General features: G+C 69.8%; 54 protein-coding genes and 1 riboswitch (1 of these 55 running past the window's edge). Of the genes, 32 read left to right on the plus strand and 22 right to left on the minus strand.

What is annotated here, in order from left to right; genetic code table 11:
• The first annotated feature begins 259 nt into the window (after nt 1–259).
• From AB0383_RS12095 to folK, 7 genes are all read left to right on the plus strand, one after another.
• Nucleotides 260–1,063 (plus strand): ESX secretion-associated protein EspG, encoded by an 804-nt coding sequence (locus AB0383_RS12095; protein WP_364170584.1) that lies wholly within the window; start codon nt 260–262, stop codon nt 1,061–1,063.
• Between the two features lie 97 nt (nt 1,064–1,160).
• The gene (locus tag AB0383_RS12100) at nt 1,161–1,985 is read left to right on the plus strand and encodes an ESX secretion-associated protein EspG (protein WP_364170586.1); all 825 of its coding nucleotides are present in this window, start codon (nt 1,161–1,163) and stop codon (nt 1,983–1,985) included.
• Between the two features lie 200 nt (nt 1,986–2,185).
• On the plus strand, nt 2,186–4,585 hold the full coding sequence (ftsH, locus tag AB0383_RS12105; RefSeq protein ID WP_366186871.1) for an ATP-dependent zinc metalloprotease FtsH: 2,400 nt from the start codon (nt 2,186–2,188) through the stop codon (nt 4,583–4,585).
• On the plus strand, nt 4,557–5,183 hold the full coding sequence (gene folE / locus AB0383_RS12110) for a GTP cyclohydrolase I FolE (RefSeq protein ID WP_366186873.1): 627 nt from the start codon (nt 4,557–4,559) through the stop codon (nt 5,181–5,183). The genes ftsH and folE overlap by 29 nt, the downstream gene beginning before the upstream one ends.
• 35 nt (nt 5,184–5,218) lie before the next feature.
• Nucleotides 5,219–6,025 (plus strand): dihydropteroate synthase, encoded by an 807-nt coding sequence (gene folP, locus AB0383_RS12115; RefSeq protein WP_366186943.1) that lies wholly within the window; start codon nt 5,219–5,221, stop codon nt 6,023–6,025.
• The gene (gene folB / locus AB0383_RS12120; RefSeq protein WP_220244809.1) at nt 6,018–6,377 is read left to right on the plus strand and encodes a dihydroneopterin aldolase; all 360 of its coding nucleotides are present in this window, start codon (nt 6,018–6,020) and stop codon (nt 6,375–6,377) included. Before folP ends, folB begins: the two co-directional genes overlap by 8 nt.
• Nucleotides 6,374–6,868 carry a 2-amino-4-hydroxy-6-hydroxymethyldihydropteridine diphosphokinase gene (folK, locus tag AB0383_RS12125; protein ID WP_366186875.1) on the plus strand — a complete coding sequence of 165 codons (495 nt, stop codon included), beginning with the start codon at nt 6,374–6,376 and terminating at the stop codon, nt 6,866–6,868. The genes folB and folK overlap by 4 nt, the downstream gene beginning before the upstream one ends.
• Nucleotides 6,869–6,929: 61 nt before the next feature.
• On the opposite strand, the gene AB0383_RS12130 is transcribed toward folK, so the two are convergent.
• Nucleotides 6,930–7,865: a MerR family transcriptional regulator gene (locus tag AB0383_RS12130; protein WP_366186877.1), complete on the minus strand. Its 936-nt coding sequence runs from the start codon at nt 7,863–7,865 to the stop codon at nt 6,930–6,932.
• A 61-nt stretch (nt 7,866–7,926) separates the two neighbouring features.
• Between AB0383_RS12130 and AB0383_RS12135 the strand changes: the two genes are divergently transcribed.
• From AB0383_RS12135 to AB0383_RS12165, 7 genes are all read left to right on the plus strand, one after another.
• A complete protein-coding gene (locus tag AB0383_RS12135; RefSeq protein ID WP_364170606.1) occupies nt 7,927–8,388 on the plus strand; it encodes a DUF3180 domain-containing protein in 462 nt (153 codons plus the stop codon).
• A 69-nt stretch (nt 8,389–8,457) separates the two neighbouring features.
• Nucleotides 8,458–10,248: a DUF6779 domain-containing protein gene (locus tag AB0383_RS12140; protein ID WP_366186879.1), complete on the plus strand. Its 1,791-nt coding sequence runs from the start codon at nt 8,458–8,460 to the stop codon at nt 10,246–10,248.
• Between the two features lie 589 nt (nt 10,249–10,837).
• Nucleotides 10,838–11,944 carry a PrsW family intramembrane metalloprotease gene (locus tag AB0383_RS12145; protein ID WP_364170749.1) on the plus strand — a complete coding sequence of 369 codons (1,107 nt, stop codon included), beginning with the start codon at nt 10,838–10,840 and terminating at the stop codon, nt 11,942–11,944.
• Between the two features lie 262 nt (nt 11,945–12,206).
• Nucleotides 12,207–13,109: a DUF2520 domain-containing protein gene (locus AB0383_RS12150; protein ID WP_364170611.1), complete on the plus strand. Its 903-nt coding sequence runs from the start codon at nt 12,207–12,209 to the stop codon at nt 13,107–13,109.
• Entirely contained in the window at nt 13,106–14,014 is a 909-nt protein-coding gene (gene panC, locus AB0383_RS12155) for a pantoate--beta-alanine ligase (RefSeq protein ID WP_364170614.1), read from the plus strand. Before AB0383_RS12150 ends, panC begins: the two co-directional genes overlap by 4 nt.
• A gap of 12 nt (nt 14,015–14,026) precedes the next feature.
• Nucleotides 14,027–14,521, plus strand: coding sequence for an aspartate 1-decarboxylase (gene panD / locus AB0383_RS12160; RefSeq protein WP_364170617.1), 495 nt, complete (start codon nt 14,027–14,029; stop codon nt 14,519–14,521).
• A gap of 61 nt (nt 14,522–14,582) precedes the next feature.
• Entirely contained in the window at nt 14,583–15,356 is a 774-nt protein-coding gene (locus AB0383_RS12165) for a type III pantothenate kinase (protein ID WP_360603552.1), read from the plus strand.
• Here the strand turns inward: AB0383_RS12165 and AB0383_RS12170 are convergent.
• Entirely contained in the window at nt 15,353–16,096 is a 744-nt protein-coding gene (locus AB0383_RS12170) for an NAD(P)H-binding protein (protein WP_366186882.1), read from the minus strand. The genes AB0383_RS12165 and AB0383_RS12170 overlap by 4 nt on opposite strands.
• 80 nt (nt 16,097–16,176) lie before the next feature.
• Between AB0383_RS12170 and AB0383_RS12175 the strand changes: the two genes are divergently transcribed.
• A complete protein-coding gene (locus AB0383_RS12175; protein WP_366186884.1) occupies nt 16,177–17,037 on the plus strand; it encodes a sigma-70 family RNA polymerase sigma factor in 861 nt (286 codons plus the stop codon).
• On the opposite strand, the gene AB0383_RS12180 is transcribed toward AB0383_RS12175, so the two are convergent.
• A complete protein-coding gene (locus AB0383_RS12180) occupies nt 17,034–17,348 on the minus strand; it encodes an SMR family transporter (protein WP_366186886.1) in 315 nt (104 codons plus the stop codon). The genes AB0383_RS12175 and AB0383_RS12180 overlap by 4 nt on opposite strands.
• A 33-nt stretch (nt 17,349–17,381) precedes the next feature.
• A riboswitch (guanidine-III (ykkC-III) riboswitch) is annotated at nt 17,382–17,443 on the minus strand.
• Between the two features lie 55 nt (nt 17,444–17,498).
• A complete protein-coding gene (locus AB0383_RS12185) occupies nt 17,499–18,263 on the minus strand; it encodes a class I SAM-dependent methyltransferase (RefSeq protein WP_366186888.1) in 765 nt (254 codons plus the stop codon).
• Nucleotides 18,264–18,357: 94 nt separating this feature from the next.
• On the opposite strand from AB0383_RS12185, the gene lysS reads away from it, so the two are divergent.
• Entirely contained in the window at nt 18,358–19,866 is a 1,509-nt protein-coding gene (gene lysS / locus AB0383_RS12190; protein WP_364170751.1) for a lysine--tRNA ligase, read from the plus strand.
• A gap of 151 nt (nt 19,867–20,017) precedes the next feature.
• On the plus strand, nt 20,018–20,371 hold the full coding sequence (locus AB0383_RS12195) for an Lsr2 family protein (RefSeq protein WP_285971935.1): 354 nt from the start codon (nt 20,018–20,020) through the stop codon (nt 20,369–20,371).
• Nucleotides 20,372–20,514: 143 nt separating this feature from the next.
• Here the strand turns inward: AB0383_RS12195 and AB0383_RS12200 are convergent, their stop codons facing one another.
• The gene (locus AB0383_RS12200; RefSeq protein ID WP_366186890.1) at nt 20,515–21,342 is read right to left on the minus strand and encodes a helix-turn-helix domain-containing protein; all 828 of its coding nucleotides are present in this window, start codon (nt 21,340–21,342) and stop codon (nt 20,515–20,517) included.
• Between the two features lie 56 nt (nt 21,343–21,398).
• Here AB0383_RS12200 and AB0383_RS12205 point away from each other — a divergent pair, with 56 nt between their 5' ends.
• Together AB0383_RS12205 and AB0383_RS12210 are read left to right on the plus strand one after the other, a co-directional pair.
• Nucleotides 21,399–21,755, plus strand: a complete 357-nt coding sequence (locus AB0383_RS12205) for a maleylpyruvate isomerase N-terminal domain-containing protein (protein ID WP_366186892.1) — start codon at nt 21,399–21,401, stop codon at nt 21,753–21,755.
• Nucleotides 21,710–21,964, plus strand: coding sequence for a hypothetical protein (locus tag AB0383_RS12210; protein WP_366186894.1), 255 nt, complete (start codon nt 21,710–21,712; stop codon nt 21,962–21,964). Before AB0383_RS12205 ends, AB0383_RS12210 begins: the two co-directional genes overlap by 46 nt.
• 7 nt (nt 21,965–21,971) lie before the next feature.
• Here the strand turns inward: AB0383_RS12210 and AB0383_RS12215 are convergent, their stop codons facing one another.
• A complete protein-coding gene (locus AB0383_RS12215; protein ID WP_364170634.1) occupies nt 21,972–22,796 on the minus strand; it encodes a (2Fe-2S)-binding protein in 825 nt (274 codons plus the stop codon).
• A gap of 369 nt (nt 22,797–23,165) precedes the next feature.
• Between AB0383_RS12215 and AB0383_RS12220 the strand changes: the two genes are divergently transcribed.
• Both AB0383_RS12220 and AB0383_RS12225 read left to right on the plus strand, forming a co-directional pair.
• Nucleotides 23,166–25,712 (plus strand): ATP-dependent Clp protease ATP-binding subunit, encoded by a 2,547-nt coding sequence (locus AB0383_RS12220; RefSeq protein ID WP_364170635.1) that lies wholly within the window; start codon nt 23,166–23,168, stop codon nt 25,710–25,712.
• A gap of 83 nt (nt 25,713–25,795) precedes the next feature.
• A complete protein-coding gene (locus AB0383_RS12225) occupies nt 25,796–26,791 on the plus strand; it encodes a serine/threonine-protein kinase (RefSeq protein WP_364170637.1) in 996 nt (331 codons plus the stop codon).
• Here AB0383_RS12225 and pcp read toward each other — a convergent pair.
• Together pcp and AB0383_RS12235 are read right to left on the minus strand one after the other, a co-directional pair.
• A complete protein-coding gene (gene pcp, locus AB0383_RS12230) occupies nt 26,769–27,395 on the minus strand; it encodes a pyroglutamyl-peptidase I (protein WP_364170639.1) in 627 nt (208 codons plus the stop codon). The genes AB0383_RS12225 and pcp overlap by 23 nt on opposite strands.
• Nucleotides 27,396–27,545: 150 nt before the next feature.
• Nucleotides 27,546–28,988, minus strand: a complete 1,443-nt coding sequence (locus AB0383_RS12235; RefSeq protein WP_364170641.1) for a M1 family metallopeptidase — start codon at nt 28,986–28,988, stop codon at nt 27,546–27,548.
• Nucleotides 28,989–29,148: 160 nt separating this feature from the next.
• On the opposite strand from AB0383_RS12235, the gene AB0383_RS12240 reads away from it, so the two are divergent.
• A complete protein-coding gene (locus AB0383_RS12240; RefSeq protein ID WP_364170643.1) occupies nt 29,149–32,316 on the plus strand; it encodes a BTAD domain-containing putative transcriptional regulator in 3,168 nt (1,055 codons plus the stop codon).
• A gap of 83 nt (nt 32,317–32,399) precedes the next feature.
• On the opposite strand, the gene AB0383_RS12245 is transcribed toward AB0383_RS12240, so the two are convergent.
• On the minus strand, nt 32,400–33,197 hold the full coding sequence (locus tag AB0383_RS12245; protein ID WP_364170645.1) for an ABC transporter permease: 798 nt from the start codon (nt 33,195–33,197) through the stop codon (nt 32,400–32,402).
• Nucleotides 33,194–34,171 (minus strand): ATP-binding cassette domain-containing protein, encoded by a 978-nt coding sequence (locus tag AB0383_RS12250; protein ID WP_364170647.1) that lies wholly within the window; start codon nt 34,169–34,171, stop codon nt 33,194–33,196. Before AB0383_RS12250 ends, AB0383_RS12245 begins: the two co-directional genes overlap by 4 nt.
• Nucleotides 34,172–34,353: 182 nt before the next feature.
• On the opposite strand from AB0383_RS12250, the gene AB0383_RS12255 reads away from it, so the two are divergent.
• On the plus strand, nt 34,354–35,316 hold the full coding sequence (locus AB0383_RS12255) for an endonuclease/exonuclease/phosphatase family protein (protein WP_364170649.1): 963 nt from the start codon (nt 34,354–34,356) through the stop codon (nt 35,314–35,316).
• Nucleotides 35,313–35,750 (plus strand): acetyltransferase, encoded by a 438-nt coding sequence (locus AB0383_RS12260; RefSeq protein WP_366186899.1) that lies wholly within the window; start codon nt 35,313–35,315, stop codon nt 35,748–35,750. Before AB0383_RS12255 ends, AB0383_RS12260 begins: the two co-directional genes overlap by 4 nt.
• Here the strand turns inward: AB0383_RS12260 and AB0383_RS12265 are convergent.
• Nucleotides 35,737–36,540 (minus strand): Sir2 family NAD-dependent protein deacetylase, encoded by an 804-nt coding sequence (locus tag AB0383_RS12265; protein WP_366186901.1) that lies wholly within the window; start codon nt 36,538–36,540, stop codon nt 35,737–35,739. The two genes, AB0383_RS12260 and AB0383_RS12265, sit on opposite strands and share 14 nt — an antisense overlap.
• The gene (locus AB0383_RS12270; RefSeq protein ID WP_220244783.1) at nt 36,533–36,841 is read right to left on the minus strand and encodes an antibiotic biosynthesis monooxygenase; all 309 of its coding nucleotides are present in this window, start codon (nt 36,839–36,841) and stop codon (nt 36,533–36,535) included. The genes AB0383_RS12265 and AB0383_RS12270 overlap by 8 nt, the downstream gene beginning before the upstream one ends.
• Nucleotides 36,842–36,942: 101 nt before the next feature.
• Between AB0383_RS12270 and AB0383_RS12275 the strand changes: the two genes are divergently transcribed.
• Both AB0383_RS12275 and AB0383_RS12280 read left to right on the plus strand, forming a co-directional pair.
• Nucleotides 36,943–38,130, plus strand: coding sequence for an FAD-dependent monooxygenase (locus AB0383_RS12275; RefSeq protein ID WP_366186903.1), 1,188 nt, complete (start codon nt 36,943–36,945; stop codon nt 38,128–38,130).
• Nucleotides 38,131–38,158: 28 nt separating this feature from the next.
• Complete coding sequence (locus AB0383_RS12280; RefSeq protein WP_366186905.1) at nt 38,159–39,556, plus strand: ATP-binding protein; 1,398 nt, start codon at nt 38,159–38,161, stop codon at nt 39,554–39,556.
• A gap of 32 nt (nt 39,557–39,588) precedes the next feature.
• Here the strand turns inward: AB0383_RS12280 and AB0383_RS12285 are convergent, their stop codons facing one another.
• Complete coding sequence (locus tag AB0383_RS12285) at nt 39,589–41,007, minus strand: M1 family metallopeptidase (RefSeq protein WP_366186907.1); 1,419 nt, start codon at nt 41,005–41,007, stop codon at nt 39,589–39,591.
• Nucleotides 41,008–41,120: 113 nt separating this feature from the next.
• Here AB0383_RS12285 and AB0383_RS12290 point away from each other — a divergent pair, with 113 nt between their 5' ends.
• Nucleotides 41,121–41,873, plus strand: coding sequence for an alpha/beta hydrolase (locus AB0383_RS12290; protein WP_366186909.1), 753 nt, complete (start codon nt 41,121–41,123; stop codon nt 41,871–41,873).
• A 54-nt stretch (nt 41,874–41,927) separates the two neighbouring features.
• Here the strand turns inward: AB0383_RS12290 and AB0383_RS12295 are convergent, their stop codons facing one another.
• The 4 genes from AB0383_RS12295 to AB0383_RS12310 form a co-directional block, all read right to left on the minus strand.
• Nucleotides 41,928–42,890, minus strand: coding sequence for an N-acetylmuramoyl-L-alanine amidase (locus tag AB0383_RS12295; RefSeq protein ID WP_364170663.1), 963 nt, complete (start codon nt 42,888–42,890; stop codon nt 41,928–41,930).
• 105 nt (nt 42,891–42,995) lie between these two features.
• Nucleotides 42,996–43,871 (minus strand): A/G-specific adenine glycosylase, encoded by an 876-nt coding sequence (locus AB0383_RS12300; protein ID WP_364170665.1) that lies wholly within the window; start codon nt 43,869–43,871, stop codon nt 42,996–42,998.
• A 24-nt stretch (nt 43,872–43,895) separates the two neighbouring features.
• Entirely contained in the window at nt 43,896–44,387 is a 492-nt protein-coding gene (locus tag AB0383_RS12305; protein WP_220244776.1) for a carbonic anhydrase, read from the minus strand.
• Between the two features lie 129 nt (nt 44,388–44,516).
• Entirely contained in the window at nt 44,517–45,617 is a 1,101-nt protein-coding gene (locus AB0383_RS12310; RefSeq protein ID WP_364049900.1) for a LacI family DNA-binding transcriptional regulator, read from the minus strand.
• A gap of 196 nt (nt 45,618–45,813) precedes the next feature.
• Here AB0383_RS12310 and AB0383_RS12315 point away from each other — a divergent pair, with 196 nt between their 5' ends.
• The 3 genes from AB0383_RS12315 to AB0383_RS12325 are packed head-to-tail and all read left to right on the plus strand — an operon-like array spanning nt 45,814 to nt 48,455.
• A complete protein-coding gene (locus AB0383_RS12315) occupies nt 45,814–46,731 on the plus strand; it encodes a zinc ABC transporter substrate-binding protein (protein WP_366186946.1) in 918 nt (305 codons plus the stop codon).
• Nucleotides 46,731–47,567, plus strand: a complete 837-nt coding sequence (locus AB0383_RS12320) for a metal ABC transporter ATP-binding protein (RefSeq protein WP_364170667.1) — start codon at nt 46,731–46,733, stop codon at nt 47,565–47,567. Before AB0383_RS12315 ends, AB0383_RS12320 begins: the two co-directional genes overlap by 1 nt.
• A 3-nt stretch (nt 47,568–47,570) precedes the next feature.
• Nucleotides 47,571–48,455 carry a metal ABC transporter permease gene (locus AB0383_RS12325; RefSeq protein ID WP_220244773.1) on the plus strand — a complete coding sequence of 295 codons (885 nt, stop codon included), beginning with the start codon at nt 47,571–47,573 and terminating at the stop codon, nt 48,453–48,455.
• A gap of 1 nt (nt 48,456) precedes the next feature.
• Here AB0383_RS12325 and AB0383_RS12330 read toward each other — a convergent pair whose 3' ends face one another.
• Genes AB0383_RS12330 through AB0383_RS12340 form a run of 3 tightly spaced genes read right to left on the minus strand, consistent with a single transcriptional unit; the run spans nt 48,457 to nt 52,270 of the window.
• Nucleotides 48,457–49,776 carry a hypothetical protein gene (locus AB0383_RS12330; RefSeq protein ID WP_364170669.1) on the minus strand — a complete coding sequence of 440 codons (1,320 nt, stop codon included), beginning with the start codon at nt 49,774–49,776 and terminating at the stop codon, nt 48,457–48,459.
• A gap of 52 nt (nt 49,777–49,828) precedes the next feature.
• Complete coding sequence (locus AB0383_RS12335; protein ID WP_366186914.1) at nt 49,829–51,052, minus strand: DUF445 domain-containing protein; 1,224 nt, start codon at nt 51,050–51,052, stop codon at nt 49,829–49,831.
• Nucleotides 51,053–51,094: 42 nt separating this feature from the next.
• Entirely contained in the window at nt 51,095–52,270 is a 1,176-nt protein-coding gene (locus AB0383_RS12340) for a DUF445 family protein (protein ID WP_366186948.1), read from the minus strand.
• A 417-nt stretch (nt 52,271–52,687) separates the two neighbouring features.
• Between AB0383_RS12340 and AB0383_RS12345 the strand changes: the two genes are divergently transcribed.
• Together AB0383_RS12345 and AB0383_RS12350 are read left to right on the plus strand one after the other, a co-directional pair.
• Nucleotides 52,688–53,761 carry a hypothetical protein gene (locus AB0383_RS12345; RefSeq protein WP_364170673.1) on the plus strand — a complete coding sequence of 358 codons (1,074 nt, stop codon included), beginning with the start codon at nt 52,688–52,690 and terminating at the stop codon, nt 53,759–53,761.
• A gap of 130 nt (nt 53,762–53,891) precedes the next feature.
• The gene (locus tag AB0383_RS12350) at nt 53,892–54,542 is read left to right on the plus strand and encodes a class II aldolase/adducin family protein (protein ID WP_366186916.1); all 651 of its coding nucleotides are present in this window, start codon (nt 53,892–53,894) and stop codon (nt 54,540–54,542) included.
• On the opposite strand, the gene AB0383_RS12355 is transcribed toward AB0383_RS12350, so the two are convergent.
• Both AB0383_RS12355 and AB0383_RS12360 read right to left on the minus strand, forming a co-directional pair.
• Entirely contained in the window at nt 54,533–55,024 is a 492-nt protein-coding gene (locus AB0383_RS12355) for a TFIIB-type zinc ribbon-containing protein (RefSeq protein ID WP_366186918.1), read from the minus strand. The genes AB0383_RS12350 and AB0383_RS12355 overlap by 10 nt on opposite strands.
• A 74-nt stretch (nt 55,025–55,098) precedes the next feature.
• Nucleotides 55,099–55,721 carry the 3' end of an MBOAT family protein gene (locus tag AB0383_RS12360; protein WP_364170679.1) on the minus strand. The gene runs 811 nt beyond the window's last position, so only the last 623 of its 1,434 coding nucleotides appear in the window; its start codon lies beyond the right edge, outside the window; its stop codon occupies nt 55,099–55,101.

Here is a 55,721-nt window from a genome sequence, read left to right on the forward strand (position 1 = left end):
GGGGCGACCACCCCCTCCCCCCGCGGGGCGGGGCCGCCGGGCTCAGGGCTTTGGTGGTGTCTCCCCCCCACCCCGAAACCCATAGCGTCGGCAAACCCCCCCGGCGCGGCGGCGCGGAGCCCCCCGAGCCCCCCCCCACCCCCCCCCCCAGCACCCCCCCCCCGCGGGGGCGCCGGCAATACCCCCCCCCGCCCCCGCGTCTGTCTTGAACACAACGTCCTGAACACAAGGTGTGACACGGGGTTTGGGGGTTTGGTCGATGCCGAACGCGGAGCTGCTCACCCCGCTCGAGGTGGACTTCCTGTGGGAGTCGGCCGCGCTGGGTGAGTTGCCCTACCCGCTGCGGATCCGTTCGCACGGCGCCACCGTCGACGAGCGCGACGCACTGCGCGCGCGCACGCTCGGCGGCCTGGCCCAGCGGGATCTCGCCGACGGCCGCGGCCGGCCCGCGCCGCACGTCGAGGAGTACTTCGGCATCCTCGCCGCGCCCGACACGAGCCTCGACACGGTGCAGCTGCTCGACCCCAACGCCGAACCGCTGCTGGCCGTCGCCGGCCTCGTCGGCGAGCAGGGCCTGCTGGCCGTACAGGACCAGCGCGGCCTGCACCTGCAGCCGTGCCCGGCCGACGGCTTGGCCACTGCCATCGTCTCGCTCCTGCCGGGCGCCCCGCGCGGCACGGAGAAGTCGATCACGGTGCCGCTGGAGCAGCTCGTGGGCAGCTCCGGCGTCGACTTCATGCAGCGCCGCGGCAACCAGGTCGACGCCTCGGGCCGCGCGAGCGTGGACGAGGACCGCAAGGCACTGGCCCGTCTGCACGCCCAGCCCCGGCTGCGCGGCGGGCAGATCGGCGCCAACGCGCGCAACCGCCTCGGCGGGCGCAGCCGGTCGCCGGTGCTCAGCTGGTTCGACACCGAGACCGGCCGCTACTTCACGCAGGCCACCCGCGGCCACGACGGCCGTGACTGGATCACCATCGCGCCGGCCGACGCCGCGACCCTGCGGCACCGTCTCGGCGAGATGATGGCCGGCGCGGCGGGGCAGGAGAGCGCGGCGGCGTTCTGAGGAGCTGCTGGTAGTTCAGCACTTCAGGCCGTTCCTGCCCGGGCACGCTCGCGCTACGCTGAGCAAGAGATCGATCCTGGAGGGTGAGCACCACCGCATGCACCAAGAGTTCTTCTCGCCGTTGGCGTTCGACTTCCTCTGGGAGTCCGCCGGGCTCGGCGAGCTGCCCTACCCGCTGCGCGTGCGGTCGCACGGTGCCACGGAAGACGAGCGCGTATCGCTGCGGCACCGGGTCGATGTCGAGCTCAAGGCGCGGGGCGTCCGCGACGCGCGCGGCCGGCTCGAACCGCCCGTGGACGAGTGGCTGAACCTGCTCGCCCGCGCGCCGATCACGCTCGACGCGCTGCACATCCCCGAGTTCCAGGCCCACCCCGTCGCGCTGCTCGCCGCGGGCGACGGCCGGGCCGCCGGCGTGGTGGCCATCCAGGACGCCGACGGCATCTGGCTGCGCGAAACCCCTGCCGACGGCCTGGTCTCCACGATCGTCGACCTGCTGCCCGGCGGTCGCCGCGGCAGCGAGGCATCCATCACACTCCCGCTGGACGAGGCGTTGCACACACGCCCGATCCGTGTGCCCGTCGCGGCCGGCGGCCTCGGCGCGGCGGAGGAGAAGGGGCGGCGGGCGAAGCGCCAGTCGCTGAGCGAGCGCGCGACGGTCGACCCGCGCGAGACGTACGCGCTCATCTCCGGCCAGCCGCGGCTGCGCGGCGGTCAGCTGGCCGCGAACAGCCGTACCCAGCTCGGAGCCCGGCAGCGGTCCCGCGTGCTGGGCTGGTTCGACACCGCCACGGGCCGTTACCTCAGCCTGTCGCGAGCGGGATCCGACGGCCGCGAATGGGTGACGGTGGCGCCCGCGGACCCGATGACGTTGCGGACGCGACTCGGTGAGATGGTGGCTTCAGTGGCCGCCGACACACGCTAGGGTGACGCGAACCGGCACCATCCGGGAACCCTCGTGCTGTATTGCCCGTTGACCTGCGTGAGGCTCACAAGGGTCGATCGTCCGGACGGGCGGTACCCTGGTGGGGCTGGCCCGGGCACCACGGGTTGTCAAGATCGTGATGGCGGGTATCACAGGAGCCGCCCAACCAGGGAGGGTCGAGGCCGCAAGGGCCGAGTCGTATGAACCGGAAGAGCGTGCTCAGGAACCCACTGCTGTGGATCGTCGCAGGGTTGCTGGCGTTGTTCGCCTACAACACGATCTTCGACAGCGATCGTGGCTACACCCAGGCTCCGATCTCCGTGGCGAACCAGCAGATCAAAGCGGGCCACGTCAAGGAAGCCAGCATCGAGGACAAGGAACAGCAGGTCAAACTGTCCTTGACCCAGAAGATCGACGTCAACGGCACCCAGACCGACCAGATCGTCGCGCAGTACCCGGCGAACGCGGCCGTGAACATCTACAACGAACTGAACTCCGCGACCCTCAACAAGCAGCCGGTCAAGTTCGACACCAAGGTGACGCAGCAGAGCATCCTGACGCAGATCCTCATCTTCGCCATCCCGCTGGCCCTCGTGCTGGGCCTGCTGATGTGGATGATGAACAACGCGCAGGGCGGCGGCAACCGCGTCCTCAACTTCGGCAAGTCCAAGGCCAAGCAGTTGAACAAGGACATGCCGAAGACCACGTTCGGTGACGTGGCGGGCGCGGACGAAGCCGTCGAAGAGCTGTACGAGATCAAGGACTTCCTGCAGAACCCGGCGCGCTACCAGGCACTCGGAGCGAAGATCCCCAAGGGCGTGCTGCTCTACGGGCCGCCCGGTACCGGTAAGACGCTGCTCGCGCGAGCCGTCGCCGGTGAAGCGGGCGTGCCGTTCTACACGATCTCCGGCTCCGACTTCGTCGAGATGTTCGTCGGTGTGGGCGCCTCGCGCGTCCGCGACCTGTTCGAGCAGGCCAAGCAGAACGCGCCGTGCATCATCTTCGTCGACGAGATCGACGCGGTCGGCCGCCAGCGCGGTGCCGGCCTCGGCGGCGGGCACGACGAGCGCGAGCAGACGCTGAACCAGCTGCTCGTCGAGATGGACGGCTTCGACGCCCGCGGCGGCATCATCCTGATCGCGGCCACCAACCGGCCCGACATCCTCGACCCGGCGCTGCTGCGCCCGGGCCGGTTCGACCGCCAGATCCCCGTGTCGGCGCCGGACCTGCGCGGCCGCAAGGCGATCCTCGATGTGCACTCCAAGGGCAAGCCGATCGCGCAGGGCGTGGATCTGACCGGCCTCGCCAAGCGCACCGTCGGCATGTCGGGTGCAGACCTGGCCAACGTGCTGAACGAAGCCGCGTTGCTCACCGCCCGCAAGAACGGGCACGTGATCGGCGAAGTCGAGCTCGAAGAGTCGGTCGACCGTGTGGTCGGCGGGCCGGCGCGCAAAAGCCGGATCATCTCCGAGAAGGAGAAGAAGATCACGGCCTACCACGAGGGTGGGCACGCGCTCGCCGCGTGGGCGATGCCGGACATCGAGCCCGTGTACAAGCTCACGATTCTCCCGCGCGGACGCACCGGCGGCCACGCCCTGCTCGTGCCGGAGGACGACAAGCAGCTCATGACCCGGTCGGAGATGATCGGGCGCCTGGTGTTCGCGATGGGTGGCCGCACGGCGGAGGAGCTCGTGTTCCACGAGCCCACCACCGGTGCCTCCTCCGACATCGAGCAGGCCACGAAGATCGCCCGCTCCATGGTCACCGAGTACGGCATGAGCGCGCGGCTCGGCGCCGTGAAGTACGGCCAGGAGCAGGGCGACCCGTTCCTGGGCCGCTCCGCGGGCCGGCAGGCCGACTACTCGCTCGAGGTGGCGCACGAGATCGATGAGGAGGTGCGCAAGCTCATCGAGACGGCGCACACCGAGGCGTGGCACGTGCTCAACACCTACCGCGACGTGCTCGACAACCTGGTGCTGGAGCTGCTCGAGAAGGAGACGCTGCAGCGCAAGGACCTCGAGCGGATCTTCGCGACCGTCGAGAAGCGCCCGCACATCACCGTCTTCAACGAGTTCGGTGAACGCACCCCGTCGGACAAGCCGCCCATCAAGACCCCGGGCGAGCTGGCGATGGAGCGCGGCGAGCCGTGGCCCCCGCCGGAGAAGGCGAAGCCAGTCCTGCAGCCGGAGCCGACGCCCGTCGGCACCGCCGCGGGCGCGGGTGACCTCCCCGGTGGGCCGCCGTACGCACCGCCGACGCCGCCCGACCCGAACGCCAACCCGTACGCCCCGCCGCCCAACGGCGGCCGTCCGAACGGTGGGCCGAACGGCACCGGTCGCTGGCCCCAGTCGTATGGTGGTCAGCAGCCGGGCGGTCCGGCAGGCAGCTACTACCCGGGTGGCCCGAGCGGTACGCAGAGCGGTCCGCCCAACTACGGGGCGCCTCCGGGCTGGACCCCGGCGACGTCGCCGGGCAGCCAGCCTTGGCGCCCAGCCGAAGACCGTCCGCGTGAGCAGGGCTGGTTCGCCGACGGCGCGAACGGCCAGCAGCCGGACGAGGGGCAGCAGCGGCGTGACGTGGACGGACCAGACAAGCACTAGCAACGACGGCCTCCGCCCGGTCCCGGTCTTCGACCAGGACCGGGCGGAGCGCGCTATTCGGGAGCTCCTGCTGGCCTGCGGCGAGGACCCCGACCGCGACGGCCTGCGTGACACGCCGGCCCGCGTGGCCCGCGCGTACCGCGAGATGTTCGGCGGGTTGTACCTCGACCCGGACGAGGTGCTCGCGAAGACATTCGACGAGTCGCACGAGGAGCTCGTGCTCGTCACGGACATCCCGATGTATTCGAACTGTGAACACCACCTGCTGCCGTTCCACGGCGTCGCCCACGTCGGGTACATCCCGAACGCCAACGGCAAGGTCACCGGGCTGTCCAAGCTCGCCCGGCTCGTCGACCTCTACGCGAAGCGGCCACAGGTCCAGGAACGGCTGACGTCGCAGGTCGCCGACGCGCTGGATCGCAAGCTGGAGCCGCGCGGCGTCATCGTGGTGATGGAGGCCGAGCACCTCTGCATGTCGATGCGCGGCATCCGCAAGCCGGGTTCGCTGACGGTGACATCGGCGGTGCGGGGGCTGATGCGGACGTCGCCGACGTCGCGCGCGGAGGCGATCGAGCTGATCAAGGGGCGGCGCCCGTGATCTCGGGCCTGCCCCGGCCCGGGCGGTGCGCCGTGATGGGCGTGCTGAACGTGACGCCCGATTCGTTCTCCGACGGTGGCCGCTACCTCGACCTCGACCAGGCGCTGGAGCACGCGCGCGACATGTGGGCGCGGGGCGCGGACCTGATCGACGTCGGTGGCGAGTCGACGCGGCCGGGGGCGTTGCGCGTGGACGCGGAGACCGAGGCCGCGCGGGTGCTGCCGGTGATCCGGCAGCTGGCGTCCGAAGGTGTCGCGCTGTCCGTGGACACGACGCGTGCTTCCGTCGCGGAGGCAGCCGTCGAGGCGGGGGCGCGGGTGATCAACGACGTGTCCGGCGGGCTCGCCGACGCGAACATGGGGCGCGTCGCCGCGCAAAGCCGCGTGCCGTGGGTGCTGATGCACTGGCGGGGGCACAGCAAGGACATGACCAAGCTCGCGACATACACCGACGTCGTGGCCGAGGTGCGCAGCGAGCTCCAGTCCAGAGTGGACGATGCACTCGCCGCCGGTGTGGACGAAAGCGCGATCGTGCTCGACCCCGGGCTCGGGTTCGCGAAGCACGCCGAGCACGACTGGGCGCTGCTGCACGGCCTGGATTCAGTGCTGTCACTGGGTTTCCCGGTGCTCGTCGGAGCTTCGCGCAAACGGTTCCTCGGGCGGCTGCTGGCCGAAAAGGACGGTGAGCCGCGGCCGCCGGACGGGCGCGAGAACGCCACCGCCGCGATTTCCGCCCTGGCCGCCGCGGCCGGGGCGTGGGGAGTGCGCGTGCACGAGGTGGGCGCGTCGCTCGACGCGGTCGCCGTCGCGGCCGCGTGGCGGAAGGGGCGGGCCGATGGCTGATCGCATCACGTTGACGGGGCTGCGGGTGTTCGGCCGCCACGGCGTGTTCGAGCACGAGAAGCGCGACGGGCAGGAGTTCGTCGTCGACGTCACCGCGTGGCTGGACCTCGGACCGGCCGCCGCGTCCGACGACCTGACCAAAACGCTGCACTACGGCGAGCTCGCCGAGCTGGCCGCCGGGATCGTGGCGGGCGAGCCCTACGACCTCATCGAGAGCGTCGCGGGCAAGATCGCCGACGAGGTCATGCGCGACTCGCGGCTGAGCGCCGTCGAGGTCACGGTGCACAAGCCAGCGGCGCCGATCCCGCTGACGTTCGACGACGTCGCGGTCACCGTCCGGCGCGAGCGGTGAGCCGCGCCGTCCTCTCGCTCGGCTCGAACCTCGGCGACCGGCTGGCGTACTTGCGCATCGCGCTGGACATGGTCGGGCCGGCGCTGGTGGCCGTGTCGAGCGTGTACGAGACGAAGCCGTGGGGCGTCGAGGACCAGCCGGACTTCCTCAACGCCGTGTGCGTCGTCGACGACCCCGCGCGCGACCACTGGGCCTGGCTCGCGACGGCCCAGGCCGCGGAACAGGCGGCCGGGCGCGTCCGCGAGCTGCGCTGGGGCCCGCGGACCCTCGACGTCGACGTGGTGACCGTCGACGCCGTGACATCCGACGACCCGCGCCTGCTCTTGCCGCACCCGGGTACGCCGGACCGCGCGAGCGTGCTGATCCCGTGGCTGGAAATCGAGCCGGATGCGGTGTTGCCGGGCCACGGTCCCCTCGCGGATCTCCTGCGGGCTCGGCCGGAGGAAGACAAAGCGGGTGTCGTCCTCCGGCCGGACCTGCGGTTTCGGTGACTCGGCGCCGTTCGCCCGCCGTTCACCGATTCGGCGGTAACGCACTCACTCAGGCACGCACTCAGGTCCGCAGCGCCGCCAGCATGAAGCCGACCTCGGGCTGGGCGCTCGGGATCGGCGGCCAGCCGTTGATGATCGCCAGCAGCTGCCAGTAGCGCTCGGCCCGGGGATCGCCGCCGGAGGCGAACTTGTCGGCCAGGGCGCGGCGGAACGCGGGGTCTGCCGGGTCGTCGTCCGGGCCGGCCGAGGCGACGGCGATGGTTGTGGCCAAGGCGCGGCCCTCCGGTGAGTCCGCACCCAGACCCGCGTCGAGGGCGGCGCGGGCGTCGGCGGACCAGGCGAACCAGTTGTCCCGCTGGGCTTGCGTGACCTCGGTCGACGCGCCGGCGTCGCGGTCGGCCGCGTGGCGCTCGCTCATGCCGCGGATCAGGCGGCGGAACTCCGGGTCCTGCACGAGCTCGGCGAACTCCAGCCAGGCCTCCAGCTGCTCGGGCGACGGGTCGTCCGGCAGCTCGGGCTTGGCCGAACCCATGCGCTCGTAGAACTCGGGGTCCACGGCGAGGTCCTCGGTCATCTCGGCCCAGAACTCGTCGACGAGACGCTTGCGCTCTTCATCGGACATCTGTGCGAGGCGGTTCATCAGCTTCACTTCCTCCAGTTCGGAATCGCGTTTCGCCACCGCCCGCAGCACGGCCCGGCGCAGCCGGAGCCTGCGGATCTGCTCGTCGAGGGCCTCGACGTGGCGCACGGCCAGGTCGCGCACCGACGACTCGCGCTCGAGGGCGCGAGCGACGTCGGCGAGGCCGAGCCCCAGCTCACGCAGCGTCCGCACCAGCTCCAGTCGGGCGAGCGCGTGCCCGTCGTACAGCCGGTAGCCGGCGTCGGTGCGCTCCGTGGGCGGGAGCAGGCCCTCGTCGGAGTAGAAGCGGATGGTCTTGACCGGCAGTCCCGTCCGCCGGGACAGCTCGCCGATCGTGAAGACCGCGGTGGCACCCACACGACGCATGGTGGAGTCTCCAGTCACTGGAGGGTCAAGGCTTCTCGGTACGGTAGACCCCATGCACTTCACCCGGCCCCGTGAGCTGGTGGTGGCCGCGGTCCTCGGCCTGGTCCTGGTCTACGTCGTCTTCCAGCTCGCCTACGGTGACCTGCCCCGACTCCCGACGCTGGCAGGAGTGACGTTCGCAGTACTCGCCGTGATCGAGGCGATCATGGCTTACACGATCAGGTCGAGAATCAAGGCCGGACGGGTGACGGCCTCGATCGGCATCGCACGCTCAGTAGCGCTCGCGAAGGCGTCTTCGTTGGCCGGATCCTTCATGACAGGGGGTTGGCTGGCGGCGTTCGCGTACGTTTTTCCCCGACGTGACGAACTCGTCGCCAGCGTCTTCGACACCCGTGCCGCGGTGGTCGGTGTGGTGTGCTCCGCGATGCTCGTAGCTGCGGCTTTGTGGCTCGAGCACTCCTGCCGGACCCCTCCCGGCGACGAGCGCCAGGACAACCGTCCGACGACCGGTTAACGACCAGATCCTGCCGCTCGAAGTACCGACTAGGTCTCGTTCGGATCACTAGAAGGTACGGTGTCTGTCATGACCGGCGTGGGTGACGACTCGCGCGGCCGCCTTCTGGGCAGGCCGTGGCTCGTCGTCGGATTCGTCCTCGCCATCGGAGCCACTCTCGCACTGGTGCTCAGCGACGACCTCCGGTTCCTCCGGTTGGGAATCGTCGCAGCCCTGTGGGCCGCCTTGATCGGCGCCTTCCTCGCCGTGAGGTATCGCAAGCACGCGGCGCACAGCGAGGACGCGGTCGCCGAGGCGCAGGCGGTATACGAACTGGAACTGGAACGCGAGATCGCGGCTCGGCGTGAGTACGAGCTGGAGATCGAAGCCGAGACGAGGGAGACCGCGGAGGCCCAGTCGCGCGAAGAGCTCGACGCGCTGCGCGCCGAGGTGTCGGCGCTGCGCGAGAGCCTGCAGTCGCTGTTCGGTGGCGAGGTGCTGCTGGAACGCGTCGCGCTCACCGCGCAGGCCACGCGCATGCGCTCGCTCAACGACGACCAGCGGCTCGTGTCGGCCGGCTCGGAGTCGAAGAACGGCAACGGCAAGAAGCCCGCGCAGCTCATGGCGCCGAAGAATCCGGTGGTCGAGGTCGGCAACGACCGGCCCACCGAGCTGATGGACCGCGTGCTCGACACCCCCGGCACCGAACGGCGGCGCAAGCCCGCCAACGGTTCGGGCCAGCCGGGTCAGCACGGTCCGGGTCAGGGCCAGGGACCGAACGGCAAACCGCCCGCTGCGCTGAACACCCAGCGCACGCAGCAGCTCGCGCGGCCGAAACAGAACCGGCCGAAGCCGGCTCCGCAGCCGTCGTCCCAACCCGAGCCCGAGTCGGCCGCCGCGCGCGCCGTGAAGGCCGCCGAACTGCGTGCCGAAGCCGCGCGTCGCCAGGCCTCCGCGGCCGAGTCGCAGCCGACGCGCACCGTCGCGCCGGTCGCGAAGCCCGAGTCGCTCGAGGAAACGCGCCAGGTGCCGCGGGCCGAGGTTTCGCGTCCGGGCATGCGTCAGGTGGAGTCACCGGTGTCGCGCGCTGAGGTGTCGCGGCCGGACCTGCGTCGCGTCGAGCCACCGGTGTCGCGCGCCGAGGCGTCGCGGCCGGACCTGCGACGGGTCGAACCCCCGGTCTCGCACGCCGAGGTGTCCCGGCCCGACCTGCCCCGCGTGAGCCGCCAAGACCAGCCGACCGGCGAGTCCACGGGTGCGTGGAAGCCGGCGTGGGACGCGTCCGCCGACTTCGGTGAGCGCCGCCGCTCCTCCGGCGACACCCCGCCGAAGCCCCGCGAGGCCACCGCGTCACGCACCGACCTCCCGCCCGTGACGGAAACTCCGGAGCCCCCGCACGCGGAACCGGGCCAGCGCAAGCCTTCGCGTCTGGAGCAGTTCTCGCGCGCGGACCTGTCGCCCCTGGCCGACTCCGCCCCCTCGACGCGGCACGGGGCTCACTCGAACTCGGGCGACGAACCCGAGGAGCCGGTCAACCCGACCTTGCCGGAGTCGGTCCGCAGCACCGCCGCCAAGAGCTCCGGCGGTCGCCGCCGCCGCTCCGACGACGAGCCGGCCGAAACGCCCGGAAGCGGCCGCCGCCGTCGCCCGGACGGCGAGCCCCCCGCTTGGGAAGGCGTGGTCACCGAGCGGGCTTCGCAGAGCCGCCGCAACGTGCCCCCGGTGGAGGCCCCGGAGGAAACCCCCTCCCGCGGCCGCCGCTCCGCCGACGCCGCGCCGGCGAGCGGCTCTCACACGGCGGGCCGGTCGGTCACGGAACTCCTGGCCGCCAATGGCGCTGCGGAATCAGCGCCGCGGCGACGTCGTCGCGCAGAAGACTGAACCTCCCGGAAAGCCCCGGCCCATGATGATTGGGCCGGGGCTTTTCGCTGTGTATCAGCCTTCCGCAAGCCTCACGCCGCCGCGCGAAGCGCCGGCTCGCTCGCCCGATCGACTTGGGCGGTGGTGGCGACGTGGGCCGCGCAGTCTTCGGTGACGAGAGAAGCAGCACCGAAATCTCGGTCGCGCGGCGCCGCTGCGCCGGGAAGCGCGGCTGCTGTGGCCGGAGCCGGAGAGCGCGGTCGTCGGTTCGAGCCGGATTCGTCGCGGCGGGAGAGGCCAAACCTCGGCGGCGCACTGGCTTCGAACCCGAGGAGCCGCTCGCCGCAGCCGTGGCCGGCGCCGGTGAACACGAGTGGGGGCCGAGCCGGATCGGTGCTCGTGACCCCGCCTGTCGAAACAACCGGCCGCCGCGAGATGAGCGGCGACTCCCGCGCAGCCGTTGCCTATCCCGGAAAAACCGCGGCCTCGAAGAGCCACAGCCAGCACCACACACCTCACCCCCGTATGGTGACCGCTCGTGAACGGAACCCTCCCCACCACGAAGGGCTCAGCGGCGAGACCAGGTGCTCGTCTTCCGCGTCGGGTCACGGTGTTGTTGCCCGTGGTCGGGTTGATCGTCGTGGCGTTGTGTGGCCTGTTCCTGTTCGGGCTGGCCACGGCGCGCGTCGGCGTGGGGGCGGTGGCGATCGGGGTGCTGGCGGCGCTCGTGCCGGTCGCGGTGGTGGTCGCGGGGTTCCTGTGGGTGGACCGGTGGGAGCCGGAGCCCGCGAAGTTGCTGTTGCTGGCTTTCGCGTGGGGCGCGTGCATCGCGACGATCACCGCGCTGGTCATCAACAGTGGCGCCGAGGCCGTGGGCGACATCCTGCTCGGCAGTGGCAACGGCTCCAAGGTGAGCGCGCTCGTCTCCGCTCCGCTGGTGGAAGAAGCTGCGAAGGACGCCTTCGTGCTGCTCATCTTCTGGCGCCGCAGCGCGGAGTTCGACGGGGTGGTCGACGGGATCGTCTACGCGGGCTTCTCGGCGGCCGGCTTCGCGTTCACCGAGAACATCTACTACTTCGGCCGCGCGTTCGCCGAGTACGGCTTCGGCAACGGCGCCAACGCGGGCGTGCTCGCCGCGTTCTTCCTGCGCGGGGTGCTGTCGCCGTTCACACACCCGTTGTTCGCCGTGATGGCGGGCATCGGTTTCGGGGTGGCGGCACGCACGCGGCAGCGGTGGTTGCGGGTGGTCGCGCCGCTGGCCGGGTACCTCGCGGGCGTCTGCCTCCACGCGCTGTGGAACAGCGCCGCCACGCTCGGTGGCTCGAAGGCGTTCCTCACCGTGTACTTCCTGATCATGGTGCCGCTGTTCATCGGTGTGGTCTACGTGATCGTGCTGCAACGGCGGCGCGAACAACGCATCGTGGCCGCCGCGTTGCCGAAGATGGTGGCCGACCGGTGGATCGCGAAGTCGGAGGTCAGCCTGCTGGCGAGTCTTTCGGGGCGCCGTGCGTGGCGCAGACAGGCCAGACGCGAGTCCGGCAGAGCGGCGGCGCGGGCGGTCGGGCTGTACCAGGCGAGCGTGTCGGAGCTCGCGTTCCTGGGGCGCAACAGCATCCGCAGCGAAGAGGACCAGCAGCGTCAGGACGAGCTGCTGCGCACCCTCAAAACCGCTCGGGCCGACGCCGTGCGTCTCGCCACCGCGGGCGAGCCGCGATGATCGTCATCCCCCTCGCGGGGTAGCTCGATCGAGTCGAGAAACCCGTGCTCAGCGGGGGTGCGGCGGCCCTCCGCCACACAGATCCCCGAGGCGCGATTAAATTACCTCCGCGATTGAACGACCGGGTGAAGCTCGTCACCAGAGCTCCGCCATCCGGACGCGACGGGGCTACTCTCGCGCCGTCGTCTGGTACCCGCGCCGGAAGAGCGGGACTGGAACGAGCCAAGGAGTTTCGAGCCATGAGCGTCCACAGGCGCACGCCATGAACCGACCGGCCCGCCTCGCGGTGGGCGTGGTCTCGGCCGGCCGGGTGGGCAGCGTCCTCGGCGCCGCACTGGCCAGGGCCGGGCACACGGTGGTCGCCGCATCCGGCCTGTCGGCCGAGTCGCTGGCGCGGGCCGAACGCCTGCTACCCGACGTCCCCCTGCTGCCGCCCGACGAGGTCGTCCGCCGTGCCGACCTGGTGCTGCTCGCACTGCCCGACGACGCCCTCGAAGGCATGGTCCGCGGGCTCGTGGCGACGGAGTCGCTGCGGCCGGGCCAGATCGTCGTCCACACCTCCGGTGCCCACGGAGTCGACGTCCTGAAGCCCGCCGCGCAGGCCGGCGCGCTGGCGCTCGCGCTGCACCCCGTGCTCACGTTCACCGGCCGCGCCGAGGACCTCGAACGCCTCAGCACCGCCAGCATCGGCGTCACGGCGGCGCCCGACGACGAGGTGGCGTGGAACGTCGGCGAAGCGCTGGCCGTGGAGATGGGCACCGAGCCCGTGCGCATCCCCGAGGCCGCCCGCGCGCTCTACCACGCGGCGCTCTCGCACGGCGCCAACCACCTGATGACGCTCGTCGCGGACTGCACGGAGCTGCTGCGTGAAGCCGGAATCGGGCATTCGGAACGACTCGTCGCGCCACTGCTGTCGGCCGCATTGGATAATGTGCTGCGCCACGGCGACCGCGCCCTCACCGGCCCGGTGGCGCGTGGTGATCTCGGCACCGTCCGCAAGCACCTCACCGTGCTCGCGGACTCGGAGCCGGCGATCGCCCCGGCCTACCGGGCACTGGCCCGGCGCACGGCCGAGCGGTCCCGCGCCGCCGGCCTGCTCGACGCGGCGACCGCCGCCGAGCTGACCGACCTCCTCGACGACCCCGCCGAAGGGCAGACCCCGTGACCACACCGAAGTTCCAGCGCGCCACGCTCAACGCGTACCAGCCGCCCGAACACATCAGTCAGGTGAGCCGCGCGCTGCGCAGCGTCGGCCACAAGGTGGCGCTCGTGCCCACGATGGGCGCGTTGCACGCCGGCCACCGCGAGCTGATGCGCCGCGCGAAGCGCCTGCCGAACACGATCGTGGCCGCGTCGATCTTCGTGAACCCGCTGCAGTTCGGCGCGGGCGAGGATTTCGAGGCGTACCCGCGGCGCATGGAGGAGGACCTCGCGACGCTGGCCGAAGCCGGCGTCGAGCTGGCCTTCACGCCGAAGGCGAGCGACCTGTACACCGAGAACGCGATGGTCACCGTGCACCCCGGCCCGCTCGGCGACGAGCTGGAAGGCGCCGTGCGGCCCGGGCACTTCACCGGGGTGCTCACCGTCGTCGCGAAGCTGTTCAACCTGCTGCGCCCGGACTACGCGTTCTTCGGGGAGAAGGACTACCAGCAGCTGGTGCTGATCAAGAAAATGGTGGCCGACCTGAACATCGACACCCGCGTGATCGGGGTGCCGACGGTCCGCGAGCGCGACGGGCTCGCATTGTCTTCCCGCAACGTGTACCTCACGCCGGAGCAGCGGGAGGACGCCGTGGTGCTCTCCGCGGCATTGACCGCGGGGGCGCACGTCGGCCGCGACGGGACCGAAGCGGTGCTGGCGATGGCTCGCCGGACGCTCGCCGAGCGTCCGCAGGTGGAGGTGGACTACCTGGAGCTGAGGGGAACCGATCTCGGGCCGGCGCCCGTCGACGGTGAGGCACGGTTGTTGATCGCCGCCCGGGTGGGGAGCACCCGGCTGATCGACAACGTGGGAGTGCTGCTCGGACGGGCTGTGGACCATCCGAGTGTGGATCTGGACGCAGGGGAATAGGGAGAGTCCACGATGTACCGCACGATGCTGAAGTCGAAGATCCACCGGGCCACCGTGACGCAGGCGGATCTGCACTACGTGGGGTCGGTAACCGTCGACGAGGACCTGATGGAGGCCGCCGACCTCCTGCCGGGCGAACAGGTGTCCATTGTGGACGTCACGAACGGGGCCCGGCTCGAGACCTACGTGATCAAGGGCGAGCGCGGCAGCGGCGTGCTCGGCATCAACGGCGCCGCGGCGCACCTGGTGCACCCCGGTGACCTCGTCATCCTCATCTCCTACGGCCAGATGGACAGCGTGGAGGCGCTGAACTACAAGCCGCGGGTGATCTTCGTCGACGAGGACAACCAGATCGTCGAACGCGGCACCGACCCGGCCCACGCGCCGGAAGGGTCGGGGCTTCTGAGCGGCACCGTCACGCTGCCCGAGGAGGACACGATCGCCTTCCCCGTGGCCGAAACCGCGGACGCGCGCCGCCTCGACGCGTTGCTGCACGCGGAAAGCTAAGTCATAACTGTGATCCACTGAGTCGGCGGCGAAACCGGGGCCGCAGTAAAGGAAGTCCGCGTTGCTGCTCACCGTCGACGTCGGCAACACCAACATCGTCCTCGGCCTGTACGAGGGGCAGCGGCTCGTCGGCGACTGGCGCATGCGCACCGACGCGCGCATGACCGCCGACGAGCTCGCGCTCACCATGCGCGGCTTGCTCGGCCCGCACGCGGACGCGATCACCGGCATCAGCGCACTGTCCACAGTGCCCGCCGTGCTGCGCGAACTGCGGGTGATGCTCGGGCGTTACTACTCGCGGCTGCCGAAGATCGTGGTGGAGCCCGGCGTGCGCACGGGTGTGCCGCTGCTCGTGGACAACCCCAAGGAGGTGGGCGCCGACCGGCTCGTGAACACCCTCGCCGCCCACCACCTGCACGCCACCGCGTGCGTGGTGGTCGACTTCGGCACGTCCACGAACGTCGACGCCATCTCCGCCAAGGGCGAGTTCCTCGGCGGCGCGTTCGCCCCCGGCATCGACATCTCCGTGGACGCGCTCGCCGCCCGCGCGGCGGCGTTGCGCAAGGTGGAGCTCGTGCCGCCACGCTCGGTCATCGGCAAGAACACCGTGGAATGTCTGCAGTCCGGCATCCTCTACGGCTTCGCGGGCCAGGTCGACGGCCTCGTCAAGCGCATCGTGCGCGAGCTGCGCAGCGAGGAAACCGAGCCGGTCGCGGTGATCGCGACCGGCGGCCTCGCGCCGTTGGTGATCGGCGAATCGGAGACGATCAAGGAACACGTGCCCGATTTGACGTTGCTGGGCTTGCGGTTGGTTTATGAACGAAACGTGCGTTAGTCGCGCGCGAGGAATTCCTCCCAGGTGCGGGTCCCGGTTTCGGCGTCGAGGTTGAGGTTGTCGCCCGCGCGGTAGGCGCGGCCGGCCTTGCCCGGCAGCCGGACGGGCAGCTTGGGGCGGCGTTTTCCGTTGGTCCGTAAGTAATCCTCGACGAGTTCGCGCATGGTGTAGATCTTCGGGCCGGCCAGGTCGGGGACGCGGCCGGCGGGCGCGCCGAGGGTCAGTTCGGCGAGGCGAGCCGCGACGTCGTGGGCGTCCACCGGCTGGAACCGCATGCCGCCCGGCACGGGGACGACGGGCAGTTTCGCGGCGGCGCGCACGGCGTCGAGGCAGAAGCCGTGGAACTGGGCGGCGCGCAGGATCGTCCACGGCAGGCCCGAGGCGATCACGGTCTTCTCCGCCTCGAACTTGCGCGTGAAGTAACCCAGCGGCACGCGGTCGGCGGCGATCACCGAGATGAGCACGAAGTGGCCCACCCCTGCGCGTTCGGCGGCTTTCACCAGGTTCGCGGTGGCCACGTCGTCGCCCTTCGGGCCGCCGGCCAGGTGCAGCACCACGTCCACGCCGTCCACCGCGGCTTCCAGGCCATCGCCGCTGAGCAGGTCGCAGGCGAAGTACTCGATGCCGTCGGCGGGCTTGCGGGCGTGGCGGCTGAGCACGCGCAGCTTCGCGTCCCGCAGCTGCGGGGTGACGAGGCAGCCGAGCGTGCCGGTGCCGCCGGTGACGAGGATCGTGCTCATCGGGTTCCTCCGTTCCGGTCACGTGACCGGGATTGTCGGTGTCTACTTCGGTGAACCCGCGCGACGGAGGAATGTGACACGTGGACGAAAAGGCCTGGTTGGCGCAGCAGTTCGAGGAGAACCGCCCGCGGCTGCGTGGCGTCGCGTACCGGATGCTGGGCTCGCTGAGCGAGGCCGAGGACGCCGTGCAGGAGGCGTGGCTGCGGCTCGACGGCGTGGACTCGGCCGAGATCGAGAGCCTGCCCGCCTGGCTCACCACGGTCGTCTCGCGCCAGTGCCTCAACCAGCTGCGCACGCGCGAACGCCGGTGTGAGGACTCGCTCGACGCCGAGGTCTTCGAGCGCGGCGACGACTTCGACCTCGAGGCAGAAGCGCAGCTCGCCGACTCGGTGGGGCTCGCGTTGCTGGTCGTGCTCGACTCGCTGGGGCCGGCCGAGCGCATCGCGTTCGTGCTGCACGACATGTTCGCGGTGCCGTTCGAGGACATCGGGTTGATGCTCGACCGCACGCCCGCCGCCGTGCGCCAGCTGGCCAGCCGCGCCCGGCGCCGGGTCCGGGGCGAGCAGCCGGCCGCGGACGTCACGCGCAGCCGCCGGGCCGTCGAGGCCTACCTGGCGGCCGCGCGCGGCGGCGACTTCGAGGCGCTGCTGCAGCTTCTCGACCCCGATGTGGTGCTGCAGGCCGACGCCGTCGTCTCGGGCGCTCCGGCGCCCGTGGTGCTGCGCGGCGTCCGCAGCGTGAGCAAGGGCGCGCTGCTCGCGTCCGACCGGGCTCGCGGCACGCAGGTCGCGCTGGTCGACGGCCTGCCCGCTCTGGTGCTGGCCCCACGCGGCCGTCTCGAGGTGGTCCTCACGTTCACCTTCGACGGCGACCGCATCACGGCGATCGACGTCATCGGGGATCCGAAGCGTCTCAACGCGCTGGAGATCACCGTTCCTTAGTGCAGCACCTTCAACCCCACAACCCCGGCGACGATCAGCACCAGGCACGCGATGCGGCCGATCGTCGCGGGGTCGTGGAGGGCGAAGACGCCGTAGAAGGCGGTCCCCACGGCACCGATACCGACCCACACGACGTAACCGGTGCCGAGGGGAATGCTGCGCAGGGCGTACGCGAGACCACCCATGCTGGCGATGAGGACGACGAGGAAGACCACCGTCGGCCACAGCTTCGTGAAACCCTTCGTGGCCGACAGCGCGGCCGCCCAGACGGTTTCCAGAAAGCCCGCGACAACCAGAACTGCCCAAGCCATGATCAAGAACCTTTCGCAGTGACGTGTTCATTCACTGCGCCGTCTTGTCCTGACCGGGTACGACGCTCTCGTCCGGGACGCCGAGTGGCATCAGTTCCGAAATTAGCACCGACTCGCACGCCCTGCCGGTGATCTTCGTCGCCGGAAACCTCAGCTCTTGCGCGCCCGGAAAACAGTCGTCACCAGCGGGTAGTCGAACTCGCCCGCACCCGCTTCCGGCACCGCCAGGAGGTACTCACGAGCGGCAGCCAGTGCCGCGTCGCGTTCGGCTGCTTCGGCGACCAGGAAGTTGGAGTGCGTGCCGACGGTGGCCAGCAGCGAGTCGATCGTGCGGCGATGCGTGTGCGGGAACTCGTGGTCCTCGAACGGCTCGAAGCCGGCTGCCGTCAGGCCCTCGTTCTCGTCGCGGAACAGTCGGCTCACGCCCGTGCGCACGAGCCTCGAGAACTCGACCACCCACTCCACCGTCGCGTCGTCGTGGTTCCACAGCGCCACGACGACCCCGCCCGGGCGTAGCACGCGGCGGATTTCCGCGAACGCGGGCTCGAGATCGAACCAGTGCAGCGCCTGTCCGATGAACACCGCGTCGACGGACTCGTCGGCCAGCGGGATGTCCTCGGCCTTGCCCATCAGCGCCGTCGTGTCCGGCAGCAGCTTGGACAGCTGGGCGAGCATGCCCTCGTCGGGCTCGACCGCGGTCACGGTGAGGCCGAGGTCGACCAGCCCCTGCGTGAGCTTTCCGGTGCCGGCGGCGAGGTCGAGCACGTCGTGCGCGTCGTGCCCGGCGCCGGCGAGCCCCCATTCCACGGCGGCCTGCGGGTAGTCGGGCCGGTGCTCGGCGTAGGCGGCGGCGTGGCCGCCGAACGACGAGGCGCGGCGGGCGTGGAGTTCCTGGTCATACGTGGGATCGGTCACGAGAACCGAGACTAATACGGGAAAAGGCAGCGCCGGTGCCTCGAAGGGTAATCCGGTTGGCGTCGCCGACCAGCGGGTTCGTACGCTATGGGCCATGACCGAATTCCCCGCGCCCGACGCGCTGCCCGAAGACGACCTGCCCGAACAGATGCGGGTGCGCCGGGACAAGCGCGACCGGATAATCGCGGAGGGTGTCGATCCTTACCCCGTAGAGGTTCCCCGCACTCACTCGCTCGCCGAGATCCGGGCCGCGCACACAGATCTCGCACCCGACACCGCCACTGGTCAGACGGTCGGCGTCACCGGCCGGGTGATGTTTCTGCGCAATACGGGCAAACTGTGTTTCGCCACTCTTCGTGAGGGCGACGGCACGGAACTGCAGGCGATGCTCAGCCTCGCGAAGGTCGGTGAGGAGTCGCTCGCGTCGTGGAAGAGCGATGTCGATCTCGGTGACCACGTATTCGTCGCCGGCGAGGTGATCACTTCCAAGCGCGGTGAACTTTCCGTGATGGCCGACAAGTGGCAGCTCACGTCGAAGGCGCTGCGGCCGCTGCCCAACACGCACTCCGACCTCGCCGAGGAAACGCGAATCCGGCAGCGTTATGTCGACTTGATTCTGCGCGATCGGGCCCGCGATGTGGTGCGCACTCGCGCAGGCGTGGTGCGCTCGCTGCGCGAGTCGTTCCACCGCCGCGGATTCACCGAGGTCGAGACGCCGATGCTGCAGACGCTGCACGGCGGCGCCGCGGCCAGGCCATTCGTCACGCATTCGAATGCGTTCGACCTGGAGCTGTACCTGCGCATCGCGCCGGAGCTCTACCTCAAGCGCTGCGTGGTCGGCGGGATCGAGAAGGTTTTCGAGATCAACCGCAACTTCCGCAACGAGGGCAGCGACTCCTCGCACTCGCCCGAGTTCGCGATGCTGGAGTACTACGAGGCCTACGCCACGTACGACACGAATGCCGTGATGACCCGCGAACTCATCCAGGAGGCCGCGGAGAACGTGCTGGGCACCCAGGTCGTCACCCTCGTCGACGGAACGGAGTACGACCTTTCCGGCGAATGGACGACGCTCGGCATGTACGAGTCGCTGTCGGAGGCATTGGGTGAAGAAGTGTCACCCGAGACTCCCGCCGAGCGGTTGCACAAGATCGCCGCGGCGCGCGAGATCGAGGTGGACCCGAAGCTCACCCACGGCAAACTGGTCGAAGAACTGTGGGAACACCTCGTGGGCGACGATCTCACCGCGCCCACATTTGTGCGTGATTTTCCGCTCGAGACATCCCCTCTGACCAGGCAGCATCGCAGCCGGGCCGGGGTCGCGGAGAAGTGGGACCTCTACGTGCGCGGTTTCGAACTCGCCACGGGTTACTCCGAGCTGGTGGATCCGGTCGTGGAGCGGCAGCGCCTCACCGAACAGTCCCTCCTGGCGGCACAGGGTGATAGCGAGGCCATGCGTCTCGACGAGGATTTCCTTCGCGCCCTGGAGTACGGAATGCCACCGAGCGGCGGTGTCGGAATGGGAGTCGACCGGCTGCTCATGGCGCTGACCGGTCTCGGTATCCGGGAGACGATCCTCTTCCCCCTCGTACGGCCTGAATAACCCCACCCGACGGTAGGAACCGGCGGGGTTTATCTCAAACGAGATTTGCACGCCGGGGGATGAGCGGGTATTAATGTGAGTGACAAAGACTTCTGTCCCGGGGCTCGCCCCGTAACCAGATCATTCGCGTAAGCCCCGCAGGAGGAATCAGATGGCACAGAAGGTGCTCGTCTCCCTGGTCGATGACCTCGACGGCAGTGAGGCCGAAGAGACCGTCGAGTTCGGTTTGGACGGTGTGACCTACCAGATCGACCTCTCCTCGGAAAACGCCGAAGAGCTGCGCGACGCACTGGCCCAGTACGTGGAGCACGCGCGCCGTGCCGGCGGCCGCAAGCGCGCCGCGCTGCGCCCGGTCGCGGGTGCGAAGGCCTCGGCCCGCCCGGCCACCGTCGACCGCGAGCAGAACCAGGCCATTCGCGCCTGGGCGCGCAAGAACGGTTTCGCGGTTTCCGACCGGGGCCGGATCCCGTCGGAGGTCGTGGAGGCCTACCACCAGAAGAACTGAGGGACACAACGAGGAGGCGGCCGCCGGGTTATTTCCGGCGGCCGTTTTGCTTGTCCGGTTTCTGTCCGGTCGCTTGTGCCGGGTCGGCTTGCGTTCAGTGCGGCTTGTGTTCACCGAGCCTTGTGTTCACCGCGGCGGAGTGTTCAAGAACGCTCGTGCTGCGCCGGTACGGCTCGGCGAGCCGATCGGGCGAACTCGCCGGGCGAGGATCCGGTGACCGCACGGAAATCGCGGGTGAAGTGAGATTGATCGCTATAGCCGAGCCGGGCTGCGAGGTCCGCGAAATCGGGACTTCCGGCGTCGGCGAGGTTGCGCGCGGCGTCGTTCAGGCGGTATATCCGGATCGCCCACTTGGGCGTGCAGCCGACGTGTTCCGCGAAGAGCCGCTGAAGTGCACGTGCGGACAAGCCGGCGCTCGTGGCGAGTTGATCGACGCGTGTGATTTCCGGATCCCCCGCGATTGTTTCCACCGCCGCGGCGACCGTCCGCGCGGCGGGCGGAAGAGCCGAGTGCTTTGCGATCAGCAAGTTGTCGACTGCAGCGATCATTTCCTGATCGCCGCTCGCATTTCGCACCGATTCGGCGGCCGCGGTCCCTTCCCGGCCGAACACCGCTTCGAGAGCCACGGATCGGTCCGCGAGCGTTCGCACCGGCGCGCCGAGGAACGGCCGGAAGCACCCCGGCCGGAACCGCACACCGAGGCCGTGTGCGCGGCCCTCGAGCCGGTGCGTGAACAGGGTGTGGCCCGGGCCGTAGACGCCGCACGCGCCGGGGAAGAAGAAGGTCACGTGCACCGCGATGTTGGGCAGCACGTGCTGATCGTGGAAGCCGTCGAGGTCCCAGTGCAGCACCCAGTGGTAGTCGACGAACTCGGTGAGCGCGGGCGCCGGCGCGTAGCGGGCGAGCGTGAACTTCTTGCGGGCCACGTGCTCGTCGACGATGCCGCGCGGGATCGAGCGAATGCGCTTCACGCTCGTGCGTCGCGTTCGTTCAAGACGGCCGTCACCCGCCGTGCTTGGCTTCGCGCATGACCGACCACTCAGCCCTGCTGCGCCCGGCCGCGGCCGAGTTCCTGCGTGTGGCAGCCGCCGCGAAACCGTTCACGGCGCCCACCCCGTGCGCCGGCTTCGACGTGCGCGGCCTGCTCAACCACTTGCTCTACTGGGGCCCCTGGCTCGTGGCCGCCGGCCGGCGCGAGACGTACACGGCGACCGGCACCGAAGCCGCCCTCTTCGGCGAAGACTGGCTCGCAACGCTGGGGAAGCAGACCGAAGACCTCGTCGACGCCTTCGCGCCCGCAGCCGCGTGGACAGCCTGGCGACGCTCGGCTCGGCCACGATGCCCGCGGCCGTCGTCGGCGACATGGTGCTCGGCGAGTTCGTGATCCACGGCTGGGACCTCGCCCGCGCGGCCGGCACGCTGCTGACCTGTAACGACGAGGCCGCGGAAGCCGTGCGCGCGTCCGCCGTCGCCATGGGCGAGCAGGCGCGGGCGATGGGCGTCTACGGCCCCGGGGTACCGGTTCCGCCGGACGCTCCGGCGCTGAACCGCGCGCTGGGCGCGTCGGGCCGCAACCCGGCCTGGCGCGCGTGACCTGCGCTTATCGCGAGCAGACGCGCGGGCATTCCTCGCACTCGGCCTCGCCCGGCAGCAGGTAGGAGAAGCAGCAGCTCTCCCGCCGCCGTTCCCAGGCGCGGTGCCCTTCGGCGTCCACGGCCATGCGCAGGGTCGAGGCGGAGGTCAGCGGGCGGTACCGGTCGTCCAGCACCAACGCGGCGTCGGCGACACCGGCGCCTTCCGCGTCCGGCGTCCCGCCCTGACGGCCGGCCCACCACAGTGAGTTGTCCAGCGCGTCGGTGGCCGCGGCCCACAACATGCGGCGACCCAGCCGGCTGCTCGGCGCGTACGCGCGCACGAAGCGTGTGGCGTGCGCCACGAACTGGGCGCGCAGCACGCCGGCCAGCGCGCGTTCGTCGGCCACGACCGTGGCTTCCGCGCGAGCGGAGCCGGGGTCGGTGGGCAGGCAGTAGAAGCTGTCGCCCAGCACGGCCATGCCCTCGGGGTGCGGACGGTCGTCGCCGAGGCCGAAGGCGAGCTGCTCTGGTTTGAGCGACGGCACGCGGCGTTCGTGGTGCAGCAGCAGCGCGCCGACGTACGCGGGCACGTGCAGGTACCACGACATGACGTAACTCGCGGCCGTGCGCTCGGGCGCGGCGCCGTGGTTGTGGAGAAGCCACTTTTCCAGCCGTTCACGCCATTCGGTGAAAAGCTCGGGGTGTTCGAGCAGCTCGGCGCAGTGGAACCACCCGGTCGGGACGTCTCGCCGCAGCTCACCGCGCTCCTGTAGCCCCCCGACCCGCAGGAGCGAACTGGCGAGGCCGTCGCCGACGTCACCGACGTCGCGGGAAGACCGCTGCTGGTTCACCGCGGCCCTCCTCACCGGCCGAACTGATTAGGCGTGCCTAACCTTACAGAGATTTCGCGGTTGCGCCAATCGGGTGCCCACCTGGTGGAAACGGGCAGCTCCCGGATGTGTTCGCGCTGAGCGGACAGGGGGGTGCGCGCGGAATCCGAACGAGGGGCCGTACGTTCGACAGGAAGTAAAAGTGCAGGGCAACCGGATATTGGAGGGTGACCGGACAGGTCGCCGGCCGGGTGTTGAAAGGCCACCGCAAGCCGTAGTGGTACGCAAGCGCGACTGCTTGGCTACTACAGTGGTCTCACGGTGCTGTCCGACGCGGGTGTGAATCCGCGCCGGCAACGGGCCGCCGACGCAGCAGTCGAGGGAGTGCGCATGTTTGAGAGGTTCACCGACCGCGCGAGGCGGGTGGTCGTCCTGGCCCAAGAAGAGGCCCGGATGCTCAACCACAACTACATCGGCACCGAGCACATCCTCCTGGGTCTGATCCACGAGGGTGAGGGTGTCGCCGCCAAGGCGCTCGAGTCGCTGGGCATTGCCCTCGAGGGAGTGCGCCAGCAGGTCGAAGAGATCATCGGCCAGGGCCAGCAGGCGCCGAGCGGGCACATCCCGTTCACGCCGCGGGCCAAGAAGGTGCTTGAGCTGTCGCTGCGCGAAGCGCTGCAGCTCGGCCACAACTACATCGGTACCGAGCACATCCTGCTCGGTCTGATCCGCGAGGGTGAGGGCGTCGCCGCACAGGTGCTCGTCAAGCTCGGCGCGGACCTCAACCGGGTGCGCCAGCAGGTGCTGCAGCTTCTGTCGGGTTATCAGACCGGCGAGAAGTCCACCGAGAGCGGCTCGGGCCGCGGCGAGGGCACCCCGTCGTCGTCGCTGGTGCTCGACCAGTTCGGCCGCAACATGACCGTGCTCGCCCGCGAGGGCAAGCTCGACCCGGTCATCGGGCGCGGCAAGGAGATCGAGCGGGTCATGCAGGTGCTGTCCCGCCGCACCAAGAACAACCCGGTGCTCATCGGCGAGCCGGGCGTCGGCAAGACGGCCGTCGTCGAGGGCCTGGCCCAGAGCATCGTCAAGGGCGAGGTGCCCGAGACGCTCAAGGACAAGCAGCTCTACACGCTGGACCTGGGCTCTCTGGTCGCCGGCTCCCGCTACCGCGGTGACTTCGAAGAGCGCCTGAAGAAGGTGCTCAAGGAGATCAAGACCCGCGGCGACATCATCCTGTTCATCGACGAGCTCCACACGCTCGTCGGCGCGGGTGCCGCCGAGGGTGCCATCGACGCGGCTTCGATCCTGAAGCCGATGCTGGCCCGCGGTGAGCTGCAGACGATCGGTGCGACCACGCTCGAGGAGTACCGCAAGTACATCGAGAAGGACGCCGCGCTGGAGCGCCGCTTCCAGCCGATCCAGGTCGGCGAGCCGTCGCTCGAGCACACCATCGAGATCCTCAAGGGCCTGCGCGACCGGTACGAGGCGCACCACCGCGTCTCGATCACCGACTCGGCGCTGGTCGCGGCCGCCACACTGGCCGACCGCTACATCAACGACCGGTTCCTGCCGGACAAGGCCATCGACCTCATCGACGAGGCCGGCGCCCGCATGCGCATCCGCCGCATGACCGCGCCGCCGGACCTGCGCGAGTTCGACGAGAAGATCGCCGACGTCCGCCGCGACAAGGAGTCCGCGATCGACGCGCAGGACTTCGAGCGGGCCGCGCGCCTGCGTGACGAGGAGAAGACCCTCCTCGGCCAGAAGGGCGAGCGCGAGAAGCAGTGGAAGGACGGCGACCTCGACGTCGTCGCCGAGGTGGACGACGAGCAGATCGCGGAGGTGCTGGCCAACTGGACCGGCATCCCGGTGTTCAAGCTCACCGAGGAGGAGACCACCCGGCTGCTGCGCATGGAGGAAGAGCTCCACAAGCGCATCATCGGCCAGGAGGACGCGGTCAAGGCCGTCTCCCAGGCGATCCGCCGTACGCGTGCGGGTCTGAAGGACCCGAAGCGCCCGTCGGGCTCGTTCATCTTCGCCGGCCCGTCCGGTGTCGGTAAGACCGAGCTGTCCAAGGCGCTGGCGGCCTTCCTGTTCGGCGAGGACGACGCGCTCATCCAGATCGACATGGGTGAGTTCCACGACCGCTACACCGCTTCGCGGCTCTTCGGTGCCCCTCCGGGCTACGTCGGCTACGAAGAGGGCGGGCAGCTGACCGAGAAGGTGCGGCGCAAGCCGTTCTCGGTGGTGCTCTTCGACGAGATCGAGAAGGCGCACCAGGAGATCTACAACACGCTCCTGCAGGTGCTCGAAGACGGCCGCCTCACCGACGGCCAGGGTCGCACGGTCGACTTCAAGAACACGGTCCTGATCTTCACCTCGAACCTGGGCACCTCGGACATCTCCAAGTCCGTGAGCCTCGGCTTCTCCTCCGGAGCGGACGTCACCAACCGCTACGAGAAGATGAAGCAGAAGGTCAACGAGGAGATGAAGAAGCATTTCCGGCCCGAGTTCCTGAACCGGATCGACGACATCATCGTCTTCCACCAGCTCACGCAGGACCAGATCATCATGATGGTCGACCTGATGATCGGCCGCGTGGAAACGCAGCTCAAGGCCAAGGACATGGAGCTGGAGCTCACGGAGAAGGCCAAGGCTCTGCTGGCCAAGCGTGGCTTCGACCCCGTGCTCGGCGCCCGGCCGTTGCGTCGCACGATCCAGCGCGAGATCGAGGACCAGCTGTCGGAGAAGATCCTGTTCGGCGAGGTCGAGCCGGGTCAGATCATCCTGGTCGACGTCGAGGGCTGGAGCGGCAACCCCGAGGACCGCGACGACGAAGCGCACTTCACCTTCCGCGGTGAGAAGCGCCCGTCTTCGGTTCCGGACGCGCCGCCGGTGACCATCGGCGCCTCGGAGCACGACACCGAGAACGACTGATCACCCGCAGTATTTGAGAAAGCGCAGTACCTGAGAAGGGCGGTTCCCCACGGGGAGCCGCCCTTCTCCGTATCGTCGAAGCCATGGGGGATTCCCGGCTCACCAAGCACCTTCAAGCGGCCACGGCGCTGTCGCTGCTGAGCGACCGCCAGCTCGTCGAACGCCTCGAAACGGCCGAAGTCGTGTCCCGAGGCATCGGCGGCACCGGCGTGCGGCTCGACGTCGACGGCACACCCGTGTTCGCGAAGTGCATGCCGTTGACCGCGCTCGAACGCGAGCACCCGCACGACACGGCCAACCTCTACGACCTGCCGACGTTCTGCCACTACGGCGTCAGTGGCTCACCCGAGGGCTCGGCGTGGCGCGAGCTGGCGCTGCACACCATGGCCAACGGCTGGGTGCTCGGCGGCGAGTGCGAGCACTTCCCGCTGCTGCACCACTGGCGGGTGCTTCCAGTACGCGCCGGCCGGGTGCCGGACCAGCCGCTCGAAGAGGACGTCGAGTACTGGGGCGGCTCCGCGCCCGTGCGCCGACGGCTGGAGGACCTGGAGGCCGCCGACACGAGCTTGGTGCTGTTCTGCGAGTACTTCCCGACGACGCTGCACCTGTGGCTCAAGGAGCACCTCGACGAGGCGGACCACGTCGAGCAGCAGCTGTTCGAGACGGCCGCTTTCCTTCGTGAGCAAGGCGTTCTGCACTTCGACACGCACTTCGGCAACTACCTCACCGACGGCTCGCGGATCTACCTCACCGACTTCGGGCTCGCGTTCGCCACGCGGTTCGACCTCAGCGCCGAGGAGCGCGCGTTCGCCGAGCTCAACGTCGAGCACGACGAGGCGTACCTGGCCATGCACCTGACGCAGTGGCTGGTCACGGAGGTCCACGGCACCTGGGACCGCGCCGAACGGCTGGCCGCGGTCCGCCGCGCGGCCGCCGGTGAGCTGCCGCTGCCGGAACCCGTGGCGTCGGTGGTCGCGCGGCACGCGAAGACAGCCGTGGAGTTCACTGAGTTCTACAACCGCCTGCGTGAGGACCGCGAAGCGCCGTTCCCGAGCCTCAGTTCAACGTTCCAGCGCTGACGTCGAGGTCATCCGCGGTGGTCAGCGCGGCCGTGATCACGGCGTCCAGCGCGGTTGCCGACTGTCGCGCGTCGAGCGATGGCCCCGCCTCGCCCTGCTCCGGAGCCGACGGCACATGCACGAACCCACCTCGCAGCGCAGGGAACTCGTTGGCGAGCAGGTGCATCAGGCCGTAGAAGACCTGGTTGCACACATAGGTTCCCGCCGTGTGCGACACCGCCGCGGGCACACCCTCGGCCTGGATCGCCGCCACGGCCGCCTTGACCGGCAAGGTGGTGAAGTAAGCCGCCGGGCCGCCCGCAGTCACCGGCACGTCGACGGGCTGGTCACCGGCGTTGTCCGGAATCCGCGCGTCGATCAGGTTGATCGCCAACCGCTCCGGCGTGACCGCGCCGCGCCCACCCGCTTCTCCCACACACACCACGAGATTCGGCTGGTGCTGCTCGATCGCCGCCCGCAAGGCCGTCAGCGACGCGCCGAACTCCACCGGCAACTCCACCGCGACCACGTCGTCGCGCCGCGAAGCCACCAGCCGCGCCGCCTGCCAGGAAGGGTTCGTCGCCGAGCCGCCGAACGGCGCGAACCCCGTGAGCAACACAGTCATACGACCAGACAACCACGAACCTTAACCACGAAGCGAGATCGCGCCGGTTTCTTCCCACCCGATGTGGTCGGCCCCCCGGGGCCGATCATGTCGGGTGGGAAGGAGCCGGCTTAAAGGCGATCTCGCACGCGGCGGCGGAGCCGCCGCAGATCACACTGTGTTCAGGTCGCCCGGGTAGAGATACTTGTCGGCCGGCTTGCCCGAGCCGTAGATCCAGGCGTCGAAGAAGCCCTGCAGATCCTTGTGAGACACGGATTCGCAGTACTTCTGGAACTCCTGCATGTTCGCGTTCCCGTTGCGGTGCAAGGAGTTCCACGTCTTGAGCACCTTGTCGAACGCGGCCTCGCCCATGTACTTGCTCAGGGCGTGCAGCGCGACCGGGCCCTTGGAGTACACGTAGGTGAACTCGTTGCCCGGGCCCATGTCGTAGAGCTTGCCGTTCCAGAACCGGTCGGACGCGGTCGCCACCTGCTGGCGGTACTGGTCGTCGAGGTTCACGCCGTTCTTGGCCTCGTCCCAGAGCCAGGTGGCGTAGGAGGCGAAGCACTCGTTGAGGCAGACGTCCTTCCAGTGGTCCACGGCCACGGTGTCGCCGTACCACTGGTGGGCGTTCTCGTGGACGATCGTGTCGACGTTGCCCGCGCGGCCGGAGTAGATCGGCCGGCTCATCGTTTCGAGCGAGAAGCCGATGGGCTCGGCCAGGTAGATGCCGCCCGCGGCGTCCACGGGGTACTGGCCGAACTTCGACTCCAGGAAGTCGAGGACCTCCGGCAGCCGCGCGTCGGCCTGCTTGGTCGAATCGGGCGTGCCGGGCGCGAACGCGCTGACGATCGGCGTGCCGTCCTTGCGCTTGCGCTTGTCGAACGTCCACTTGTCGATGGCGACCGTGGTCATGTACGGCACGGCGGGCGTGGTCTCGGCCCACACGTGCGTGGTGCCCTTCGAGGTCTTGTGCGTGCCCCGCTCACGGCCGTTGGCGATCACGCCCCACTCGTCGGGGACGGTGATGGCCAGGTGGAACGTCGCCTTGTCGAGCGGGGTGTCGTTCACCGGGTACCACGTGCTGGCCGACTTCGGCTCGCCCGCGGCGAACGCGCCGCCGTCCTTGGCGTACTGCCAGCCGTTGTTGCCCAGCAGCGGGTCGCTGATCGGGGCGGGCACGCCGTGGTAGGTGATCACGGTGCGGAACGGCAGGCCGTGCAACAGCGGCAGCAACGGCGTGATGGTCAGCTCGTGGTCGCCGCTGCGGGTGAACTTGGCCTTGAGGCCGTTGACCTTCACCGAGTCGACGGTGAGGCCGCTGAGGTCGAGGTTGAACGAGCTCAACGTCTGCGTGGCGCGTGCGCTGATCGTCTGCACGCCGGTGAGCTGGTGGCTGTCCGGCGCGTAGGTCACGGCGAGGTCGTAGTCGGCTACGTCGTAGCCGCCGTTGCCGTCCTGCGGGTAGTAGCTGTCGCCCGCTCCGTCGGCACCCGGGGTGCCCCAGCCGTACCCGTCCTGCCCTGCGGAGGCGATGCCGCCGCCCAGGCTCAGCGCGGCCAGCGTGGCGACGACCGTCACTGCCGGGCGACGCCAGCGGTGCTGCAGTCTCATGAACGCTCCTGTCTGCTGCTCGGGAAACCGTTTGCAACGTATCGCCGCGAAGGGCTGTTGACGCCTGATCGTGGTGTTTTGTCCTGAAAGTCCACACTTCCGTCGGTTCCCCGGCGGCCGTTCGGACCCGTCCTCAGCATCCGTCTGGAAAGCTGGTGCCATGCGCGTGGCGCTCCTGGGTCCGCTGCGGGCGGCCTGCGACGACGGCACCCCGGTGGACATCGGCGGTGCGCGCCTTCGCATGCTCTTGGCCCGGCTCGCGCTCGACGCCGGCCGCGCGGTGCCGGCCGAAGTGCTCATCGACGGCCTGTGGGGCACCGAGCCGCCCGCCGACGCGGCCAACGCGCTGCAGTCGCTGGTCTCGCGCCTGCGCCGCGCGTTGCGGCCGGCCGGGGCCGAGCTGGAGTCCGGCGCCGGCGGCTACCGGCTCGCGCTGGCCGCGGACACCGTCGACGCGCACCGGTTCGAGCGGCTCGCGGCCGAGGGCCGCCGTGAGCTTTCGGCGGGCCGCGAGTCGCGCGCGGCCGAGCTGCTGCGCACTGCTCTGGACCTCTGGCACGGCGCCGCGCTGGCGGACGTGCTCGACGCGCCGTTCGCCGCCGCGCCCGCGACCCGGCTGGAGGAGCTGCGCACGGAAGCCGCCGAGGATCGCTTCGACGCCGAGCTGCGGCGGGGCCGCCACGCCGACGTACTCGCCGATCTCACCGCGGCCGCCGAGGCCCACCCGTTGCGCGAGCGGCTCGCCGGCCTGCGCATCCGCGCGCTGTGCTCGGCCGGGCGCCAAGCCGACGCGCTCGCCGCGTACAGCACGATCCGCGCGACACTGGCCGACGAGCTGGGCGTGGACCCGTCGGCCGAGCTGCAGGAGATCCACCTGCAGGCGCTGCGCGGCGAGCTCGCGCCCGCCGCGACGGTCACCGACCGGCTGCCGGTGCGCCTCACGAGCTTCGTCGGCCGCGGTGACGAGCTGAAGCAGCTGTCGGAGCTGCTCGACGGCTCTCGGCTCGTCACGCTCGTCGGCCCCGGCGGTGCGGGCAAGACACGCCTGGCGACCGAGGCCGCGGCGCGCCACCCGGCGCACGGGCCCGGGCGCGTGTGGTTCGCGCCGCTCGCCGGCGTCCGCGACGCCGACGACGTGCTCGGCGCGCTGCTCACCGCGTTGGGGATCCGCGACGTGCGCGCCACTGAGACCGAGGTGCTGCGCAAGCCGATCGACCTGTTCGAGCACGCCGTCGAGGCGCTGAGCGGCAGCGAAACACTGCTGGTGCTGGACAACTGCGAACACGTGGTCGAGGTCGCCGCGCAGCTGGCCGACGACCTGCTGCGCCGCGTCCCGGCGCTGCGCATCCTGGCCACCAGCCGTGAACCGCTCGCCATCACCGGCGAGGCGCTGTGCCCGCTCGGCCCGCTGCCCGTGCCGGCCGAGTCGACGCCGCCGGGCGAAGTGGGTGCGCTCGACTCCGCGCGACTGTTCCTCGACCGCGCCATCGCCGTGCGGCCGGACTTCACGCTCGACGAGTCCACAGTGGACGCCGTGACGCAGATCTGCCGCCGCCTCGACGGCATGCCGCTCGCGCTGGAGCTGGCGGCGGCGCGCCTGCGTTCGATGTCCGTCACGGGCATCGCCGAACGCCTCGACGACCGCTTCCGCCTGCTCACCTCCGGCAGCCGCACGGCCCTGCCGCGGCAACGCACGCTGCGCGCCGTCGTGGAGTGGAGCTGGGACCTGCTCACCGACGCGGAGCTCGCCCTGGCGCGGCGGCTGGCCGTGTTCGCGGCGACGTTCGACGAGGACGCCGTGACCGCCGTCTGCGCCGACGGTGAGCTCCTGCCCGCCGAAGACGTGGTGTACGTGCTGGGTTCCCTCGTCGAGAAATCCATTGTGGACACGGTCGGCGGGCGGTACCGCATGCTGGAGACGCTGCGGGTGTACGCCACCGAGCGGCTCACCGCGTCGGGGGAGACCGAGCGGCTGCGCGCGGCCATGGTGCGCTACTTCGTCGACCTCGTCGAACGCACCGAGCCGCGGCTGCGCACCCGTGACCAGCTCACGGCGATCACGATCTTCGAGCACGACAACGACAACCTCACCACCGCGCTGCGCGGCGCCATCGACTCCGAGGACGTCGATTCCGCGAGCCGGCTGCTGTATGGCATGTTCTGGTACCTCTCGATCCTCGGCCAGAGCGAGCGCGCCGAGCGCTTCGTGGTCGATGTGCTCGCCTTCGGCGATCGCCTGGCGCCCGACGTCGCGGCCAGCCTGCGCCTGAGCCAGCTGATGATGCACATGATGACCGGCCCGCAGGCGCTCGCGAGTGCCGAGGAGGTGATCGAGGACTGCCTGCGCACGGACGCGGTAACGGGCAACCCGTGGCTCGCGCTCGCCGTGCCGATGGTCGCGTTCCTCAGCGGCCACCGCGAGCTGGCCCGGCGCGAGATCGAGCGCTCCACCCGCAGCGACGACCCGTGGAGCCGGGCCGCGGCGCGCTGGGCCGAAAGCTTCCTGCTCGCCGACGAGGGTGATCTGGAGGGTTCCGCGCGCGCCCGCGAGGAGGCTCACGCCGGGTTCCTGGAGATCGGCGACCGCTGGGGCCTGGCGATGACGTTGAGCTTCCGCGCCACGAGCCTGTCGCAGCGCGGCGACCACGCCGGGGCGATCGCGGCGTACACCGAGGGCCTGCGGCTGGCGATGGAGCTGCGTTCGCAGGACGACGTGATCCAGCAGTGGTGGCGCCTGGCCGTGGAGCGTTCGCGCGGTGGTGACCACGAAGGCGCCTGGCGTGAGCTGGCGGCGGCCGAACGCTACGCGGGCAGCGCGAACCGGGAGCTGACCATGATCCTGTCGTTCGGCCGCCTCGAACTACTCATCCGCGAGGGCCGGCTCGACGAGGCGCGCACCGTCGGCAAGGCCATCTCGAACAGCCGCGACGACTGGCCCTACCCGGGCAACTTCGAGGACGAGTGGTTCGGCATGGTCCACGCCAGGATCGCGTTGACGGAGGGGAAGCCGGACGACGCCTTGCCGCACGCCGCGGCCGCCATCCGCTCCGTGACCAACCGCCGCGACATGCCCGACCTGGCGCGGATCGTGGAGGTCGTCGCGGAGATCCGCTTCGCGCAGGGCCGGTTCGAGACGGCGGCGCGCATGCTGGCGCTGAGCGCGTTGATCCGGGGCGAGTTCGACCTCGGCAGCCCGGAGGTGCTCGGGTTGATCGCCGGGCTGGAGGACAAGCTGGGCGCGGACCGGTACGCGCAGCTCGTCGCCGAGATGCGCGCGCTGGACCGCGACGCCGGTATCGCCTGGCTGGAAGAGGAAATCGGGACCTGACGAGCTCGGTCCCCTCCACCACCCCCGCGGTGAAGGGGACCGAGCGCCCCCATTTTCTGTTGTGTTCCTAGTGCGACAGTCGCTCAGACACGGCGGCGGTAGGCCCAGGTCGCGAGCGGGAAGAACACCACCACGGCCCCGACCATCCACGCCAGCGCCCCGCCGAGCGGTCCGGCGACCGCGCCGCCGTTCATCAAGCCCCGCAACGCGTTGGCCATCAGGCTCACCGGGCTGATGTCCGCCCACGCCCGCAGCCACCCCGGCATCGTGGCGGTGGAGACGAACACGTTGCTGCCGAAGGTGAGCGGCATGATGAACACGAACATCAGGCCCTGCGCGGCACCCGGCGACTTCATCAGCATCCCGACGAACACCGAGCCCCAGCAGAAGCACAGCCCGAACGCCAGCACCAGCAGGATCGCGGCCAGGAACTGCATCGGCCCCGTCTCGATGCGGTAGCCCATCACCATCGCGACGATCATCAGCACGGCCAGGCACACGACGTAGCGCACGAGGTCCGCCAGCACCGCGCCGACCAACGGCGCCGAGCGCGCGATCGGCATGCTGCGGAACCGGTCGAACACGCCCTTGGTGACGTCGGTGTTCAGCTGCACGCCCACGGTCAAGCTGGCTTGCAGAATGTTCATCACGACCAGGCCGGGCACCAGGCTCTGCAGATAGTTCGAAATGGACCCGCCCAGCGCGTTGCCGAACAGGTAGGTGAACATCAGCAGGAAGATGATCGGCATCAGCGTCACATCGGCCAGCTGCTCCGGGTTCTTGCGGATCTTCAGGATTCCGCGCCAGGCCAGGGAAAGCGCGTGCTGCGTGCCTTTCACCGGGCTGATGCGACGGGGTGGATCGAGCGCGAGCGTGGTCACGCGAGGCTCCCTTCGAGCTGGGTGTCGGCAGTGGTCGGTTCGGCGGAGTGGCCGGTCAGGGCCAGGAACACCTCGTCGAGGCTCGGCAGCCGCAGCGCGAGCTCGTCGGAGGTGATGCCGGCCTCGTCGAGCTTGCGCACGAGCGTGGACAGCAGCACCGGGTCGGAAACCGGCGCGGTGAGCAGGCCCGTGTCGTTGTCTCGGGTCGGCCGGACGCCGGTGAGCTCGCCCAGGATGCGGGCGACGGCGTCGAGGTCGGCCAGCGACGTCGGGCGCACCTGAAGTGTCTGGCCGCCGACGCGGCGCTTGAGCTCGTCGGCGCGGCCGTCGGCGACCACGTGGCCGTGGTCGAACACGGTGATCTTGTCGGCCAGCTGGTCGGCTTCCTCGAGGTACTGCGTGGTGAGCAGCACCGTCGCGCCGTCGGCGACGAGGCCGCGGACCACGGCCCACACCTCGTTGCGGGCGTGCGGGTCGAGCCCGGTCGTGGGCTCGTCGAGGTAGAGCACCTCGGGTCGCCCGACGAGGCTCGCGGCGAGGTCGATCCGCCGGCGCATGCCGCCGGAGTAGGTGCGGATCGGGCGCTTGGCGGCGTCGGACAGCTCGAAGCGCTCCAACAGCTCCTTCGCCCGGGCCTTGGCGTCGGCGCGCGACAGGTCGAGCAGCCGGCCGATCAGCACCAGGTTCTCGATGCCGTTGAGGTCTTCGTCGACGGACGCGTACTGGCCCGTGAGCCCGATCAGCGAGCGCACCCGCACCGGGTCCTGCACCACGTCGAAACCCCCGACCGTGGCGTGCCCGGCGTCGGGCTTGATGAGTGTGGCCAGGATGCGCACGGCCGTGGTCTTGCCCGCGCCGTTGGGCCCGAGCACCCCCACCACCTTGCCGAACGGAACCTCCAGGTCCACCCCGTCCAGCGCCTTGGTCTCCCCGAACTGCTTGACCAGGCCCTCGGCCTTGATCGCAAACGACATGTGGTCCTCCTCCTGCTGTCGCCCTCCGAGCAATACAGTGGACGGCCGACCTGTCAGGGCGCGCACAGCGCGCTGACAGCGCCTGTCGCGGACCTGTCCTCCGCTGTCAGGAGTTGCGGAGGTGTTGTGGAGGTGCGGTGTCCGGGGCGCGCTCGCCCGGCCGGAGTCGGCATACTCGGCCCATGGTGATCAACGACCAGGTGCGGGCGCGGCCACGGAACCGGCTGGTCACGGGCGTTTTGCTGCTGTTCGGCGTGCCCCTGCTGGCGATCGCGGCGCTGCGCACGGTCGGGTACGACGGCGGCTGGTACACACTCGTGCTGCTCGCGCTCACTCCGTACGCGGTCGTGTACGGAGCGCTGCTGGGCGGTGTTTCGCTGGTGCTGCGCCGGTGGTGGACCGGCGGAATCGCGCTGGCGCTGGCGATCCTGCTGGCCGTGTTCGTGGCGCCGCGCGTGATGGCCGACGAGCAACCGGCCGTGGCAGGGAAATCGCTGCGCGTGATGTCGGCGAACCTGTACCTCGGCCGCGCCGACGCTGCCGCGATCGTGAAGCTCGTGCGCGACAACCGGGTCGACGTGCTGAACCTCGTGGAGATGACGGCGGCCGAAGTGTCCGCTTTGGACAAGGCGGGGCTGTTCGGTCTGCTGCCCTACCGGGTGCTGCACGCGGCGCCGGGCGCGGACGGGTCGGGCATCGTGTCGCGCTACCCGCTCACCGAGGAGAACTACACGGGCGACTCCACCGCGAAGCAGCCCAGCGCCGAAGCCGACCTCGGCGGCGGCACGGTGGTGGAGCTCGTCGCGGTGCACCCGGAGTCGCCGGACACGGGCGTCGACCAGTGGGAACGCGAGACGAAGGACCTTTCGCGCGCCGCCGGCGAGCACGGGCTGCGCGTCCTGGCCGGCGACTTCAACGCGACCCTCGACCACGCGGCCTTGGCCACCGTGCTGTCGCGCGGCTACCACGACGCCGCCGACGAACGCGGCGACGGCCTGCAGCCCACGTGGCCCGCTGATGCCACGCCGCTCGTTACGCTGGACCACGTGCTGGTGGACAAGCGTGCGGCCGTCGAGGACTACCGGGTGTTCGACGTGCCCGGAACCGACCACCGCGCCGTGTACGCCCAGGTGCGGTTGCCGTGACGATCTCGCTGCGTCCGGTCTCGGGCCCGGACGAATACTCGGAGCTGCTGGCGATCTGGCGCAGTGCGGTCGAGGCGACGCATGCTTTCCTGACCGCCGAAGACGTCTCGTTCTACGCTTCGCGGGTGCCGGGGTACTTCCCACAGGTGGAGCTGACCCTGGCCACTGTGGACGGTGTTGCCGCGGGGTTTTCCGGGATCGCTTCCGGGAGCTTGGAAATGTTGTTCGTGCACGCCGATCACCGCGGCGCGGGGGTCGGGTCCGCGCTGTTGCAGGCGGCTTTGTCGATGTTTCCGTCGCTGACGCTCGACGTCAACGAGCAGAACTCGCAGGCGCTCGGGTTTTACCTGCACCACGGGTTCGTGATCGCCGGCCGCTCGGCGACGGACTCCGAGGGCCGGCCGTTCCCGTTGCTGCACCTCAGGCGAGCTTGAGCAACGACTGCAGCGCGCCGGCCGCGATCGACACGCCGCGGCCGTGGCGGATCTGCGGCTCGCGCGGGTTGATGCGCACGAGCGCGCCCGTCGCGGCGCTGGCCAGCTCGGCGTAGCGGCGGACGGTCGGCACGGCCTGGCCCGCGCCGAGCTCGACCACGGTGAGGTCGCGCCGGCCGCGGCGCCACGCGGTGAGCTCGTCGAGCTGGGCCTGGCTGCGAGTCGGGACCCACTCGAAGTCGCCGAACATCAGGATGTTGGGCCGGGCGAGGCCGCCGCAGTGCGGGCAGCTCGGCAAGGGCGCGCGGGCGCGCATGGTCGTTTCGTCGAGGTCGACGTGGACGTCGGTGGCCGGCCAGATGTCGTCCGTGCAGCCGCCGAGGCACTGCAGGTGGTGGATGGACCCGTGGGCCTCGGCGACGTGGCCGAAGCCCGCGACCTGGAACTGGCCGTCCACATTGGACGTGAAGACGCGGACCCCGCCGGGCTTCCGTTCGCCCCATTCGCGCAGCAGCTCGAAACCCCGGTGCGGCACGGTCTTCCGGTAGAGGTCGAGCCGGTGGCCGTAGAACCCCCAGGCCAGCTCGGGGTCGTCGGCGAAGTGCCGCGGGTCGGCCAGCTCCTCGAAGCTGAGACCGAGACCGGCGTATGGCGGGTACGCGCGCCAAAAGCCTTCGTTGCCGCGGAAATCGGGCAGGCCGGAATCGACGCCCATCCCGGCGCCGGCGCACACGAGCAGCGCGCCGGCACCGTGGATCAGTTCGGCCGCGCGGGCGAGGTCGTCACTCACCCGGCTTCGAAGCCTGGACGACCTCGAACTCGAGCAGGCTCGCACCCGACGACACCGGCTTCGCGCGCTCGCCCGCGTGGGCCTCGCGCGCGGGACCGGCCGCCCACGCCTGGTAGTGCTCCTCCGACTCCCACTTCGTGTAGACGAAGTAGCGCGTCTCGCCGGAAACCGGGCGGAGGAGCTCGAAGCCGAGGAACCCGGCCTGGCTGTCGACGGCGTGCAGCCGCGCGGCGAACCGCTTCTCCAGCTCGGGGCCGGCGCCTTCGGGGACCTCGATCGCGTTGATCTTCACCACTGCCATGGCTCCAGCCTACTTCGGTCTTCCCCGAAAGAAAGTGGTAGTAACTGTCAAATAGTTGTGGCTATCATGTTTGGGTACGGTCTCATGAACGGGGGCACACCATGCGGGTTCTGATCTCGGGGGCGAGCATCGCCGGCCCGGCGCTGGCGTTTTGGCTGCACCGCTACGGCATCGAGGCGACGCTGGTCGAACGCGCGCCCGCGCCGCGGCCGGGTGGGCAGGCCGTGGACCTGCGCGGCGTGGGGAAAGTCGCCGCGGATCGAATGGGCCTGCTGGAGAACATTCGTGCCGCCTGCACCGACACCGGCGGGCTGTCTCTTGTCGACGCCTCGGGCCGCCGTCGGGCCACCCTCACCGTCGACCAGTTCGGCGGCGACGGCCCGATCGCGGAAATCGAAATCCTCCGCGGGGACATCGCTCGTGTCCTTCGGGAGGCGACGGACAACGAGTACCTCTACGGCGACAGGATTGTCCTGCTGGACGAGCAGCCCGACGGCGTCCACGTCACTTTCGAGTCCGGCTCTTCCCGGCTCTTCGACGCCGTGATCGGCGCCGACGGCCTGCACTCAGGGGTGCGTTCTCTGCTGTTCGGCGACGTGCCGTTGCAGCACCTGGGTCGCTACCTGGCGTTTTGGACCGCGCGCAACCACCTGGGTCTGGAGAACTGGTCGCTGGTGCACAACGCGCCGGGCCGCAGCATCGGCGTCCGCACGATCAGCTCGAACCAGGCCTGCATGGCCTTCGCGTCGTTCCATGCCGACGACCTGCACCACGACTACCGGGACATCGCTTGGCAGAAGTCTTTGGTGCGTTCCCGGCTGTCCGGCTTGGGCTGGGAGACCGCGGAACTGGTGTCGCAGCTCGACGACGCTGCCGACTTCTACTTCGACTCCGTCAGCCAGGTCCACCTGCCCTCGTGGTCGGCCGGCCGCGTCGGCTTGCTCGGTGACGCCGCCTTCTGCGCCTCACCCTCGTCCGGCCAAGGCACCAGCCTGGCCCTGGTCGGCGCCTACGTTCTGGCCGGCGAGCTCGCGGCCGCGCCGGATGTCCCTGCGGCATTGGCTGCGTATGAGGACCGCCTCCGGCCGTGGGTGTCGGCGAACCAGAAGATGGGCCGCACCAACGCGCGCGCCGGGTCGCCTTCGAGTGCCCTTGGCGTTCGCCTGCAGCAGTTCGGCATGCGTCTTCTGCCGCATCTGCCGGAGCGTCTGCTGTTCGGCTCGATGCTCGCGGTGCTGAACGGTTTCGATCTGCCGGACTACTCGCGGTACCTGACGGCGGTGGCCTGACTGGGCGATTCATGCCACTCTGGGGTGCATGGGGGAAGATCACGAAGCACTCGCACGCGACCTGCAGCGCATCATCAAAGCCACGGCCGACGCGGTCGGCTCGCGGCAGGCCAACGAGCTGATCGACCGCGTCACCGGGCATCTCGGGGTGGCGCTGACGCAGGCGCTGGTGGTGACACGCAACTACGAGGACTGGGAGCACGCCAACATCCAGGCGGGTGTCGACGCGTACCTCGCCGAGCATGGTGTGCGGACGGACTGGTTCGGGATCGCGGGCGGGCAGCGCGGCCACGAGGACCTGGTGGGCATGCTGTTCGCCGCGCGGAACCACCAGCTGTACGAGCTGGGGGCCGTCGACTACACGACCGCGACGATCGGGCCCGACGCGGCCGCGGAGGTCGTGCAGCTGGGGCTGGTGGGGACGGCCTCGCCGGACGGGACGCCGGTGATCGTCGGTGTACGGGGGACGAACCAGCAGTACGGGCAGATGTACTGCCGCCTGGAGGTGATCGCCGGGGAGCGCGCCGCGGCGACGGCCACGCGCGACCGCATCGAGCAGCTGATCGCGGAGCACGACGTGTTGCGCGGCCACGTGCTGGCGTTCGGCGTGAGCGAGCACCGCGGCAACGAGCTGCTCACCTTTCTGCCCCGGCCCGCGATCGGGCCGGAAGAGGTGGTGCTGCCCGAAGGTGTGCTCGACGCGGTCGAACAGCACACGCTGGCCATCGCGGAACACGGCGAACGGCTGCGGGCGGCCGGCCAGCACCTCAAGCGCGGCGTGCTGCTGCACGGCCCGCCCGGCACCGGAAAGACGCACACCGTCCGCTACCTCATGGGACGGCTGCCCGGCAGCACGGTCGTCATCCTCACCGGCTCGGCGATGCGTTTCGTCTCGAAGGCCGCCACGCTCGCGCGCCGGCTGCAGCCCAGCGTCGTCGTGCTGGAGGACGTCGACCTCATCGCCGAGGACCGCGACCACTCCCGCGGCGGCACGCCACTGCTGTTCAGCCTGCTCGACGCCATGGACGGCGTCGGCGGAGACGCCGACGTCACCTTCCTCCTCACCACCAACCGCGCCGGTGACCTGGAGAAGGCCCTGGCCGACCGGCCGGGCCGCGTGGACCTCGCCGTCGAAATCCCGCTGCCCGACGCCGCCGGCCGCGCCGCACTGCTCGAGCTGTACTCAAGCGGCCTCAAGGTGACGGCCGACCTCGCCCCGATCGTCGAGGCGACCGACGGCGTCACCGCGTCCTTCGTGAAGGAACTCCTCCGCCGCGCGACGCTGCGCAGCCTCACCGCCAACCCCGACGCCGAGGCCGTCGTCGGCGACGCCGAACTGGGCGGCGCGCTGGCGGAGATGACGGACGCGCGTAACGCGCTGACCCGGTCGCTGCTGGGCGCCTCGGCTCAGGGGCGGCAGGGCTAGCGGTCGCGGTCGGCGCGAGGCAAAAGACCAGCTCAGGGGTGGAGTGTGCCCGGGTAGAGGTCCTCGTCCGACGGGAGTTTCGCCGTGCGGAACCAGTCGTCCAGGAAGGGGCTGAGGTCCTGGCCCGCCAGGTGATTCACGAGTTTCGTGAAGTCGGCCCACGTGGCGTTGGCGTGGCGGTGCTCGGCGGGCCAGTCGCGCAGCAGGGTGGAGAACGGGCCGTCGCCCATGCGGCGGCGCAGGGCGTGCAGGGCGAGGATGCCCTTGTCGTATACGGCTTCGAACTCGTGGCCGGGGCCCGGGTCGACGAGCTTGCGGTTCCAGAAGTCCGTGCTGGCGTGGGTGATCTCGAGGGCCGCGCGGTAGCGGTCGTCGAGGTTTTGGCCCTCGCGTTCGGACCAGAGCCACTGGGCGTACGACGCGAAGCACTCGTTGAGGCAGACGTCCGACCACGAGTCGAGCGACACGGAGTCGCCGAACCACTGGTGGGCGTTCTCGTGGACGAGGGTGAGGACGTCGGCCCACTTCGCGTAGGTCGGGCGCGTCTGCGTCTCCAGCGAGAAGTGGATGTCCTCCGCGAGGTAGATGCCGCCGGCGGCGCTCTGCGGGTACGGGCCGAACTTGCTGCTCAGGAACCCCAGGATGTCCGGTAGCCGGTCGCCACTGGCCTCGAGCGACTCGGCGCCCGGCGCGTACGCCGACACCACGGGCGTGCCGTCGGGCAGCGAAGAGCGCTTCACCGTGAACTTGTCGATCGCGATCGTCGTGAGGTAGCCGGCGACCGGGTTCGGCTCGGTCCACGTTGTGGTGGTCTTGCCGCCGGCCGAAGAACTGCCCTGCTCACGGCCGTTGGAAATCACCGTCCAGCCGTCCGGCACGTGCGCGGTCACGCTGAACGTCGCCTTGTCACGTGGGGTTTCGTTCACCGGGTACCAGAACGCCGCCGAATGCGGCTCGCCGACCATGAACGCGCCGCCGTCGGCCGAGCGGCTCCAGCCGGTCTCGCTGCCGCCGTCGTGCTCGGTGTTCGACGGGTCGCCGGAGTACCGCACCCGCGTGCGATAAGTCGAGCCCGCCCGCAACGGCTGCGGCGGCGTGATCACCAGCTCGAAGGCCTTCTCCCGGCTGAACGTCGCCGGTTTCCCGTCGACCTCGACCGACGCGACGTCGAGCCCCCGCAGGTCCAGGTTGAACCGGCTGAGGTCCTGCGTGGCCTTCGCGGTCACGGTCGTGTCGCCGTCGAGGTGGCCGCTCGCGGGGTCGTAGCCGACGTCGACGTGGTAGTCGAGCGCGTCGTAACCGCCGTTGCCGTCTTCGGGGTAATACGGGTCGCCGGCGCCGCTCGCCCCCGCGGACGGATGCAGTGGCGTGGTGTCCGGATTGTCCGCACTGCACGCGGACAGCGCGAGCACACCGGCGAGGGCGAAGGCGGCGGTTCGGTGGCTGCGCATCGTTTCACCCTATTTCCAACCTTCCTCCCCGCCACCACCCTCAAAGGAGTGGCTTCGGCACACTGTGCCGGTTCGGGTGTGATTGGCTACCGGACGAAACGGCAGGAGACTCCATGCGACCTGGGCTGATCCACTTCGGCAGCGACGACACCACGGGCGTGTCGGTGCTCCTGCTGCACGGCTTGATGGGCCGCGCCCGCACGTGGTGGCCGGTCGCCCAGTGGCTCAAGCCCTACGGCTCCGTCCACGCCCTCGACGCCCGCGGTCACGGCCGCGCGCCGCACACCGGACCGTGGACCACCGAGCAGTTCGCCGAGGACATCGCCGAGGTGCTGAGCGAGATCGGCCCGTCCGTGCTGATCGGCCACTCCATGGGCGGCCTCCACGCCTGGGCGACGGCGGCGAAGTACCCCGAGCTCGTCCGGGGTGTCGTCAGCGAGGACTTCGCGCCCGACCAGCGCGGCCGCACCGTCGAGACCTGGCGCGGCTACTTCGACAGCTGGCCGGTGCCGTTCGAATCACTCGCCCACGTCCGCGAGTTCTTCGGCTCCGCGGGCGACTACTTCACCGAATGCGTCGAGGAACGCGAAGACGGCTACCACCTGATCGCGAACCTGGAGAACCTCTACGAGATCGCCGCCGAATGGGGCCGCCGCGAATACTGGTCCATTGTGGACTCGGTCCGGTGTCCCCTGCTCCTCGTCGAAGGCGAGCACACGGCCATGCCGGCCGGACAGCAAGCGCAGGTCGCCGCGCAGGTGCCGGGCGCGAAACACCTCGTCATCCCCGGCTCGGCGCACCTGCCCCACGTCGAGGCGCCGGAAATCTACCGCGGCGCGGTGGAAGCGTTCCTCGCCGGACTGTGAGCAAACCGGCGGGTCACGCGGACCGCCCTCGCCGGCCCGCGTGACCCGCCGGGGTCAGTGGGCGAGTTCCACCCGCCATGCCGCGGCAGACTTCCCCGCCGGCACGATGAGCGGCCACACGTCCGAGCCGAGGAACCCTGACTCGTCCGCCGCCCGCGCCGCCGTGCAGCTGTCGCGGGACAGCCCGTGAGCGGACGCCAGAACAGCTACGGCGTCCGTTGTGGACTGTCCGAACACGCCATCGGTCGGCACGCCGTAGCCCGAAGCGCGCAAGAATCGTTGCGCCGTAAGCACCCGAGGCCCTACGTCGCCGGGCTTCAGCAACGGCCATTCCGGCACCTCCGCCCGCGAAACCGCGACACCGAGCACCCGGGAAACGGCCGTCCGCAGCTCCGGAAGCCGATCGTACAGCACCTGCCCGCAGCATTCCGTCGAATTGAAATCCCGGTGACCCTTGATGAAACTCGGCGAAATCCCGTACTGGTCGGCGATGTAGGCGACCAGCGAGACCAGTGAATTCCACAGCGCCACCGGCACGTCGACCGTGCTGTACAGGCCTTCGTTCTCGATCCCGAGGCATTCGCTGTTGTGGTTGCCGACGTTCGCGCCCTGCACGTGCTGCTTGCCGCCGCGCAGGATCTCGAGGCTGCGGTGCCGGCCTTCCGTCACGTAGCCGCCGCGGCTGTTCGTGAACTGCTGGCCCGTGTCGATCCAGCCGCGGGTGTCCATGTGGAAGTTCTGGATGTCGCGCGAGATCTGCAACGCGTGGGGCAGCGAATAGTCGGTGTTGTTGCCCGGATCGACGGTGTGGTGCACCACGATGTAGGTCGGCTTGTGGTTCTCCACCACGATCGCGTCCGTCGCGGGCCGCGCGTTCCACTCGTGCGTCGGGTGGATCTGCGGCGCGGTCACCGCCGTCACCGCTGTCGCCGTCCGTGTCGCGACCAGGCCGAGTGCGCCCGCCGCGGTGACCGTGAGCCCGCCCTTGAGCACGGCACGGCGAGTGGCTTCCCCCATGTGATCTCCTCCGCCGGAACAGAGAACGTCGGGGAAAGCTAACCCGCCACGGAGATCATGACAAATTTTTGCCGACTTTCGTCGTACCCCGTGAGAACCAGTCCGTCAGTGTTCACCCGGCAGCGCGAACAGCCCGCTGTCCGTCTGCTCCAGCAGGCCGTCGACCAGCAACGAGTCGAGGCACCGGTCGCGCTGCCCGGCCTCGTGCCACACGATGTCCAGCCGCGCCTTCTCGACGGGTCCCTCGCTGCCGCGCAGCACGTCGAGCAGCAGGCCGCGCACCTGCCGGTCGGTGCCCGCGAACTTCTGCACGGGCTTGGCCGGCCCCGCGTACTCCGGCCGGCCGTTGTGCTGCCACGTGCAGGTGTCGAACACCGGGCAGTCGGCGCAGCGCGGCGCACGCGCGGTGCAGATCAGCGCGCCCAGCTCCATCAACGCGGCCGACAGCTTGGCCGCCGGCGCGTCTTCGGCCGGCAGCAGCGCCTCGACGTCGGCCATGTCGCGCGTGTTCGACGCCGGACCCGCGTCGCCGGCGCCGTGCACCGCCCGCGCGACCACCCGCCGCACGTTCGTGTCGACGACCGGCGCCCGCTTGCCGTAGGCGAAGGCCGCCACGGCCCGCGCGGTGTACGCGCCGATGCCGGGCAGCGCGAGCAGGGTGTCCACATCGGACGGCACGACGTCGCCGTGCTCGGCCGCGATCACCGTGGCCGCCGCGTGCAGCCGCAAGGCGCGGCGCGGGTAACCGAGCTTGCCCCACGCGCGCACGACCTCGCCGGTGGTCTCCGCGGCCAGCGCCGAGGGCACGGGCCAGCGCGCCATCCACTCGAGCCAGATCGGCTGCACGCGCGCGACCGGCGTCTGCTGCAGCATGATCTCGCTCACCAGCACGCCCCACGCGGAGCACTCCGGCTCGCGCCACGGCAGGTCTCGCCCGTGCGTGCCGAACCAGTCGATCAGAACGTCCGCGTCCACAGCCACGCCGACCATTGAAACCGACGCGGCTCAGACGACCTCGGTCAGGCTCCCGGTCTTCACGTCGTAGACGAATCCGCGCACGTTGTCGGTGTGCGGCAGGAAGTCACTGCGGCGCACGCGCTCCATCGACACGCGCACGCTGTCCTCGACGTTGCGGAACGCCTCCACCGACCAGGTCGGCCGCAGGCCCGTGGCCTGTTCGAGCTCGTCCTTGAAGTCGTCCTCGGTCACCGTCGAGAGGCCGCAGTTGGTGTGCTGCACGATCAGGACCTCGCGCGTGCCGAGCTTGCGCTGGCTGAGGGCGAGGGAGCGGATCATGTCGTCGGTGACCACGCCGCCGGCGTTGCGCAGCACGTGGGACTCACCTTGGATGAGGCCGAAGATCTCGAACACGCGCACGCGCGCGTCCATGCAGGTCAGGATGGCCACGTGCAACGAGGGTTTGGGCGACGAGCGGTCGCCCGGCACGACATTGCCGAGTTCCTCGTTGCGCTTGAGAAGAACGTCGATGGAGGTCATGGTCACCTTTCGGCCACGCTTCCCCGACTATGCGGGCGGTCCCTCCCATGGAACCCGTCCGGAGCGTCAGGTACAACGGGATAGGTCCGAAGTCACCGGAAAACAGGGGCATTCCCCTGCTGTCGGGGGTCAGCCCCCGAACCACGGCTCCTCGACGGTCCGCGGCGGCGCCGACGTGCGCCCGATCCGCAGCTCGGTGGGCAGCGTGATCACCTTCGGGCCCACGCGCTCGGCCGAGCCGAGCAGCAGCCGCCCCGCGACCTTGCCCTTCTCGAGCACGGGCTGGTGCACGGTGGTGAGCCCGAGGCGCTCGGCCTCGGCGATGCCGTCGAAGCCGGTCACGGTGAGGTCGAGCGGCACGCGCAGGCCCCGTCGTTCGGCTTCGGCCAGCGCGCCGAGCGCGAGGATGTCCGACGTGCAGATCACGGCCGTGACCTGCGGGTACGCGTCGAGCAGCTGGCGGGCGCCCGAAGCGCCGTCGTCGACGGTGTGGTCGAAGCGCTCCACCACGGGCACGGTGGCCCAATCAACACCTGCGGCAGAGAACGCCGTGGCCAGGGCTTCGAGGCGGATGCGCTGCACGTGGAAGTGGGCGCTGCTCTGGCGCTGCGCGGTCACGAAGTCGTCGTTGCGCTCGCGCGCCAGGCGCATGCACAGCACGCCGACCTGCCGGTGGCCGAGCGAGACCAGGTGCTCGGCCAGGCGCGTGACGGCGGCCGCGTCGTCCGGGCCGACGCGGTCCACGCCTTCGATGCGCGGCTGGTCGATGATCACCGTGGGGACGGGCCGCTCCAGCACGGCGGCCAGGTGCGGGTCGTCGTCGGGCACGGAGTAGACGACAAATCCGTCGACGCCGGCGCGGTGCACAGCGGCGACGTCTTCGCGGCCCGGGCTCGCGGGCACCAGGTGCAGGCCGACCCCGGCGTCCTCGCAGGCGAGGGCGAGGCCTTCGAGCACACCGACCGCCGCCGGGTCACGGAACGCGTACGACAGGTTCTCGGTGAGCAGCAGCCCGACGGCGCCGGCCTTGCGGGTGCGCAGCGAACGGGCTACCGGGTCCGGACCGGGGTAACCGAGGCGGCGGGCGGTCTCGAGGATGCGCCGGCGAAGTTCGGGAGACAGCTGGTCGGGGCGGTTGTACGCGTTGGACACGGTGGTCCTTGACACCCCGAGCTCCGCCGCCAGCGACGCCAATGTCGCCTGCCTCCGGGTGCGAATAGGACGGCCCATCCGCAAACCGTAACGGTTCAGATCGTTTTCCAGAAGCGACACCCCTGTGGTGAGTGTCTCGATCCGCTGAGTGACGGAGACGTGGTCTGCCACCCGGTGGAGCGCCTCTTGTCATTCGGATGGGGTAAGGTGAAACTGACAACGATTTCCATTAGCTGATCGGTTCGACCCAGGAGAGTCTTCGATGAGTTCCCGCCTGAGTACCCGCCGCACCCGCGGCGTGCTCGCCGCCGCTTCGGCTCTGACCGTGTTCGCGCTCAGCGCTTGCTCCAGCACCGACTCGGGCTCCGGCACCGGTTCCGGCTCTGGTTCCACGACGGGGCAGATCAACGTCATCGCGGCCACGGACGTGTGGGGCAGCGTCGTCATGGCCGTCGGCGGTGACAAGGTGGCTGTCAAGTCGATCATCCACGACCCGACGGCCGACCCGCACTCGTACGAGTCCACGGCCGACGACGCGCTGGCGGCCAAGAACGCGCAGCTCACGCTCGCCAACGGCGGCGGCTACGACGACTTCTTCGGCAAGCTGGCCGACCAGGCCTCGGGTGCGAAGAAGCTCGTGGCCTACGACATCGCCGCGACCGGTGACGAGAACGAGCACGTCTGGTTCGACCTGCCGGGCGTGGAGAAGGTGGCCGACCAGGTCGCCTCGGCGCTCAGCGCGATCCAGCCGGCGTCGAAGCAGACCTTCGACGACAACGCCAAGGCGTTCAAGGGCCAGGTCGACGCATTGGTCAAGAAGACGGAAGCCGTCGGCGCCGCGCACCCGGGCACCAAGGTCGTGGTGACCGAACCCGTGGCGCACTACCTGCTCGAGACCGCGAAGATCACCGACGCGACTCCGAAGGCCTTCTCCGACGCGGTCGAGAACGAGACCGACGTGCCCGCCACGGCGGTCAACGACTTCACCCAGCTCATCAAGAACAAGCAGGTCAAGGCCCTGATCAACAACGTCCAGACGGTCACCCCGCTGACCCAGCAGGTGGTGTCGGACGCGAAGGCGTCGAACGTCGCCGTGGTCGACGTAGCCGAGACGCTGCCTGCCGACGTCACGGGTTACATTGACTGGATGACCAAGGAAGTGGACTCGCTGTCCGGGGCTCTGAACAGCTGATGTCCGCCGCGCTCTCGACGGTTCGCCCCGCGGTTCGCGTCCGCGGGGCGGGCCTGGCGTTCGGCAGCCGCACCCTCTGGTCCGGGCTCGACCTCGACGTCGAGCAGGGCGAGTTCCTCGCGATCCTCGGCCCCAACGGGTCCGGCAAGAGCAGCCTGCTCAAGGCGTTGCTCGGCATGCAGGGCCTCTCGGCCGGCAGCATCGAGATCGCCGGTGGCCGCCCGGGCGGCGCCAACCGCAAGGTCGGCTACATCCCGCAGCAGCGCGCGATCGACGACGGCCTGACCCTGCGTGGTGTCGACCTCGTGGGTCTGGGCCTCGACGGGCACCGCTGGGGGACCGGCGTGTTCGGCATGCGCGACCGCCGGCGTCGCGTCGCGGAGGCGATCGAGGCCGTCGGTGGCACGGCGTACGCGAAGCAGCCGATCGGGCGGCTTTCCGGCGGTGAACAGCAACGCCTCCGGGTGGCGCAGTCGCTCGTCGGTGACCCGTCCGTAATGCTGTGCGACGAACCGCTCCTTTCGCTCGACCTCGCACACCAGCGCGCGGTCAGCGAGCTGATCGACCGGCGCCGGCGCACGGCGGACACGGCCGTGCTGTTCGTGACGCACGAGATCAACCCGGTGCTGCAGTTCGTCGACCGCGTGTTGTACCTGGTCAACGGCTCGTTCCGGGTCGGCAAGCCCGACGAGGTGATGAACTCCGAGACGCTGTCCGAGCTGTACGGCACCCGCGTCGAGGTGCTGCGCGTCGGCGGTCAGATCCACATCGCGGGTTCGCAGAGCTCCCTGTGTGAAGACCAACCACACCACCACGAGCAGGAAGCAGTGGGCTGAGCCTTGGACGGCATGTTCGACTTCGCCAAGACGTGGGAGCTGATCACCGAGCTGGACGGCGTGCAGACGGCGCTCATCGCCGCCGCCGTGCTCGGGCTGCTCGCCGGCATCCTCGGTCCGCTGATCGTGATGCGCCGCATGTCCTTCGCGGTGCACGGCACGTCTGAGCTGGCCTTCACCGGCGCGGCGGGCGCACTGCTGATCGGCGTCGGCGTCGAGTACGGCGCGCTTCTCGGCGCGGTGGCCGCCGCCCTGTTGCTGGGCATCCTCGGCACCCGCGACGCCGACCGCGACTCCGTGATCGGCGTGATCCTGTCCTTCGGCCTCGGCATGGGCGTGCTGCTGCTGTCGTTCTACAAGGGACGGTCGGCCAACAAGTTCGGCATTCTGACGGGCCAGATCATCACCGTGGACTCGACGAACCTGACGTCACTGGTGATCTCGGCCGTCGCCGTGCTGGCCGTGCTGGCGTGCGTCTACCGGCCCCTGCTGTTCGCCAGCGTGGACCGCAACGTCGCCGTCGCGCGCGGCGTGCCGGTGAAGACGCTGACGGTGGTGTTCTCCCTGCTCGTCGGCGTCGCGACGGCGCTGAGCGTGCAGATCGTCGGGTCGCTGCTGGTGGTCGCCCTGATGGTGACCCCCGCCGCGGCCGCCGCCCGCGTCACGGCGAGCCCATTGCGCGCGACGGTGTTGTCGGTGATCTTCGCGGAGGTCGCGGCCCTGGGCGGCATCATCCTGTCGCTGGCCCCGGGCAAACCGGTGAGTGCCTTCGTCACGGCCATCTCGTTCCTGATCTACCTGATCTGCCGCGCCATCTCCTGGGCGCGCGACCGCCGCACCGGCGTCCGCGTGACCGCTCCGGCCGAGCGGACACCCGTAGCCGTCTGACCTATTTGATGGGGTGCGCGGCCATCGCCGTCTTCACCGCGTTGATGAAGCCGTCGTCCGTGAACGGGACCAGGCCGCCCGCGACGTTGCGTTCCACGGCCTGCAGGACGACCACCTGCGAGTTCACGAACTCGTTCACCGCCTGCGCCTGGGGCGTCTTGTCAGTGGAGTAGGCGAGGTAGGTCAGGTTCGTGAAAGCCGCGGAGAGGTAGCGCGAGGACGCGAGGCTGAACGAGTCGCCGTAGACGAGCGTGGGCTTGGCGATCGTGCCCACCAGCGGGGGCGAGCTGTGGTGCACGGGCTGGTCGATGTTGGCGAGGAAACCCGCCGCGCGGTCGGTGACGCCGTCGGGCTTCAGGCTGTACTGCGTGTTGGACTTGGTGCCCGACTTGCCGATCAGCAGCGGCAGGTCGGCGACGGCGTCGTATACACCGTCCGGAGTGGACAGCCAGCTCGTCGTCACGCCGGGCTGCACGGTCTCGGCGAGGGTCCGCGTGAGGACGAGGCCGCCTTCGTCGCGCCAGTGCGTGTCGTTGGGGGCGTAGATCGGGTGGCCGACGCGGGCGGCGGACGCGGCCAGCGCCGGGCGCAGATCCAGCGAGTGGCCGACGGTGGTCATCTTGTACCAGTCGTTCGGCGCGGCGGCCTGCGAGCACTCCTTGCCCGGGAAGCTGTCGGGCAGGAACTGGGGCACCATCGTCGTCTTGTCCGGCGTCACCACGAAGATGAACTTGCGCCCGGAAGCCTCGACCGCGGTGCGCAGCTCGTTGACCTTCTTCAGCGTCGTGTCGATGTCCTGCGTGGGCGTGCACTTCGACTCGGCGTCGTAGCCGTAGTACAGCCAGCCGTCGAGACCCTGCACGACCTTGCGGTAGCCGGCTTGGTTGCTGCCGGGCAGGCTCGGCGCCGCAGGCCCCTGGTTGGGCGCGCCCGGCTGCTGCAGCGGCGGCGCGGGGATGGGGCCGGAGTCGGACGACGAGCCCTGGTCGAGCGGCGCGTCCTCGCCGAAGATCGCGCGGCTGACGCCGTCGGCCGCGTTGATGGCGCTCGCGCGGAAGGACAGCTGGTCGACGGCCCACGTCGGCAGGCCGGTGAAGAAGCCGAAGCCGTCGCCGATGCTGGGGAAACCCGCGAGCTTGTGGTTCTCGATCTCGGTCGGGCGCACCCCGAACACCCACAGCAGCGTGGGTGTGGTGAAGAACAGCAGCGCGCAGATCAGCGCTGTGAGCTGCCGCTTGCCGTGCCGCGGACGGTGCAGCGCGTGCTCGCGGGGCAGGTACGCCTCGTGGACGGCTGGCAGCTGTTGGGGTTCGGACGCCACTCGATCACGGTAGCCACTTCGGGTGAACGAGGTGTGGGCAACCACCGAAAAGTCAGCCGAGCATGAGCAGGACCTGCAGCTCACCGACGATGAACCCGATCACGCCACCGACGGCGATCAGCTTCCACTCGTCCTGGCGGAACGCCGGGCGCAGCAGCCCTTCGAACTCCACGGGCGTCATCGCGAGCATGCGCTGCTCGATGACCTTGGCGACGTCCATGGCCTGTGTGAGGTAGCCCTCGGCGTAGCGGACGGTCTGCGGCAGCTCCGCCAGCGCCCGTCGCGCGGCCTCATGCTTCATCTCCTGCAGCCGGCGCCCGCCGACGGCCAGGGTGAGCACGGGCTTCGCGAGGCTGGCCTGCTCGTCGACGGCGTGGCCCACCGCGCGTTCGACCATCGCCACGAGCCGGTCGGACTTCGGGCCGCGCAGCAGGGCTTCGAGCAGGTTCGCCGTGGTCAGGACTTCGCCGGCGATCAGCTCGCCGTACTGCCGGGCGACCTCTGCGCGGCGGCGCTGGAACTTCCCCTGCAGGATCACACGGCCGACGCGCACGGGCTCGCGGGGCAGGAAGATCATCTTGATCGCGAGCCAGTCGGTGAACAGGCCGATGCAGCCGCCGAAGATCGGCAGCACGAGCGGCTGGCGCGTCAACGCCCACACGATCGCCTGCACGACGCCGAGGCCGAACCCGAAGAAGATGCCGGCGCGGGCGATGAACGCCATCTCGGGCCGCGAGGTCTCGCGGATCAGCCGCACGAGCAGGGCCTTGTCTCGGGTGAGGCTTTCGACGGTCATGTGCCGCACGTCGAGCACTTCGTCGAGGTTGTCGCGCACGTCCTCCAGGAACTCGCGCACGAGCCGCGGCGCGTTGGCCTGGACCTGCTTGATCAGCAGCTCCTGCGCCAGCGTCGGCAGCACTTCCCACAGCCGCGGGTGGTGCTCCTCCAGCACGTCGCGCGCGATCGCGTCGACGGCCCGCAGCAGCGGCTGCTCCAGCTCGCGCGTGACGATGACCGGGTCGATCTTCTCGAAGATCTCCTTGAGGTCGAGCAGGTTCGTGGTCAGCAGGTCGGTCGCGATGGCCGCCATCCGGCCGCCGTGCTTGGGCACCACGCCCTGCCAGCCGAGAAACGGCTTGATCCCGACGAACTCGAGCGGGCGGAACATCATCTCGATCGCGACGCGCTTGGTGACGTAGCCGATGAGCGCGGCGATGAACGGCATCGTGGCGTAGACCGGCCAGTGCCGCGCGAGGTCGTCGAGGACTGCGTCCAAACCGGCCTCCCTCCACTCGCCGGAGAAACCGTATCGCAGTTGTCAGTGCAGCAGGGCCAGCGCCTGGAGCTCGCCGACCAGCCCACCGATGACCGCACCGACCGCGATCAGCTTCCATTCGTCCTGCCGGAACGCAGGGCGGAGTAGTTGTTCGAATTCCAACGGGGTGAGCTTGCGCATCCAGTCGACGATCGTGTTGCGCACGTCGAGTGCGTTCACGGCGTAGTCCTCGGCGTGGCGGAACGTCTCGGGCACGCGCCGCGCGGCGATCGCGGCGGCAGTCTGCTTCATTTCCTGAAAGCGCTTCGTGCCGACGGCGATCGCGACGAACGGTTTCACCACGCTCGCCTGCGCGTCGATCGTCTTCTGCACCTCGCGTGTGATCATGGTGAACAGTCGGTCGGACTTCGGCCCGCGCAGCACGGCTTCCAGCAGGTTGGGCACGGTGATGATCTCGCAGGCGATCATGTCGCCGTAGTCGGCGGCGACCTGGTCGCGACGCTTCTGGAAAACGCCCTGCCACGTATAGCTGCCCAAGAACCGTTTCGGCTCGCGAGGCAGGAAGATCATTTTCAGGGCGAGCCAGTCGGTGAGCCAGCCGATGCCGAGACCGAACAGCGGCAGCACGATCGGCGATTTCGTGAACGACCACACGAGCAGCTGAACGCAGCCGAGAATGAAGCCGAACACGATTCCGGAACGCGCGATGAACCGCATTTCCGGTTTCGAGATGTCGCGGATCAGGCGGTTGAGGAGCGCCTTGTCGCGCACGAGGTTGGTCACGACCATGTGCTTGAGGTCGAGCACGTCTTCGATGTCGGCCGCGATTTCCCGCATGATCTTGGTGATCGCGCGCGGCGCTTCGGCCTGAACGCGCTTGAGCAGCAGTTGCTGCGCGGTCGTGGGCAGCACCTCCCACAGCCGCGGCTGGTAGGTCTCCATGACCTCGCGCGTGACGTCTTCGACGACTTCGAGCAGCGGTTCTTCGATTTCCTCGGCGACCTGCGCGGGGTCGAGGCGCGCGAAAATCTCCTTCGGGTCGACGAGGTTCGTGGTGAGCATTTCCGTCGCGGTCGTCGCCATGCGTTCGGCGTTCGCAGGCAGCACGCCCTGCCAGCCGAGGAACGGTTTGACGCCGGCGAACTCGACGGGCCGGAACATCATTTCGATGGCCACGCGCTTGGTGACGTAGCCGATCAGCGCGGCGATGAAGGGCATCGTCGCGTAGACCTGCCAGTGGTGCACCGCGCTCGCCTCCCCGTGTCGCGCTCACGCGCACGGTAGCGGGCGGCGGCCAGTGGGTCGGGGAGCCGCGTCGGGTGTTCACCGGTTCGGGCTTGCCGGCTGCGGGCTGCGCCCGGCTTCTGGCTTCGCTCGGCGTCTGGCTTGCTCGGCTGCGGATCGACGGTGGTGACTTGTCAGGGCCGTGTATTCGCCGGGCTCGTGCCGGTCGGGCCGAAGATCGATCCGGCGCCTTGTTGCGGACCGTCCATTCCGGTCTCCCGCTGTTTCCGCGTTGTTCTCCCCGGCGTCCCTCCTCGTCTGCGATGCCATGCGTGACCGGGGGTAGCGCATTTTGTAATGCAGCCGTTTGGCGGTACGTAAACACGGACCTGCCCTCACTAAGGTGGCCCGATGGTCGCGCCTGAGAAGTCCGAAGCCACTCCCAAGAGCGCCCCGTTCGCAGTCGCGGTCAGGGGTTACAACCAGCGCCAGGTCGACGAGCGGCTCACCGCGCTCGCGCGCGAGCTGAGGGAGACGTCCCACAGCCGCGATGAGGCCATCGCGACGGCCGGCGAGCTGTCCAAAGCCCTTACCACTACGCAGAACGAGCTGTCCGAGACGAAAGCCGCCCTTGTGCGGCTGAGCTCGAGCCCGTCCGGCGCCGGAGCCATGGCCGAGCGCGTGCGCATGATGATGCAACTCGCCGAGGAGGAGATCGCCGACCTCCGCGCCGCCGCCGAAGCCGACGCCGCCGCCACCCGCGCCGAGGCGGACAAATACGCGCACGAGTCGCAGCGGACCGTCGAGCGCCTGGGCAAGGAAGCGGAAGCCGAGCGCGAGCGGCTGCTGTCGGAGGCGCAGGCGGACATCGCGTCGCGTATCGCTTCGGCTGAGGCTGACATCGACGAGCGTACGGCCGCGGCCGACGCGGACATCGAGCGTCGGACCCGGACTGCGGACGAGGACATCGCTTCGCGAACGGCTGCGGCGAATGAAGATATCGCCACGCGCACGGCTGCGGCCGACGAAGACATCGCCACGCGCACCGCTGCCGCGAATGAGGACATCGCGACCCGCACGGCCGACGCCACCCGCGCCCGCGCCGAAGCCGACGAAGCCGCCGCCCGCGCCCGCGCCGAAGCCGACGAATCGGCCAGCCGCGCCCGCGTCGAGGCCGACGCCGCCGCCGAAGCCGCCTCCGCCGCCGCCCGCGCCGAAGCCGAACGCGCCGCGTCCGAGGAGATCGCCACCAAGCGCTCCCAAACGGACGCCGCCCTCGCCGACGCCCTACAGAAGCAGACCGAGGCCACCGAAGCCCGCACCCTGGCGCTCGACCTGCGCGCGAAGGTGGCGGACCGATTGGCTGCTACGAATGTCGCGGTTCAGGAAGCCCTGCGCCTGCTGAACCCGGCGGACCAGGCGGCTACGGAGCCGGAGCCCGTTGGGGGCGCTGCCGCTGAGTCGGAGGACGTCGCCGCTCGCTGACCCCACCCTTTGGCGGGCCCACCACACTTGGTGGGCCCGCTCTTTTTTCGGGGTCGCCGATTCGCGCCGCACGGATGTTCGCCCCGAGAATGCCAATATCCACCAGCGCCGGTTGCGGAGGTTTTGCCTCTTGATCCTCGAAGACGAACGCGCGGCCCTCTGCACCTACGCCCGCCGCCTGGCGTCGGACGGCCTGGTCGTCGCCACCTCCGGCAACCTCTCCATCCGCGACGGCGCCCTCGTCGCCGTCACCCCCACCGGTGTGGACTACGCGACTTTGCAGCCGGCCGACATCCCGATCGTCGGCTTGGACGGAGAGCTCGTCGATGGCAGTCTCCGGCCCACCAGCGAACTGCCCATGCACCTGACCATCTACAACCACGCCACCGACCCCGACGACGCCCCGGTGAACGCGGTCGTCCACACGCACTCCGCCCACGCCACCGCCGCGTCGACGCTGGTCGACGAGCTCCCGCCCATCCACTACTTGGTGGCCACCCTCGGCCCCACCATCCGCGTCGCCCCCTACGCGACCTACGGCACCCACGCTCTGGCCGCCCACATCCTCCCGGCGCTGGAGGCTCGCCGGGGCTGCCTGCTGGCCAACCACGGCACGGTCACTTATGGGTCCACGCTGGCTGCGGCTTATGACCGTGCTCAGCAGTTGGAGTGGCTCTGTCAGGTGTGGTTGTTGGCCCGCTCGGCCGGTACTCCGGCTTTGTTGCCGGCGGCGGAGATTGAGCATGTGGTGGAAAAACTTCGCGGTTACGGTCAGGGCTGAAGCGTCGCCCGCATCCGCTGAATTCCGCGCAGCACCCTTTCGCGATTCTTCGCCGCTTTGAGCCATGCCGGCAGCTTGGCGACCATCGTCATCCTCCGCCGCCACTCACCCTCGCCGACAACGACCTTCTCCCGAAGCCTCGCACCGACAAAAGCCTCCAGGTAATCAAGGTGCGCTTCGTTGTACGCCCACAGCACATTCCCGCCGCAATCGCCTTGCAACCACAGCGGCTCCCTCAGATACGGATCGCGCATGGTCCCAGTCGGCGCCTGCCCGTATTGCGTCCCACCGGTCTGGTCCCGCACACACCCGCACCGCCCGCACACCAGCCGTCGGGCCTCCCGCAGCTCCGCACCCACCCCCGGCACGACGACCACCCTGGCGCATTCCGCACACCGTGGGCAGTGCACCAGCACCTCACCGGCGGCGAAATGCCATGCGGTGAGCCGCTGATCGCGGAACCGCTGCTGATCGGCTGTCACGCTCGCCCCTCTGCTGCCCACGGAGGTACAGGGTACGCAGACGGCCGCCGATTCCCATTGCGATTTTCGCTCGGCTAGAACTGGTAATACAAAAACGGACTGAACGTCCCCGTAGCCACCAGAATCGCGGCATAAACCAACCCGGCCGTCATCACGCCCACCCGCAGAGCCGTAGCCGGACGCGTCCGCGAGGACTCCAGCAGTGGCCCCGTGACCGGATGCGCCGGCAGCGCGAACACGGCCAGCGCCAAGAGCAAAATCACCAACCGCTGGTTGGTCAGCGCGCTCGAAACCACATCGCCGAGTCCGCCGAAGTCCGGCAGGAGCATGTGGCCGATCATGCTCAGCGCGTGCGGCAGGTCGGTGGACCGGAAGAACACCCAGCCGAACACCACGAGGACCAGGGTCAGTACCCGGCGGGCGATGCGGGCGACCGGGCCGGCCGGGGTGTCGCCCAGGTTGAAGCGGCGTTCGATGACCAGGAGGGCGCCGTGGTAGCAGCCCCAGACCAGGAAGGTCCATTGGGCGCCGTGCCAAAAGCCGGTCAGCACGAAGACGATGCAGAGGTTGCGGTAGGTCTTGCCGGCGCCTGAGCGGTTGCCGCCGAGGGGGATGTAGACGTAGTCGCGGAACCAGCGGGACAGGGACATGTGCCAGCGGCGCCAGAATTCCGTGATGGTGACCGAGGAGTACGGCC

This window comes from Amycolatopsis sp. NPDC051373, assembly GCF_040689465.1.
GTDB lineage: Bacteria > Actinomycetota > Actinomycetes > Mycobacteriales > Pseudonocardiaceae > Amycolatopsis.

What these genes read in the sequence shown, in the direction of transcription:
- AB0383_RS12095 (WP_364170584.1), top strand. Translation starts at nt 260, where the DNA reads ATGCCGAACGCGGAGCTGCTCACCCCGCTCGAGGTGGACTTCCTGTGG.
- AB0383_RS12100 (WP_364170586.1), top strand. Translation starts at nt 1,161, where the DNA reads ATGCACCAAGAGTTCTTCTCGCCGTTGGCGTTCGACTTCCTCTGGGAG.
- ftsH (WP_366186871.1), top strand. Translation starts at nt 2,186, where the DNA reads ATGAACCGGAAGAGCGTGCTCAGGAACCCACTGCTGTGGATCGTCGCA.
- folP (WP_366186943.1), top strand. Translation starts at nt 5,219, where the DNA reads ATGGGCGTGCTGAACGTGACGCCCGATTCGTTCTCCGACGGTGGCCGC.
- folB (WP_220244809.1), top strand. Translation starts at nt 6,018, where the DNA reads ATGGCTGATCGCATCACGTTGACGGGGCTGCGGGTGTTCGGCCGCCAC.
- AB0383_RS12135 (WP_364170606.1), top strand. Translation starts at nt 7,927, where the DNA reads ATGCACTTCACCCGGCCCCGTGAGCTGGTGGTGGCCGCGGTCCTCGGC.
- AB0383_RS12140 (WP_366186879.1), top strand. Translation starts at nt 8,458, where the DNA reads ATGACCGGCGTGGGTGACGACTCGCGCGGCCGCCTTCTGGGCAGGCCG.
- AB0383_RS12150 (WP_364170611.1), top strand. Translation starts at nt 12,207, where the DNA reads ATGAACCGACCGGCCCGCCTCGCGGTGGGCGTGGTCTCGGCCGGCCGG.
- panD (WP_364170617.1), top strand. Translation starts at nt 14,027, where the DNA reads ATGTACCGCACGATGCTGAAGTCGAAGATCCACCGGGCCACCGTGACG.
- AB0383_RS12170 (WP_366186882.1), bottom strand. Translation starts at nt 16,096, where the DNA reads ATGAGCACGATCCTCGTCACCGGCGGCACCGGCACGCTCGGCTGCCTC.
- AB0383_RS12180 (WP_366186886.1), bottom strand. Translation starts at nt 17,348, where the DNA reads ATGGCTTGGGCAGTTCTGGTTGTCGCGGGCTTTCTGGAAACCGTCTGG.
- lysS (WP_364170751.1), top strand. Translation starts at nt 18,358, where the DNA reads ATGACCGAATTCCCCGCGCCCGACGCGCTGCCCGAAGACGACCTGCCC.
- AB0383_RS12195 (WP_285971935.1), top strand. Translation starts at nt 20,018, where the DNA reads ATGGCACAGAAGGTGCTCGTCTCCCTGGTCGATGACCTCGACGGCAGT.
- AB0383_RS12205 (WP_366186892.1), top strand. Translation starts at nt 21,399, where the DNA reads ATGACCGACCACTCAGCCCTGCTGCGCCCGGCCGCGGCCGAGTTCCTG.
- AB0383_RS12210 (WP_366186894.1), top strand. Translation starts at nt 21,710, where the DNA reads ATGCCCGCGGCCGTCGTCGGCGACATGGTGCTCGGCGAGTTCGTGATC.
- AB0383_RS12220 (WP_364170635.1), top strand. Translation starts at nt 23,166, where the DNA reads ATGTTTGAGAGGTTCACCGACCGCGCGAGGCGGGTGGTCGTCCTGGCC.
- AB0383_RS12225 (WP_364170637.1), top strand. Translation starts at nt 25,796, where the DNA reads ATGGGGGATTCCCGGCTCACCAAGCACCTTCAAGCGGCCACGGCGCTG.
- pcp (WP_364170639.1), bottom strand. Translation starts at nt 27,395, where the DNA reads ATGACTGTGTTGCTCACGGGGTTCGCGCCGTTCGGCGGCTCGGCGACG.
- AB0383_RS12235 (WP_364170641.1), bottom strand. Translation starts at nt 28,988, where the DNA reads ATGAGACTGCAGCACCGCTGGCGTCGCCCGGCAGTGACGGTCGTCGCC.
- AB0383_RS12240 (WP_364170643.1), top strand. Translation starts at nt 29,149, where the DNA reads ATGCGCGTGGCGCTCCTGGGTCCGCTGCGGGCGGCCTGCGACGACGGC.
- AB0383_RS12250 (WP_364170647.1), bottom strand. Translation starts at nt 34,171, where the DNA reads ATGTCGTTTGCGATCAAGGCCGAGGGCCTGGTCAAGCAGTTCGGGGAG.
- AB0383_RS12255 (WP_364170649.1), top strand. Translation starts at nt 34,354, where the DNA reads ATGGTGATCAACGACCAGGTGCGGGCGCGGCCACGGAACCGGCTGGTC.
- AB0383_RS12270 (WP_220244783.1), bottom strand. Translation starts at nt 36,841, where the DNA reads ATGGCAGTGGTGAAGATCAACGCGATCGAGGTCCCCGAAGGCGCCGGC.
- AB0383_RS12275 (WP_366186903.1), top strand. Translation starts at nt 36,943, where the DNA reads ATGCGGGTTCTGATCTCGGGGGCGAGCATCGCCGGCCCGGCGCTGGCG.
- AB0383_RS12280 (WP_366186905.1), top strand. Translation starts at nt 38,159, where the DNA reads ATGGGGGAAGATCACGAAGCACTCGCACGCGACCTGCAGCGCATCATC.
- AB0383_RS12285 (WP_366186907.1), bottom strand. Translation starts at nt 41,007, where the DNA reads ATGCGCAGCCACCGAACCGCCGCCTTCGCCCTCGCCGGTGTGCTCGCG.
- AB0383_RS12290 (WP_366186909.1), top strand. Translation starts at nt 41,121, where the DNA reads ATGCGACCTGGGCTGATCCACTTCGGCAGCGACGACACCACGGGCGTG.
- AB0383_RS12295 (WP_364170663.1), bottom strand. Translation starts at nt 42,890, where the DNA reads ATGGGGGAAGCCACTCGCCGTGCCGTGCTCAAGGGCGGGCTCACGGTC.
- AB0383_RS12305 (WP_220244776.1), bottom strand. Translation starts at nt 44,387, where the DNA reads ATGACCTCCATCGACGTTCTTCTCAAGCGCAACGAGGAACTCGGCAAT.
- AB0383_RS12310 (WP_364049900.1), bottom strand. Translation starts at nt 45,617, where the DNA reads ATGGGCCGTCCTATTCGCACCCGGAGGCAGGCGACATTGGCGTCGCTG.
- AB0383_RS12320 (WP_364170667.1), top strand. Translation starts at nt 46,731, where the DNA reads ATGTCCGCCGCGCTCTCGACGGTTCGCCCCGCGGTTCGCGTCCGCGGG.
- AB0383_RS12340 (WP_366186948.1), bottom strand. Translation starts at nt 52,270, where the DNA reads ATGCCCTTCATCGCCGCGCTGATCGGCTACGTCACCAAGCGCGTGGCC.
- AB0383_RS12345 (WP_364170673.1), top strand. Translation starts at nt 52,688, where the DNA reads ATGGTCGCGCCTGAGAAGTCCGAAGCCACTCCCAAGAGCGCCCCGTTC.